The sequence below is a fragment of the Bradyrhizobium sp. CFUWI genome (assembly GCF_056429085.1).
In genome coordinates this window covers 112063-156843 of record NZ_JBWJZE010000016.1, presented here as the reverse complement: position 1 = coordinate 156843, position 44781 = coordinate 112063, and the positions used below count along the sequence as shown (strand labels likewise).

Annotated in this window: 45 protein-coding genes and 2 tRNA genes (1 of these 47 only partly in view); 18 read left to right on the top strand and 29 right to left on the bottom strand. The window is 65.3% G+C overall.

Features of this window, described 5'->3' with window-relative positions:
• Positions 1–1747, top strand: a 1747-nt coding sequence (locus tag AC066S_RS29280; RefSeq protein ID WP_478271266.1) for an OmpA family protein, incomplete at its 5' end; no start/stop codon positions are given.
• A gap of 53 nt (positions 1748–1800) precedes the next feature.
• On the opposite strand, the gene AC066S_RS29275 is transcribed toward AC066S_RS29280, so the two are convergent.
• A complete protein-coding gene (locus AC066S_RS29275) occupies positions 1801–2757 on the bottom strand; it encodes a homocysteine S-methyltransferase family protein (protein WP_478271265.1) in 957 nt (318 codons plus the stop codon).
• Positions 2758–2988: 231 nt separating this feature from the next.
• Here AC066S_RS29275 and AC066S_RS29270 point away from each other — a divergent pair, with 231 nt between their 5' ends.
• Positions 2989–3609, top strand: coding sequence for a TetR/AcrR family transcriptional regulator (locus tag AC066S_RS29270; RefSeq protein ID WP_478271264.1), 621 nt, complete (start codon positions 2989–2991; stop codon positions 3607–3609).
• A 9-nt stretch (positions 3610–3618) separates the two neighbouring features.
• Here the strand turns inward: AC066S_RS29270 and AC066S_RS29265 are convergent, their stop codons facing one another.
• The 7 genes from AC066S_RS29265 to AC066S_RS29235 form a co-directional block, all read right to left on the bottom strand.
• The gene (locus AC066S_RS29265; RefSeq protein WP_478271263.1) at positions 3619–5376 is read right to left on the bottom strand and encodes an alkaline phosphatase; all 1758 of its coding nucleotides are present in this window, start codon (positions 5374–5376) and stop codon (positions 3619–3621) included.
• A 215-nt stretch (positions 5377–5591) separates the two neighbouring features.
• The gene (argG, locus tag AC066S_RS29260) at positions 5592–6929 is read right to left on the bottom strand and encodes an argininosuccinate synthase (RefSeq protein WP_478271262.1); all 1338 of its coding nucleotides are present in this window, start codon (positions 6927–6929) and stop codon (positions 5592–5594) included.
• 93 nt (positions 6930–7022) lie between these two features.
• On the bottom strand, positions 7023–7799 hold the full coding sequence (locus tag AC066S_RS29255; RefSeq protein WP_135165799.1) for a phosphatase PAP2 family protein: 777 nt from the start codon (positions 7797–7799) through the stop codon (positions 7023–7025).
• 156 nt (positions 7800–7955) lie between these two features.
• Entirely contained in the window at positions 7956–8450 is a 495-nt protein-coding gene (locus AC066S_RS29250) for a hypothetical protein (RefSeq protein ID WP_478271261.1), read from the bottom strand.
• A gap of 135 nt (positions 8451–8585) precedes the next feature.
• The gene (gene rlmN, locus AC066S_RS29245; protein ID WP_478271260.1) at positions 8586–9788 is read right to left on the bottom strand and encodes a dual-specificity RNA methyltransferase RlmN; all 1203 of its coding nucleotides are present in this window, start codon (positions 9786–9788) and stop codon (positions 8586–8588) included.
• A 200-nt stretch (positions 9789–9988) separates the two neighbouring features.
• Complete coding sequence (locus tag AC066S_RS29240; protein WP_135170184.1) at positions 9989–10654, bottom strand: invasion associated locus B family protein; 666 nt, start codon at positions 10652–10654, stop codon at positions 9989–9991.
• Between the two features lie 107 nt (positions 10655–10761).
• A complete protein-coding gene (locus AC066S_RS29235) occupies positions 10762–11601 on the bottom strand; it encodes an SDR family oxidoreductase (protein ID WP_478271259.1) in 840 nt (279 codons plus the stop codon).
• Positions 11602–11747: 146 nt separating this feature from the next.
• Between AC066S_RS29235 and AC066S_RS29230 the strand changes: the two genes are divergently transcribed.
• Positions 11748–12722, top strand: coding sequence for an NADPH:quinone oxidoreductase family protein (locus AC066S_RS29230; protein ID WP_126261362.1), 975 nt, complete (start codon positions 11748–11750; stop codon positions 12720–12722).
• A 177-nt stretch (positions 12723–12899) separates the two neighbouring features.
• Here AC066S_RS29230 and AC066S_RS29225 read toward each other — a convergent pair whose 3' ends face one another.
• Positions 12900–13286, bottom strand: coding sequence for a YkvA family protein (locus tag AC066S_RS29225; protein WP_478271258.1), 387 nt, complete (start codon positions 13284–13286; stop codon positions 12900–12902).
• A 102-nt stretch (positions 13287–13388) separates the two neighbouring features.
• Positions 13389–13679 carry a 4a-hydroxytetrahydrobiopterin dehydratase gene (locus AC066S_RS29220; RefSeq protein WP_126256776.1) on the bottom strand — a complete coding sequence of 97 codons (291 nt, stop codon included), beginning with the start codon at positions 13677–13679 and terminating at the stop codon, positions 13389–13391.
• A gap of 153 nt (positions 13680–13832) precedes the next feature.
• On the opposite strand from AC066S_RS29220, the gene AC066S_RS29215 reads away from it, so the two are divergent.
• The 3 genes from AC066S_RS29215 (at position 13833) to AC066S_RS29205 (ending at position 17827) form a co-directional block, all read left to right on the top strand.
• Positions 13833–15278 (top strand): TAXI family TRAP transporter solute-binding subunit, encoded by a 1446-nt coding sequence (locus tag AC066S_RS29215; protein ID WP_126256777.1) that lies wholly within the window; start codon positions 13833–13835, stop codon positions 15276–15278.
• Positions 15279–15466: 188 nt separating this feature from the next.
• Positions 15467–17008 (top strand): alkaline phosphatase D family protein, encoded by a 1542-nt coding sequence (locus tag AC066S_RS29210; RefSeq protein ID WP_478271257.1) that lies wholly within the window; start codon positions 15467–15469, stop codon positions 17006–17008.
• Positions 17009–17113: 105 nt separating this feature from the next.
• Positions 17114–17827 carry a hypothetical protein gene (locus tag AC066S_RS29205; RefSeq protein ID WP_478271256.1) on the top strand — a complete coding sequence of 238 codons (714 nt, stop codon included), beginning with the start codon at positions 17114–17116 and terminating at the stop codon, positions 17825–17827.
• Positions 17828–17831: 4 nt separating this feature from the next.
• Here the strand turns inward: AC066S_RS29205 and AC066S_RS29200 are convergent, their stop codons facing one another.
• Positions 17832–18212 (bottom strand): response regulator, encoded by a 381-nt coding sequence (locus AC066S_RS29200; protein WP_126257264.1) that lies wholly within the window; start codon positions 18210–18212, stop codon positions 17832–17834.
• 175 nt (positions 18213–18387) lie between these two features.
• Here AC066S_RS29200 and AC066S_RS29195 point away from each other — a divergent pair, with 175 nt between their 5' ends.
• The 7 genes from AC066S_RS29195 (at position 18388) to AC066S_RS29165 (ending at position 25396) form a co-directional block, all read left to right on the top strand.
• Positions 18388–19152: a Crp/Fnr family transcriptional regulator gene (locus tag AC066S_RS29195; protein WP_135170180.1), complete on the top strand. Its 765-nt coding sequence runs from the start codon at positions 18388–18390 to the stop codon at positions 19150–19152.
• Between the two features lie 76 nt (positions 19153–19228).
• Positions 19229–19945, top strand: coding sequence for a prolipoprotein diacylglyceryl transferase family protein (locus AC066S_RS29190; RefSeq protein ID WP_478271255.1), 717 nt, complete (start codon positions 19229–19231; stop codon positions 19943–19945).
• Positions 19926–21371, top strand: a complete 1446-nt coding sequence (locus AC066S_RS29185) for a radical SAM protein (protein WP_478271254.1) — start codon at positions 19926–19928, stop codon at positions 21369–21371. The genes AC066S_RS29190 and AC066S_RS29185 overlap by 20 nt, the downstream gene beginning before the upstream one ends.
• The gene (locus tag AC066S_RS29180; protein ID WP_126256783.1) at positions 21368–21586 is read left to right on the top strand and encodes a DUF308 domain-containing protein; all 219 of its coding nucleotides are present in this window, start codon (positions 21368–21370) and stop codon (positions 21584–21586) included. The genes AC066S_RS29185 and AC066S_RS29180 overlap by 4 nt, the downstream gene beginning before the upstream one ends.
• Positions 21583–21864, top strand: coding sequence for a hypothetical protein (locus AC066S_RS29175; protein WP_126256784.1), 282 nt, complete (start codon positions 21583–21585; stop codon positions 21862–21864). Before AC066S_RS29180 ends, AC066S_RS29175 begins: the two co-directional genes overlap by 4 nt.
• Positions 21865–22101: 237 nt before the next feature.
• Positions 22102–23928 (top strand): translational GTPase TypA, encoded by a 1827-nt coding sequence (typA, locus tag AC066S_RS29170; RefSeq protein WP_126256785.1) that lies wholly within the window; start codon positions 22102–22104, stop codon positions 23926–23928.
• Between the two features lie 220 nt (positions 23929–24148).
• Positions 24149–25396: a flavin monoamine oxidase family protein gene (locus tag AC066S_RS29165; protein WP_478271253.1), complete on the top strand. Its 1248-nt coding sequence runs from the start codon at positions 24149–24151 to the stop codon at positions 25394–25396.
• Positions 25397–25496: 100 nt separating this feature from the next.
• On the opposite strand, the gene AC066S_RS29160 is transcribed toward AC066S_RS29165, so the two are convergent.
• The 4 genes from AC066S_RS29160 to AC066S_RS29145 are packed head-to-tail and all read right to left on the bottom strand — an operon-like array spanning position 25497 to position 28595.
• Positions 25497–25904, bottom strand: a complete 408-nt coding sequence (locus AC066S_RS29160) for a thiol-disulfide oxidoreductase DCC family protein (protein ID WP_478271252.1) — start codon at positions 25902–25904, stop codon at positions 25497–25499.
• Positions 25904–27223, bottom strand: a complete 1320-nt coding sequence (locus AC066S_RS29155; protein ID WP_478271251.1) for an SDR family oxidoreductase — start codon at positions 27221–27223, stop codon at positions 25904–25906. Before AC066S_RS29155 ends, AC066S_RS29160 begins: the two co-directional genes overlap by 1 nt.
• Positions 27224–27231: 8 nt before the next feature.
• The gene (locus AC066S_RS29150; RefSeq protein WP_478271250.1) at positions 27232–27699 is read right to left on the bottom strand and encodes a DUF2269 family protein; all 468 of its coding nucleotides are present in this window, start codon (positions 27697–27699) and stop codon (positions 27232–27234) included.
• Positions 27696–28595 carry a dienelactone hydrolase family protein gene (locus AC066S_RS29145; protein WP_135170175.1) on the bottom strand — a complete coding sequence of 300 codons (900 nt, stop codon included), beginning with the start codon at positions 28593–28595 and terminating at the stop codon, positions 27696–27698. Before AC066S_RS29145 ends, AC066S_RS29150 begins: the two co-directional genes overlap by 4 nt.
• A gap of 266 nt (positions 28596–28861) precedes the next feature.
• Between AC066S_RS29145 and AC066S_RS29140 the strand changes: the two genes are divergently transcribed.
• Entirely contained in the window at positions 28862–29371 is a 510-nt protein-coding gene (locus AC066S_RS29140) for a GNAT family N-acetyltransferase (protein WP_126256791.1), read from the top strand.
• 177 nt (positions 29372–29548) lie between these two features.
• On the top strand, positions 29549–30088 hold the full coding sequence (gene ppa, locus AC066S_RS29135) for an inorganic diphosphatase (RefSeq protein WP_135170174.1): 540 nt from the start codon (positions 29549–29551) through the stop codon (positions 30086–30088).
• Positions 30089–30176: 88 nt separating this feature from the next.
• Here the strand turns inward: ppa and folD are convergent, their stop codons facing one another.
• The 3 genes from folD to AC066S_RS29120 are packed head-to-tail and all read right to left on the bottom strand — an operon-like array spanning position 30177 to position 31721.
• Positions 30177–31061, bottom strand: a complete 885-nt coding sequence (gene folD, locus AC066S_RS29130) for a bifunctional methylenetetrahydrofolate dehydrogenase/methenyltetrahydrofolate cyclohydrolase FolD (RefSeq protein ID WP_478271249.1) — start codon at positions 31059–31061, stop codon at positions 30177–30179.
• 9 nt (positions 31062–31070) lie between these two features.
• Positions 31071–31415, bottom strand: a complete 345-nt coding sequence (locus AC066S_RS29125; protein ID WP_478271248.1) for a DUF167 domain-containing protein — start codon at positions 31413–31415, stop codon at positions 31071–31073.
• A 15-nt stretch (positions 31416–31430) separates the two neighbouring features.
• Entirely contained in the window at positions 31431–31721 is a 291-nt protein-coding gene (locus tag AC066S_RS29120; protein ID WP_024338768.1) for a YggT family protein, read from the bottom strand.
• A 201-nt stretch (positions 31722–31922) separates the two neighbouring features.
• Between AC066S_RS29120 and AC066S_RS29115 the strand changes: the two genes are divergently transcribed.
• Positions 31923–31998: transfer RNA gene (locus tag AC066S_RS29115), tRNA-Ala, on the top strand.
• Between the two features lie 102 nt (positions 31999–32100).
• Here the strand turns inward: AC066S_RS29115 and AC066S_RS29110 are convergent.
• From AC066S_RS29110 to AC066S_RS29080, 7 genes are all read right to left on the bottom strand, one after another.
• Positions 32101–32913 (bottom strand): enoyl-CoA hydratase, encoded by an 813-nt coding sequence (locus AC066S_RS29110; RefSeq protein ID WP_478271247.1) that lies wholly within the window; start codon positions 32911–32913, stop codon positions 32101–32103.
• 113 nt (positions 32914–33026) lie between these two features.
• Positions 33027–33818 (bottom strand): glutamine amidotransferase, encoded by a 792-nt coding sequence (locus AC066S_RS29105; RefSeq protein WP_478271246.1) that lies wholly within the window; start codon positions 33816–33818, stop codon positions 33027–33029.
• 125 nt (positions 33819–33943) lie between these two features.
• Complete coding sequence (locus AC066S_RS29100) at positions 33944–34723, bottom strand: SDR family NAD(P)-dependent oxidoreductase (protein ID WP_126257265.1); 780 nt, start codon at positions 34721–34723, stop codon at positions 33944–33946.
• A 178-nt stretch (positions 34724–34901) separates the two neighbouring features.
• Positions 34902–35432, bottom strand: coding sequence for a tellurite resistance TerB family protein (locus AC066S_RS29095; protein ID WP_126256797.1), 531 nt, complete (start codon positions 35430–35432; stop codon positions 34902–34904).
• Between the two features lie 306 nt (positions 35433–35738).
• The gene (locus tag AC066S_RS29090) at positions 35739–37148 is read right to left on the bottom strand and encodes a DUF5939 domain-containing protein (RefSeq protein ID WP_478271245.1); all 1410 of its coding nucleotides are present in this window, start codon (positions 37146–37148) and stop codon (positions 35739–35741) included.
• 50 nt (positions 37149–37198) lie between these two features.
• Complete coding sequence (locus tag AC066S_RS29085; RefSeq protein WP_478271244.1) at positions 37199–38569, bottom strand: cytochrome P450; 1371 nt, start codon at positions 38567–38569, stop codon at positions 37199–37201.
• A gap of 33 nt (positions 38570–38602) precedes the next feature.
• Complete coding sequence (locus AC066S_RS29080) at positions 38603–39973, bottom strand: hydrolase (protein WP_478271243.1); 1371 nt, start codon at positions 39971–39973, stop codon at positions 38603–38605.
• 136 nt (positions 39974–40109) lie between these two features.
• Here AC066S_RS29080 and AC066S_RS29075 point away from each other — a divergent pair, with 136 nt between their 5' ends.
• The gene (locus AC066S_RS29075; RefSeq protein ID WP_478271242.1) at positions 40110–41798 is read left to right on the top strand and encodes an MFS transporter; all 1689 of its coding nucleotides are present in this window, start codon (positions 40110–40112) and stop codon (positions 41796–41798) included.
• Positions 41799–41891: 93 nt separating this feature from the next.
• Here AC066S_RS29075 and AC066S_RS29070 read toward each other — a convergent pair whose 3' ends face one another.
• Positions 41892–42107, bottom strand: coding sequence for a cysteine rich repeat-containing protein (locus AC066S_RS29070; RefSeq protein ID WP_126256803.1), 216 nt, complete (start codon positions 42105–42107; stop codon positions 41892–41894).
• 174 nt (positions 42108–42281) lie between these two features.
• Positions 42282–42575 (bottom strand): hypothetical protein, encoded by a 294-nt coding sequence (locus AC066S_RS29065; protein WP_126256804.1) that lies wholly within the window; start codon positions 42573–42575, stop codon positions 42282–42284.
• A gap of 254 nt (positions 42576–42829) precedes the next feature.
• Here AC066S_RS29065 and AC066S_RS29060 point away from each other — a divergent pair, with 254 nt between their 5' ends.
• Positions 42830–43876, top strand: coding sequence for a polysaccharide deacetylase family protein (locus AC066S_RS29060; protein ID WP_478271241.1), 1047 nt, complete (start codon positions 42830–42832; stop codon positions 43874–43876).
• Between the two features lie 138 nt (positions 43877–44014).
• Here the strand turns inward: AC066S_RS29060 and AC066S_RS29055 are convergent, their stop codons facing one another.
• Together AC066S_RS29055 and AC066S_RS29050 are read right to left on the bottom strand one after the other, a co-directional pair.
• Positions 44015–44410 (bottom strand): hypothetical protein, encoded by a 396-nt coding sequence (locus tag AC066S_RS29055; protein ID WP_126256806.1) that lies wholly within the window; start codon positions 44408–44410, stop codon positions 44015–44017.
• A gap of 355 nt (positions 44411–44765) precedes the next feature.
• A tRNA-Thr gene (locus AC066S_RS29050) sits at positions 44766–44781 on the bottom strand; it runs 60 nt beyond the window's last position.

Sequence of the window (44781 nt, the reverse complement as noted above, 5' to 3'; positions counted from 1 at the left end):
GCCTTCACCGCCGCCGGCTGCGGCTCCGCAGCAGCATGCGCCCACGCCGCCGCCTCCGGCACCGTCCGGCGCACGCCCCGCTCCGACTCCCCCGGCTCCGCCTCCCGCAGCAGCTCCTCAGGGCCGCCCTGCGCCGGCACCGACGGCGACACCTTCTCCCGCACCGGCGGCGCCGCCCGCACGGCCGGGAGCGCCGGCGCCGACCACCACACCCGCACCGACGACGACACCCGCACCGACTGCGACACCGGCGCCCACGACGCCTCCTGCGCCGACCGCAACGCCGGCTCCGGGCAGCACGCCCGGCGCACCGCCGGCTGGCCGCCCCGGCACCCCGCCCGGTCGTCCCGGCGCGCCTCCTCCGGCAGGATCACCGGCTCCCGGTGCCACGCCCAGTCCGACAGCGACCCCGGCTCCTGGTGCTACGCCGACGCCCCCGCCCGGACGTCCAGGTGCAGCACCAACACCTGCGCCCGGCGCGACCCCGGCCCCGACTGCGACACCGACCCCCGGCCAACAAGGCGCAACACCTCCTGCTGGTGCGCCCGCTGCCGGCACTCCGCCCGCAGCACCGCAGGCTGGTGCTCCGCCGCGGCCGCCGGCGCCTCCCGCCGGCGTCGCAGCGCCATCGGTCGTCCCCGGTTCGGCGGCCGCAGCGCCGCCGCCGGACAGGGCACAATACAGACCGCCGACGGTTGCACCGGCCTTCCGAGCCGCGCCAACGGTCTCAGCGCCGTTGCCGCCGGCGCCGCGTCCGCCGCAGCGTGACCTGACGCCGCTCGCGATCGGTGCAGGCGTGGTGGCCGGCGCCGTGATCGGCGCCACCATCGCCGACCTCCACAACCAGCGACGCGAGACCATCGAAGGCGGCCGCACCGTCTACACCGAGCCGGACCGCATCATCATCCGCGATCCGGGCGGGCAGGCCTATGTCCGCGGCAACGATCTCTATCGCTTCCGCTACGGCGCCCGCGACATCCGCACCGACACGGTCGGCGGCGAAACCCGCACGGTCGTGGTTCGTCCTGACGGCAGCGAGATCATCACCATCGTCGGCGCCGATGGTCGGCTGATGCGGCGCATCCGCAGGGATCCCCGCGGGCACGAGCTCATCATCATCGACAACACCTACCGCGATCCGCGGGCAGTCGGCGGGTTCTATGTCGACGTGCCGCCCCCTGTCGTGAACATCCCCTACGATCGCTACATCGTCGACGCCCAGGAAGCGTCACCGGACGTCATCTACCAGACCATGGTGGCCCCGCCGGTGCAGCGGATCGATCGGCGCTATTCGCTCGACGAGATCCGCTACAGCCCGAATGTTCGCATGCAGATGCCGAGCATCGACGTCAACACGATCATCTTCGAGACGGGATCGTGGACCATCCCGCCGGACCAGGCGGCCCGGCTGCAGGTGATCGCCGACGGCCTCAACCAGGCGATCCAGCGCAATCCGCGCGAGGTCTTCCTGATCGAGGGCCACACCGACGCGGTCGGCAACGAGGTCGACAATCTGTCATTGTCGGATCGTCGTGCGCAGTCCGCGGCCGAACTGCTGACGCAGCAGTTCGGTGTGCCCGCCGAGAACCTGACGTCGCAGGGTTACGGCGAGCAGTACCTGAAGGAGCAGACGCAGGGGCCGAGCGCGATCAACCGTCGCGTCACCATCCGCAACATCACGCCGCTGCTCAACGGCGGCCAGGCCTCGCTGCCGCCGCCCCCGCCCGGCACCGCGCCGCCGCGGTAACGGCAGCCACAAATGCAAAATGGCCGGGAGCGATCCCGGCCATTTCTTTCATATCACGCCGTCATCGCTTCTGAGGGCAGGCAGGCCTCGCAGACCGCGGCAACGTGCCGGTGATCAGTGCCGCAACAGCCGCCGAGAATGCGCATGCCGGGGAATGCGCGCCTGAGCGAGAGGTAGCGGCGGCCGAGATCGACGGGATCGCCGCTGTCGAGGGCCTCCGACTCATCAAGCTCGGCATGGCTCTTGGCCGACGCATTGGCCCTGATGCCGTGGATGCGCTGGACCCACGCCTCGCCGGTCGCGAGTGCAGTCTCGAAATGGCTCGGGTGCGCGCAATTGATCAGGAAGTATTCGCAGGCACATTCGGTTGCGTCGTCGACTGCTTCGATCGCCTCGCGCAGCGGCTCTCCCCTGACAAGGCGGCCATCGGTCTCGACCGTGAAGGAAATCGCGGCCGGAATGTCCTGCCTCTTGGCTGCACGCACTACGCCGATGGCTTCGTTGATGCTGTTCAGCGTGAAGGCAGTCACCATGTCGGCGCCTGCCTCGGCGAAGGCCGCGATCTGGCCCGAGTGGTAGGCTTGCGCCTCCGCCGCGTCCATGTTGCCGGCCTTGTAGCCGTCGCCTCGCGGGCCGATCGCGCCATTGATGACGCACGGCATGCCCGGTGACTCCCATGTGTCGCGCAATTCGCCGAGGAAGCGGACGGCGCGCATGTTGATTGCATCGAGACCGGCCGCATCATAGCCGAGCTTGGCACCCCAATCCGGGTTGGCGCGCCAGGTCGGAGTGTCGAGCACGAAGCCGAGCCCATGCTGCCGCGCGATGCGGAGATAAGCTTCGTAGTAGCGTTTCAAATGCGCGCGCCCAGCCGTGCTGTCGAGCAGCACGAATGCCGCGAAGTGGGGCAGCTCCAGCCCCTCATGGAAGATCAGGGTGGTTTCCATGCCGCCGTCGGTCAGGAAAATGCCGCCGCGGTGCTGCGGCAGATCATGTCTGTATCTGGCCATTGATCGCTCCATCATTTGGACGGGCCCGCTCTGCTCATTCGGTCGCGCGATGCCCGTGTTCGGTCTGGGCATTTGGTGCCGCATAATGTCGCGCCGCTCTAGAAGCCCCGTGGTGCGGCTGAACTTCCACCCGCAAGCAGAGACAAATCAAAGGCTTGCATGATCCATTCGGAGTGGTCGTCGGCCGTAGGCGGTAAATTCCGCACTGCCGGTACGGTTTTGGAGAGATCGATGGGAAAGGGCGAAGCGACGCGCGAGCGCATTCTCGAGATCGCGGAAGCGGCGGTGCTCGCAAAGGGCTTCGGCGCGACCTCGATCGAGGAGGTCATTGCCGAGGCCGGCCTGACCAAGAGCGGTTTCTTCTATCACTTCAGGGACAAGAACGCCCTCGCACGGGAGATGCTGCGCCGCTACGTGGAGACCAACGACCGCCTGTTCGACGAGATCTTCAGGCGGGGGCGTGAGCTCTCGGACGACCCGCTGCAGTCGTTCCTGATCTCGCTGAAACTGCTCGCCGAAGTCATGGCCGACCTGCCGAACGGCCATCCCGGCTGCCTGATCGCCAGCATCTGCTATCAGGAGCGCTTGTTCGACCGCGAGGTCCGCGATCTGACCGCGCAATCGGTCCGGGCCTGGAATGCGCACTTCCGCGAGATTCTCGACGGCATCGCCGCGGTCTATCCGCCCCGCGAGCCGATCGATCTCGACGATCTCGCCGAGATGATCTCGTGCGTGGTCGACGGTGCGATCATCATGTCGAAGACGCTCAACGACCCCAAGCGGCTGGAGCGGCAAATCCTGCTGTTCCGCAGCTGCGTGAAGCTGGTCTTCACGCCGCCTCCCTCCTCGTGAACCGAAGCATCATTGTCCCGCAGCCAATCCCAACGCATCGGCCATGACGCGGAACACGTCGGTATTGTCCATCGAGCCATGCACGCGCTCGCTGCCCGGTCCGGTCGCGGTCAGGATGACGTCCTCGCCCGAATGCACGCTGGCGCCGATCATCGCCGAGAGATTGCCGGGACGCAGGACCGCGCCCGGGACGTCCTTGTATTTGTCGTTGGCCTTGAAGGTCCCGTCGGCGCCGGCCTTGACGGTCGGCTCGTTGGGATTGTCTAGCTTCGGACGGAACGTCTCGTAGTGATCCGGCAGACTGGCGGAGAAAATGGCAAGCCGCCGGCTCACGTCGATGCGCGCAGGATAACCTTCCGCATCCGGCGCCGGATAGTTGGGAAATCCGGCCTGCTCATAGACGCCGACGCGCTCGCGCAAGGGAACGTTGGGCGTGGTGGCCATGTCGTCATTCACCGTGCCGACAAGGCTGTTGGGATGATTGTGGTCCGCCAGCACCAGGATGAGGGTGTCGTCGCCGCGCGCCCGCGCCCATTCACGCGTCTGGCGCACCGCATTGTCGAGCATGATCGTGTCGTAGACGGCCCGATCCATGTCGAGCAGATGTGCATATTTGTCGATCATTCCGGATTCGACCATCAGGAAGAAGCCGGCCTCATTCCGCGACAGCAGCTGCAGCGCCGCCTGCACCTGCTCGGTCAGGTCGGGCTGCTCAGGGAATTTCTTGACGCCGCCACCCTTCAGGAATTTGCGGTCGAGCACACCGTCCATGTTACCGGTGGCGAACAGGCCGAGCAGCTTGCTGGTCTCCTGTCTTGCTGCAGACGCGCTGAGCTCGCCCGCGGTGGTCGCCACCTGATAGCCGGCATCGCGAAACTTCGCGATATAGTCGGTTTCGTCCTTGCGCTTGGAGCCGGCAGCCGACTTCGGCAGGAAATTCGCGCTGCCGCCACCCATCATCACATCCGGCTTTGCCGCGAAGAACTGCTCGACGATGTCGTCATAGGCGGCGCGCCGGCGGGTGTGCGCGACCATCGCCGCCGGCGTCGCGTCTTCGATCTCGGTATTGGTGACGATACCGATCGCCATGCCGAGCCGCCTTTTGGCGAGGCTGGTGATGGTTTCGACCTTGGGATCGTCGAGCGGGCTTGCGCTGCGGTCGGCATAGACGCCGAGGGCATTGACGGCGCTCTTATGCCCGGTCGCATAGGCGCTGGCCGAGTTCGCGGAATCCGTGATGATCGAGTCCGAGCCGGCGGTTGCCACCAGCGCCATGTGAGGCATGTCGTCGATGGCGAGCTTGCCGCGGCTCTTGCCTTCCGAAATACCCTTGGACAGGATCCGCGCGGCGACCCGGTGCGCCGGCGACATGCCGTCGCCGATGAACAGGATGACGTTCTTCGCCTTGCGCGGACCCGTGTCGTAGACCGTCCATGTGACGCTGCGCTGGCCCATGCCGTCGCTCACGTCGACGACGACGTTGCCCGGCCTGGCCAGCGTGACGTCGCGCAGGATCAGGGCCGACTGATCCTTGCCGTCCTCGCGGTCGATGAAGGTTCCGGCACGGCCGAACGCGGTCACGTAGTCCGCGCCGTTCACCGTCACCTTCAATTTGGCGGGATCGACCGGCCCGGGGAGCTCGACCTTGAAGTCGAATTTGGCTCCGGCCAGGATCTCGGCACGATCGATCGGATAGATCGTCTGCGCCGACAATGACGATGCCCAACAGAGGACGATGAGAGAGGCGAGTGCCGATCCCCTGACCATGCTCGATGCTCCGTAATCTGGTTTCCCACAGGAACGGGAAGCGTAGCGATCGAGAATGACACCCTCATTAAGCTCGTCGCCGTTGGCTCCATCCGGGCTAGTGGGCAAAGCGGAGCGTGCCCATGATCTTTACCCGTCACGGAGGAATGGTGGGCACGGCGCTAGCGCGCCTTTGCCCACCCTACGACTTTGCCTACCCTACGACAGTGAGAGCCTCAACCCTTGTCGCTCTCCAGCCGGAAGATCTGCGAGCCTTCGCTGCCCGAGAGCAGGCCGGTCTTCGAATAGAGACCGAGCTTGGTGCGGGTGTCGGCGATGTCGAGGTTGCGCATGGTGAGCTGGCCGATGCGGTCGGCCGGGGTGAACGCGGCGTCCTCGACCTTCTCCATGCTGAGCCTTTCGGGCGCATAGGTGAGGTTCGGGCTCTCGGTGTTGAGGATCGAATAATCGTTGCCGCGGCGCAGCTCAAGCGTCACCTCGCCGGTGACGGCGCGCGCGACCCAGCGCTGCGCGGTCTCGCGCAGCATCAGGGCCTGCGAGTCGAACCAGCGGCCCTGATAGAGCAGGCGTCCCAGGCGCATGCCGCTGATGCGGTACTGCTCGATGGTGTCCTCGTTGTGGATGCCGGTGACGAGGCGCTCATAGGCGATGTGCAGCAGCGCCATGCCCGGCGCCTCGTAGATGCCGCGGCTCTTGGCCTCGATGATGCGATTCTCGATCTGGTCGCTCATGCCGAGGCCGTGCCGGCCGCCGATGGCGTTGGCTTCGAGAAACAGCGCGACGGGATCGGAGAAGGTCTGGCCGTTGAGCGCCATGGGCTGGCCTTCCTCGAAACGCACCACGACCGTCTCGGCCTTCACAACGCAATCGTCGCGCCAGAACGGCACGCCCATGATCGGGTTGACGATCTTGATGCCGCTGTCGAGGCTCTCGAGATCCTTGGCCTCGTGCGTGGCGCCGAGCAGGTTGCTGTCGGTCGAATAGGCCTTCTCGGCGCTCATCTTGTAGGCAAAGCCCTGCGCAGTCATGAACGCCGACATCTCGGCGCGGCCGCCGAGCTCGTCGATGAACTGCTGGTCGAGCCAGGGCTTGTAGATCTTCAGGCCGGGATTGGTGAGCAGGCCGTAGCGGTAGAAGCGCTCGATGTCGTTGCCCTTGAAGGTCGAGCCGTCGCCCCAGATGTTGACGCCGTCTTCCTTCATCGCCGCGACCAGCATGGTGCCGGTGACGGCGCGCCCCAGAGGCGTGGTGTTGAAATAGGTGATGCCGCCGGTCGAGATATGGAAGGCGCCGGACTGGATCGCGGCGATGCCCTCGTGGACGAGCTGCGTGCGGCAATCGACCAGGCGCGCCTTCTCGGCGCCGAACTCCATCGCCTTGCGCGGGATCTCGTTGTAATCGGCCTCGTCGGGCTGGCCGAGATTGGCGGTGTAGGCGTAGCAGCGCGCGCCCTTCTGCTTCATCCAGAGCAGCGCCGCAGAGGTGTCGAGGCCGCCCGAAAAAGCGATGCCGACTTTCTCACCCTTGGGCAGGCTTTTCAGGATCGTGGTCATGGGGCTTCCAATCGGGTCTCAAGGGCTGATGGAGGGTTTGAACTTGACCGCGCGAATAACAAATTTCGCAGGGATCGGCACGCATTTAATGGCTCAAACCGACGGCTCCGGACCGGTCTTGCGGCCGAACAGGCGCTGGCGGAGCCGGTAGGCCGGCATGTTCAACCGGGTCAGGGCGGCATCGACCGCTTCGTCGGAAAACCGCGTCCGCGGCCAGCGGTAAATCAGCGCGTAGGCGAACCAGATCACGACGAAGGTCACGAGGCCGGCAATCGAGACGTCGGTGAAGAAGTGGCCGCCGAAGGCCATGCGCAGGGCGCTGGTCAAGGCGCCGAACACCACGGCGGCGGCATAGGCGAGCGGTCGCCACGGCGGCGGCGCCAGCGCGGCCGGCGCCAGCGTCCAGAACGCGGTCGCGCCTTCGCCCGAGAAGAACGAGCAGTTGCGGGCGCAGCCGCCGCGCGGATCCCACCACGGCACGAATTGCTGGTCGCCGGCGAACTCGGTCACCACCACCGGGCGCGGCCGGCCCCAATAGGTCTTGAAGGTGAGGTTGGTGAGAATGCCGGCCGACAGGATGATGGTGGCGAGCAGGAACACGATCGCGCGCCCCGACACCATCAACGGCCGGTCCGGCCTGATCATCTTGACCACGAGCGCCACCAGCGACGGCAGCACGAAGGCCCAGGCAACCCACATCGCAGCATCACGCGCAAAGCCCGCCCAGTCGTTCAGCTTGAGCGGAAAGGTTTTCGTCTGGGGGTCGAAGAACAGCGACGCAAGCTTGAGATCGAGCTCTGGATAGAGGCCGAAAACGACGCCGATCACGAGCCACAGCGCCAGGGCGATGAAGAGTCCGGTCCGGTTCATGGCGTGCGGTTTAGCGGAGTGGGATGGGGATGAAAACCCTTGCCGTGGTCATTCCGGGGCGGTGCGCAGCACCGAACCCGGAATCTCGAGATTCCGGGTCTGGTCCTCAGGGTCGCTTCGCGATCCCTTCGGACCATCCCGGAATGACGAAGCAACCTACCGCGCATCCGGCCTTGAATGGGACGGCAACGGCGGCGGCGGTTCGCGCGGAGGCGGCGGGATGCGCCAGGCGCCCGCATTGCGACCGGCGATCAGCCAGTACACGATTCCGGCGACGACGCCCGCCCCGGTCATGATCTCCAGGTGACGCCGCACGATGCCCTCGAACTGGAATGTGTCGGAGTGGAACGGGACGAGGCCAAGATAGCAGGCGAGCCCGACGAGGCCGCCGCCGACGGCGTAGGCCAGCGCGCTGCGAATGTAGAGCGCCTCGGTAATCGCGACGATCACCGCCGCCGGCACCAGCGCAAAGCCGGAGACGAAGATGAAGCCGAAGCCAAGCAGGATGTCGATCGTGCCCTGATCGACCGGACCGGCGCCGAGATCGGCGAATTCCGGAAACAACAGCGCGACGACGACGATCATGCCGCCGACGAAGCAGGCGGCGAGAAAGCCGATGAAGATGACGACGAGGCGGCCGATCAGGGACATGGGGAGAAAGCCATCGTTGTCGTCATTGCGAGCGAAGCGAAGCAATCCAGAGATGCGTCCATGGAGACAGTCTGGATTGCTTCGTCGCTACGCTCCTCGCAATGACGAGGATGCGAGAGCGTCGGCATGAACAACCTAATCCGTCATCGCCATGGCGCGCAGCGCCTGACGCTCGCGAGCGCTGAGCTTCTCGGTCTCCGACTTGAGCTGGCCGCAGGCGGCAAGGATGTCGCGGCCGCGCGGGGTGCGCACCGGCGAGGAATAGCCGGCGTTGAAGATGTATTCGGAGAATTTCTCGATCTGGTCCCAGTCCGAACATTCATAGGCGGTGCCGGGCCAGGGATTGAACGGAATCAGATTGATCTTGGCGTGAATGCCCTTGAGCATCTTCACCAGCAGCTTCGCATCATCCAGCGAATCGTTGACGCCCTTGAGCATCACATATTCGAAGGTGATGCGGCGCGCGTTGGAGGCGCCGGGATAGTCGCGGCAGGCCTGCAGCAGCTCCTTGATCGGATATTTGCGGTTGAGCGGCACCAGCTCGTTGCGCAGCTCGTCGCGTACCGCGTGCAGCGAGATCGCGAGCATGACGCCGATCTCCTCGCCGGCGCGCACGATGTTCGGCACCACGCCAGAGGTCGACAGCGTGATGCGGCGGCGGGATATGCCGATGCCTTCATTGTCGCCGACGATGAGAAGCGCATCGCGCACCGCGTCGAAATTGTAGAGCGGCTCGCCCATGCCCATCATCACGATGTTGGTGACGCGGCGCGTGCCGTCCTCGCGATCGGCCCAGTCGTTCAGGCGATCGCGCGCGACCATCACCTGCCCGACAATCTCGCCGGCGGTGAGATTGCGCACCAGGCGCTGCGTGCCGGTGTGGCAGAATGAGCAATTCAAGGTGCAGCCGACCTGCGAGGAGACGCACAGCGTGCCGCGATCGGTCTCGGGGATGTAGACGCACTCGACTTCATGCGCCTTCTGAACATTGTCGCCGCTCGGCAGACGGAGCAGCCATTTGCGGGTGCCGTCGCTGGAGATCTGCTCGGCCACGACCTCGGGGCGGTCGACCGTGAAATGCTGCGCGAGCTCGGCGCGGATGCCCTTCGAGATCGAGGTCATGTCATCGAAGCTTTGGGCGCCGCGAAAATAGAGCCAGTGCCACAGCTGCTGCACCCGCATCTTGCGCTGCGCCGGCGCGACGCCGATCTCGCCGAGGCGATCGGCAAGCTCGGTGCGCGACAGGCCGATCAGCGACGGCTTTGCCGGCGGCACATAGGTTTCGAGTGGCGTCTTCTCCACCAGGATTGCGTTGTGCGGCTCGGTCGTCGGTTGCATTGATGGACCTGGGATTACTGCTGTTTGAGTTCGTCATGCCCGGGCTTGACCCGGGCATCCACGTCTTTCGTCAATCGCGGTTGCGCGTGGATGGCCGGGTCAAGCCCGGCCATGACGACCGAAAATCTGGAACCGTCCCTATATAGCAACCGGACCGGCCGATTGCGACCTCATCGCCGGCAGCCTTAACGCCTGCGCCCTTACCGCTTGCAATCCTGCGCGATCTTGTCGAGTGCCTGGGCGAGGCCCTTCAGCGAGAACGTGTCGGTCGTCTCGGTGCCCTTGGCCGAGACACCCTTGACCACGAGCTCGGCGGATTTGCGCATGGCCTCGACCATCCGCTCCTCCTCGGCCGCGTTCTTGATCCAGAGGCCGTCGCCCTGCGTGTACATCGCGTAAGCAGCGCCGCCAACCTCCGCCGTCGATTCCGAGCCCGGCTTCAGCGCATAGCCTATCATCACCGAGACCTCGTTGTTCACTTTCTCGGCCGGCCGGGTCGAGACGAAGGCATAGGCGGGATCGCGCGGCCGATTCGGCGGATTGGTCTTCGACGACGACGGCTTGGCCAGCGCGAAGCAGACCTTCTTGCCGTTGGGCGTCGCCGAATAGGCTCCCCAGGTGCCGAACTGACCGATCAGGGTCGGCTCCGCGCCACCTGCAACTGCAGCGGTCGGGGCCGCCGGTTTGCTCTCAGGCTTTGCAGCCGACTTCCCATTCGTAGGGGCCGTTGGCGCCGCCGATTTCGGTGCCTCTTTTGGATTTGGCGCAGACTTGGGCGCCGGTTGCGCCGTCTGCGCCCGCGCAGAAACAGCGATTCCCCCGGCCGCCACGCCAGTCATCAAAGCTAAAATCAGCACCCGCCACATGCTGGAGTGGTTCCCTCAATATTGTGACTGGAAGATGGCCCGGCCGCGCTTTGTCCCCGGGGCAGGGATAGCCGGGAAAGTCCAATTTGGGAAGGCAGTTAGCGGTATCAGCCTTTGGATCGCGCGGCGCGCCGGGCGGCCCATTGCGCCTCGGTCCAGCCGAGCAAATCCTCGGCGCCGGAGCTGCGCAAATGCGCGCCACCGTCGATGACGACCATCTCGCCGTTGATGTAGGCAGCACGGTCCGAGACCAGGAAGCTGGCGAGATCGGTAAGCTCGCCGTGCTCTCCGGTGCGGCCCAGCGGATTGCGTGCAGTCCAGCCCTCGTCTCGGCCTTCGGGGCGGAGCTGCCCCGACCCGCCCGCGGTCGGGAACGGACCCGGCGCGATGGCGACAGTGCGGATGCCTTTGGGCCCCCATTCCACGGCAAGACTTTTGGTCATCGCCAGCAGCGCCGACTTCGCCATCGCCGACGGCACGGTGAAGGCCCGGCCGGTGATGGTCGAGGTCGAGAGGATCGAGAGCACGACCCCGCGATGCCTGGCCTCGATCCAGCGCCTGCCGGCCGCGAGCGTGCAATACATCGCGCCATGCAGCGTCGGCGCCAGGATCGCATCGGCCGCGCGGAACGACAGATGCTCGCTCTGCGCGATGAACGTCGCGGCAGCGTTGTTGACGAGGATATCGAGCGGCGCCTCGCGCCAGATCCGATCCATCATGTCATCGACCGCGCCACCGTCGCGGATGTCGCAGGCGATCGTCGTGACCGTGCCGCCAATGTCTTCCCGCATCCGGTGCGCTGTTGCGTCCAGCCGGTCGAGCTTGCGGCCGCAAATGACGAGCTCGGCGCCAAGCGTGAGGAAACGTCGTCCCATCGCGGCGCCAAGGCCCGAGCCGCCGCCGGTGACGAGGACGCGCTTGTCCCTGAGCAGGCCTGTTTCAAACATCGTTTGAATCCTCGCTGTTTTCACGCAGTCCTGCGAGGATAGGACTTCGAGCTGTCTGAGACAAAGAATCCGGATTGTCCGGCCGCGCTAAATCCGGCAGAAACGTGCCAACTATAATTCCACTCGAAACGCCCTCAGGTGCCGCCATGAAAGCCATCCTCTGCTCGCAATATTGTCAGCCCGACGATCTCGTGCTCGCTGAGGTGCCGGATCCGGTGGCGGGCCCCGGCGAAGCGGTGATCGCGATCAAGGCCGCGGCGCTGAACTTCTTCGACATCCTGATGATTCAGGGCAAGTACCAGATCAAGCCGCCGTTCCCGTTCTCGCCGGCCGCGGAAGTCGCGGGCGTGATCGAGAGCGTCGGCGCTGGCGTCACCGATCTGAAAGTCGGCGATCGCGTCGTCGCCTCCTGCGGCCACAACGGCGCACGCGAGAAGATCGCGCTACCGGCGGCATCCATCGTGAAGATTCCCGACAATCTCGATTACGACCGCGCGGCCGGCATCATCATCATCTACGGCACCGCGCTGCATGCGCTGGAGGATCGCGCCAGCCCGAAGCCGGGCGAGACGCTCGCGGTGCTGGGTGCGGCCGGCGGCACCGGCCTTGCCGCCTGCGAGCTCGGCAAGCTGATGGGATTGAAGGTGATCGCCTGCGCCTCGTCGGACGAGAAGCTCGAATTCGCCAAGGCGCATGGCGCCGAGCTGACGCTGAATTACGCCAAGGAAGATCTGAAGGAAGGCCTGCGCAAGCTCACGGGCGGCAAGGGCGTCGACATCATCTTCGATCCGGTCGGCGGTGCTTACGCCGAGCAGGCGCTGCGCTCGATCGCGTGGGAAGGCCGCTTCCTCGTCATCGGCTTTGCCGCCGGCGACATTCCGAAGATGCCGCTGAATCTCGCGCTGCTGAAGGGCTGCGACATCCGCGGCGTGTTCTGGGGCGCCTGGACCCGGCTCAACCCGGCCAAGAACCGCGCCAACCTCGAGAAGCTCGTGAAGTGGACGGCGGAAGGAAAGATTTCATCGCATGTCGATCGCACCTTCCCGCTGGCCCAGACCGCGGACGCGTTGAAAGTGCTGGCGGGACGCCAGGCCATGGGCAAGGTGATCCTGCATCCGTGAGGATGTCGTGGCGAATGGTGTCGCGACGCCATCGCCACAAACCCAACTGTCATCGCCCGCGAAGGCGGGCGATCCAGTATTCCGAGACAATTGCGATTGGCCGATAGGCCGCGGCGTACTGGATGCCCCGGTCAAGCCGGGGCATGACAGCGGAATGTGTGGATGTATCGGCGTTGGCTACGCCGCTTCTTCCGCCCCCTCATCCACCCCACGCTTCAGCGCGGCGCGCGCGGCTTCGCGGTGCTCATTCGTGATGTGGCCGGCGACCATGCGGATGGCGGTGGCGAGCACGGCGGCGTCATCGGCGAAGCCGAGGATCGGCATCACGTCGGTGACGAAGTCGAACGGCAGGATGAAATAGGCGATCGCACCAAGCAGCGAGGCCTGGACGTGGCGCGGGGTCTGCCGGTCGAACGCGCAGTAATAAGCGGCCAGCAGGTCTTCGGCGAACGGCAGATGCGCGGCGACGCGCTTCAGCTTGCGCCAAAAGCGGCGGCGAACGCTCTCGCGATCCTCCGCGAGCCGATCGGCCGGCTCGAAACCGACGCTGTGTTCGGCAGCCATGTTCGATAAACTCCCCGTTCAGCCCCCGGGCGGCGGACCGCCGCATCCGGGCTGATCACAAGATGGGGATGTAGCCGATCGCTGCAAGACGTCGGCAAGGTCTCAGCCCGCGATCGCGTTCATCGCCTTGGCCAGCGCGACGTCGAGCGCCGTGACGCCGCCGGCGTCGTGGGTCGACAGCACCACCTCCACCGTCTTGTAAACGTTGCGCCATTCGGGGTGGTGATCCATCTTCTCGGCAACCAGCGCGGCGCGGGTCATGAAACCGAATGCCTCGTTGAAATCCTTGAAGATAAAGGTCTTCGCGATGGCATCCCGGTCCTGAACCTCGCTCCAGCCCGGAAGTCCGCCGAGCGCCTGCTTGCGCGCCTCCGCCGAGAGCCGTTCTGCCATGGTCGTCTCCATCCTTCAGGGGAACTTTACCCTAACACCGTGCGTACGGCCCGGGTTCATACGGGGATTTGCGACATCCGCTAACCATGACGGAGATGTAACCCCGCCGGACAAGAAATTTGCTACAATTGCGGGCGTAAATCGCCGGCCGAGATGAAACTGAGCCTCAAGCGCCTGTCTGGGAGATCGATGACCGGGGGACTGGACCTGGCCGAAGCGCCCCCTCCGCCTTCGCCGCGATCTGCGGCGCGGAAGACGGCCCTGGCGTCTCTCGCATTCGTGCTTGCGATCGTCGGCGCGCTCGCCGGCGGCTATTACTTCGCGATGCGGCCGGTGACGCTGAAGATCGCGGTCGGCCCGGCCAACAGCGATGACGTCAAGGTCGTGCAGACACTGACGCAGGCCTTCAGCCAGAGCAAGGGCCAGGTGCGGCTGCGGCCGATCCAGACCGACGGCGCCACGGCCAGCGCCAATGCGCTCGCCGAAGGCAAGGTCGATCTCGCCATCGTGCGCGGCGACCTCGATGTGCCCAAGAACGCGCAAGCGGTCGCGACCCTGCGCAAGAACGTCGTCGTGCTGTGGTCCGTCCCGGGCAAAGGCAAGAAGCGGGGCGCGAAGATCACCAGGATCTCGCAGCTCGCCGGCCATCGCGTCGGCGTGGTCGGCCGCACCCAGGCCAACGTCAATCTGCTCAAGGTGATCCTGCAGCAATACGGCGTCGATGCCGCCAAGGTCGAGATCGTGCAATTCCCCGCCAACGAGGTGGCCGAGGCGATCAAGGCCCAGAAAGCCGACGTCTATCTGGCGGCAGGCCCCGTCAACAGCAAGATCACGGCGGATGCGATCGCCGCCTCCACCAAGGATTTCGGCGCGCCCAGCTTCATTGCGATCGATTCGGCGGATGCGATCGCGCAGAACCATCCGGTCTACGAAGCGTCCGAGATTCCCGCGGGCACCTATGGCGGCTCGCCTGCTCGCCCGGAGGACGAGGTCAAGACCATCAGCTTTTCGCACCATATCGTGGCGCGCAAGGGCGTGTCCGAAACCACCATCGCGGCGTTCACGCGCCAGCTGTTCGCCGTGCGCCAGCAATTGGTGACCGAATTCCCGCTCGCAGCCAAGATCGAAACGCCCGATACCGACAAGGATGCGGTGATCCCGGTGCATCCCGGCGCCGCCGCCTTTGTCGACGGCGAGGAAAAGACCTTCCTCGACAAATACAGCGACTACATCTGGTGGAGCCTGATGGCGCTCTCGGCCATGGGCTCGATCGGCGCCTGGTTCGCGGGCTACCTGAAGAAGGACGAGCGCGACAGCAACAATCATCAGCGCGAACGTCTGCTCGACATGATCGCGGCAGCGCGCAAGTGCGAGACGACCGAAGAGCTCGACCAGATGCAGACCGAGGCTGACGAGATCCTGCGCGACACGCTGCGCTGCTATGACCACGGCGCGATCGAGGAAGGCGCACTCACCGCCTTCAACATCGCGCTCGACCAGTTCCACTCTGCAGTCGCCGACCGCAAGGCGTTGCTGATGAGCCTGCCGCAGAACCTGCAGCGCGCCGGCGCACAGTTCAGGGCCGCCGGCAACGCGTAGACGCTTGCCGGCGTAATGGCTGCGTCACATTGTCTCAATATAGCTCCCACTGTCATTCCGGAGCGATGCGCCAGCATCGAATCCGGAATCTCGAGATTCCCCGGTGCGCAATTGCGCACCTGCGGTCTGGTGCTGGCGCACCATCCCGGAATGACAGCGAAAGCTGCGCCAGTCAGCGAGCCATCTTCATGAACATCAAATTCTCCCGCCGCCGCTTCCTCGCCACCGGCGCGGGTGCGCTCGGCACCATCGCGATGCCTTATCTATCGCGCGCGGCCGATCGGCCGCCGGTCACTCACGGCGTACAGTCGGGCGACGTCACGGTCGATGGCGGCGTGGTGTGGGCGCGCACCGACCGGCCCGCGCAGATGCTGGTCGAGGTGGCGACGACCGATACGTTCAGGGATGCCCGTGCGCTGCCGCCGATCGCGGCGCTCCCCGAGAGCGACTTCACCGCAAAGATGCTGATCGAGAACCTGCCGGGCGGCCAGGACATCTTTTACCGCGTCCGCTTCCGCGATCTCTCGCACAGCGCGGTCGAGGGCGAGGCGGTCGTCGGCCGTTTCCGCACCGCGCCGGCCGACCGCCGCGACGTCAGCTTCGTCTGGGGTGGAGACGTCGCCGGCCAGGGCTGGGGCATCAACCCTGATGACGGCGGCATGTTCACCTTCTCGGCGATGCGCAAGCACCGGCCGGACTTCTTCCTGCATTCCGGCGACACCATCTACGCCGACGGCCCGATTGCATCCGAGGTGAAGCTCGCCGACGGCAAGATCTGGAAGAACGTCACCATTCCCGAGAAGGCCAAGGTCGCCGAGACGCTGGACGAGTACCGCGCCGCGCACAAATACAATCTCACCGACGACAATCTGCGCGCCTTCAATGCCGAGGTGCCGATCTTCGTGCAGTGGGACGACCACGAAGTGACCAACAATTGGTCGGCCTCGAAAGAGCTGCCGGGGACCTACAAGGAGCGCGACATCGCGCTGCTCGCCGCGCGCGGCGCGCGCGCCTTCCACGAGATGTATCCGCTGCGCGAAAGCATCAATGAGCCCGGCCGGGTTTATCGCCAGATCTCCTACGGCCCGCATCTCGACGTGTTCATGCTCGACGAGCGCAGCTATCGCGGCGCGAACGGCCCCAACCTCGAAACCGCATACGGCCCCGCGAGCTATTTCCTCGGCCCGGATCAGATTGCCTGGCTGAAGCGCGGTCTGCTCAATTCGCGCGCGACCTGGAAGGTGATCGCCTCCGACATGCCGCTCAGTCTCGTCGTATCAGACGGGCCGAAGGGCGGCTCGGAGGCCGTCGCGCAAGGCGACGGTCCGGTGCGCGGCCGCGAGTTCGAGATCGCCGACATCCTGCGCTTCATCAAGATGGCGCCGATCAGCAACACGGTGTGGCTGACCGCCGACGTGCACTACGCCGCCGCGCATTATTACGATCCGAACAAGGCGCAATTCCAGGAGTTCGAGCCGTTCTGGGAATTCGTCTCGGGCCCGCTGCATGCCGGCACGTTCGGTCCGGCCGCGCTCGACAACACCTTTGGACCCGAGGTGCGCTTCGTCAAGGCGCCGGGCAAGAACAGCCAGAATCTGCCGCCCTCCGCAGGCATGCAGTTCTTCGGTCACGTCAAGATCGACGGCGCCTCCGGCCAGATGATTGTGACCTTGCGCGACCGCGCCGATGTGGCGTTGTGGTCGACCACACTCGACCCGAAGCTCGCGTAGGGGTCATAGAAGCCGGATGGCGATGAACCGTCCGGCCGGCCCGGACGACTATTGCAGGCCCGTGCATTTTCACGCCCGAGGCCGTCCCGCCCTTCGAGTTGACCCGTGCTGTGCAGCCGTCGAAGCCTTGTCATCGTACTCCTGCTGAGCGCAGCATCCCCCACATGGGCGCAGCCTGAGGACAGGGCCAGGCTGGTCCGCGAAGCCTTCGCATCGCCTTACGGCCAGGCGCTGACCGCCGAGCTGGGCAAAGCGTTGCGGGCGAGCGCCGATCCCGCGTGCCTGACGGAGAAGGGGCTCGCGGCCGATCAGCTCGAGCTGCGCGGCCGCGACATCATCATTTCATGGGGCACGCGCATGTTCGAGAGCACGGGCGCTCTCATCGACCGGCAAAATGCCGCCAATCCGTTTCCCGGCGCAGCCGAGCGGGAACGCCTCGAACGCAATGCTGACGTCAGACGATTTCTCGCAATCGAACAGCCGATGCGGCAGGCTAAGATCCTCGATCTGATCTTCGAGCATTTCGATCGCTACGTCTTGATCAGCCGGAGCAAGCTCGGCACGGTCTCGCCTGTCGCGACCGGCAACAAGGAATTGCTCGATCGCAATCCGACGGAAGCGACCGAAGACGCGCTGGAGAAATTCGTCGCGAAGTCTAAATCGTCCGCGCTGGAGCGCTTCCTGCGATTGTCGGAGCAAGCTGCGCTCGCCCAGCGAGCCGCGATCAGCAAGACGTCAGTACCGCCACCGCTTCCCCACACGTATTTCCGAGGCATCGAGAAGGACCTCGCCGAACTCTGCATCGGCTCCAGCAAATAAGACGTCATGAACCGCGCGTCCGCAAAGCTGCCTCCAGCGCATCGCTCGAACACGGCTTCTGCAACCGTGGCTGGCCGGAGAATTCCGGCGGAATGCGCGCTTCGGCACCATAGCCGGTGACGAACACAAACGGGATCTTCAGGGCGAGAAGCCGTTCGGCGACCGCAAAGCTCGTCTCGCGGATCAGCTCGACATCGAGCAGCGCGAAGTCGGGCGCACGCTGCGCAACGGCGCTCAGCGCCTGAGCCACCGACCCGACCGTTCGCACGCTTGTCACGCCGAATCCAAGCAGGCGATCCTCGAAATCGATCGCGATGATGGGGTCGTCTTCGACAATCAGGACGTCGGCCGGCCAGCCTGTGCCATCGCGAACTACGGGTATCATGATCAGATCTGGGGCGTGGGGTTTTGGCTCAGGACTGCCGCGACACGATGCCTTGCGCGCAGCGCGGTGGGTTCCCGGAACGAAACCCACCACATCGCCGTTCTCCAGTCTGTCCACTTGTGCACGCAGGAACGGTACGGAACTCGCTAAGGTCCGAGGAGGAAGGGAGTTCACGATGGATGCGCGCATCAACAAGACCACCGAGGTGGAGAGCCGGCCGGCCAACAATCTGCTGAGGCGTTTGAGCCAAGCCGACTACGCACTGCTCGCAGCTCACGTCTCCGTCGAGGACTGCGCGGCAAGCGAGCTGCTCTACAATCCCGGCGACGACGTCCAGGTCGTCCACTTCCCCTGCGGACCGGCGCTCGCGACCTTTCTCGTTCCCAACGAGGACGGCCGCGACGTCGAAACCATCCTGGTCGGCCGCGAAGGCGCGGTGGGCGGTATCGTCAGCGAGGGATACCTGCCGGCCTATACCCGGATTTGCGTGAAATTCGGCGGGCCAATCGCGCGCGTTCATGTCGCCAAGCTGGAGGCGGCCAAGCTGCGCTCGGCGTCGCTGCGCAACATCTTTGCCCGCTATGCCGATTGCCTGCTGGCGCAGATCTTCCAGTCGACCGCCTGCAACGCGATCCATTCGATCGAGCAGCGGACCGCCAAATGGATCCTGGCAGCGATGGAGCGGACCGGTGACGAGAGCAGCGTGCCGCTGACCCACGAGCAGCTCGCCACGCTGCTCGGCGTCGGCCGCTCCTATGCCAGCCGCGTGCTTCAATCGTTCAAGGCAGAACGGATCCTCGACACGCGGCGCGGCTCGATCCTGGTCCGCAACCGCGACGGCCTGAAGCTTCGCGCCTGCCTGTGCAACGACGCGGTGAAGATGCACTTCGAAGAGGTGCTGCGCGGCGTCTATCCGACCGAGGAGCGGGAGGCGGGGTAGCGGGCCCTTGCTTTCCCCGCGCAAGACGCGCGGGTGCACTATCCCGCGCTGCCGGAACTTGGCTAGTATCCCCGGCATGAGCGGGGCTTTGCTTCACACCGTCTTCGACGTCTTGGCGTGGCTGGGCGCGGCCGCGGCCGCCTACGGGCTGGCGCGACAGGGTTTGCGGTTTCCGGCGCAATCCTTCGCGCTGCCCTACATCGCCGCGCTGGTGTTTGGCGCGGGCCTCGGCGCCTATCTGTTCGGCTCCGCCAATCTGTGGCTGTCGGGTCAGAGCGGCATCGCGCGCTCGGTCGAGGGCGCGCTGGCCGGCGGCATCGTGGCGATCGAGCTCTACAAATGGACGGCCGGCATCAGCTTCCGCACCGGCGCGCGGTTCGCGCTGCCGCTGGCCGTCGGCATCGCGATCGGCCGGCTCGGCTGCTATTTCGCGGGCCTCGACGACTTCACCTATGGCACGCCGACCACGCTGCCTTTCAGCCATGATTTCGGCGACGGCGTTCTGCGCCATCCGGTCCAGCTCTACGAGAGCGCGGCCATGGCCGTGTTCGCGGTCGCCTATGTGCTGGCGGTCTTGAACCGGAACGCGTTTGTGATCACCAATGGTTTCTACCTGGCGCTCGCCTATTATGGCGCGCAACGCTTCCTGTGGGAATTCCTCAAGCCCTACGGCACGCTGATCGGCCCCTTCACCCTGTTTCACCTGCTGTCGCTGTCCATCCTGCTCTACGCCGGCGTCATGCTGGCGACGGCGCCCAAAGCGAGACCCCTGCATGAACGCGCCGTTGCGTAAGTCGCGTCCCTATATCTTCTGGGGCCAGACCCAATCTCTCTGCGAAACCTGCCTGAAGCTGGTGCCGGCCAAGATCCAGATCCTGGACAACGAGGTCTGGTACGAAAAGCGCTGCAAGGAGCACGGCGTCCAGTCCACGCTGGTGTCTACCGATGCCGCCTATTGGCGCTTGTGCAAGGACTTCATCAAGCCCGGCGACCGGCCGCTGCAATTCCAGCAGCGCACCGAATTCGGCTGCCCCTATGATTGCGGGCTCTGCTCCGATCATGAGCAGCATTCCTGCCTGGCGCTGATCGAGATCACCGAGCACTGCAACCTGACCTGCCCGGTCTGCTTCGCGGAATCCTCGCCGGCAAGAACGAAATTCACCCCGCTCGCAACCATCGAGAAGATGCTGGACGCGCTGGTCGCAAGCGAGGGCGAGCCCGATCTCGTGCAGATCTCCGGCGGCGAGCCGACGCTGCATCCGGATTTCTTCAAGATCCTGGACGCGGTGCGCGCCCGTCCGATCCGCCACGTCATGATCAACACCAACGGCCTGCGCATCGCGCGCGAAAAGGATTTCGTGGCGCGGCTCGCCGAGAACAAGCGCGGGCTGGAGGTCTATCTCCAGTTCGATTCGCTGCAGCGCGAAGCGCTGATCGATCTGCGCGGCGCGGATTTGCGCAGGATCCGTCAGCAGGCGCTGGAAAATCTCGAGCATTTCGGCGTGTCGACCACGCTGGTCGCGACCATCAAGCGCGGCGTCAACGATGCCGAGATCGGCGACATCGTCCGCCACGCGCTCACCTGGAAATGCGTGCGCGGCGTCACGCTGCAGCCGGTGCAGGACGCCGGCCGCAACGAGAATTTCGATGGCAAGACCGACCGCATCATGCTGTCGGAGATCCGCAAGCGCGTGATCGAGTCCGGCGTGTTCGGCGACAAGGACATGATCCCGCTGCCCTGCAATCCCGAAAGCATCTCGATCGGCTACGGCCTGCGCAACGGCGAGAAGGTGCTGCCGCTGACCTCGCTGATCCCGCAGGAGCAGCTGGTTGCGGTGATGCCCAACACGATCAGCCCGGAGAAATATCCGATGCTGCGGGAAAAATTCGTCGATCTGTTCTCGCTGTCATCGGGTCCGCTCAACACGTCGGAACGGGTCTGCGAACTGCTGTGCTGCCTGCCGAGCTTTCAGGTGCCGGAAGGGCTGTCCTACGAGAACGTGTTCCGCGTCACCATCGTGCAGTTCCTCGATCGCTTCAATTTCTGCGTCGGCAACGTCAAGCGCAGCTGCATCCATTTCGTGACCGAGCAGGGCGCGATCATTCCGTTCGACACCTACAATCTGTTCTACCGCAACGGCAAGATCGACGGCATCCGCGCGGCGCTGGCCGGCGAAACCTATCGGGAGGCCAGCCGGCGCGAGGAGGTGCCGCGATGAGCGACACGCTCTCTCCCGGGCCGCAGCCACGGAGCGGATGCGCCACAGCTTTCATGGTCATGTTCGGGGTGCTCCTGCTGCTGCCCGGTTTCTGCGCCCTGATTTTCGCCGTCGACTCACATTTCGACAGCCGCTTCATGCCGGTCCTCCTCCTCGGATTGCTGACGGCATTCGCCGGGGTCATGCTGATCAGAGCCGCGAGAAAGAGATCATGAGCGATTCCAGCCACACCCCACCGGAAGTGCCTGCGCAGAACCAGCACCAGCGCAGCGGCTGCGCGACCGCGCTGATGGCGATCGCCGGGATCTTCATGCTGCTGCCGGGGCTCTGCGCGCTCCTGTTCGGCGGAATGTCGGTGGTCGACGGTGGCCGGATCCCTTCCGATATCGCCTCGCTGGTCTTCTTGGGACTGGTCATCGGCATCGGAGGCGTCGTCATGATCTGGGCGGCCATCGTGGGGCGAAAGGCCCCGCCGGCCCGGAACGATAGCTAAGCCCCGGAGATTCCCGGGCAAAATTCAGTCAACCAAGGCCCAAAGAACGCATTGTTTTTTGGCGGTTTTTGCATATATTGCGCCGCAACGCGTAGGGTGCCCGGTCCAGATGGCCGGGCTTCCTTTTTGGGCGGAAAGCGCCCGTTTCCAGTCTTCCAGCGTTGTTTCGAGAAGAGGTCCCGGTCTGACCGGCGAGATCGCGCTTAACCCATTGTTCGACCGCAAAGAAGCTCACTCATGAATCTTCGTAACGTCGCCATCATCGCCCACGTCGACCACGGCAAGACGACCCTGGTCGACAAACTCCTCCAGCAGTCCGGCACGTTCCGCGAGAACCAGAAGGTGACGGATCGCGCCATGGACTCCAACGACCTGGAGCGCGAGCGCGGCATCACCATCCTGGCCAAGGCGGCCTCGGTGCAGTGGAAGGACACCCGCATCAACATCGTCGACACCCCCGGCCACGCCGATTTCGGCGGCGAGGTCGAGCGCATCCTGAACATGGTGGACGGCGCCCTGGTGCTGGTCGACGCCGCCGAGGGCCCGCTGCCGCAGACCAAGTTCGTGGTCTCCAAGGCGCTCAAGGTCGGCCTGAAGCCGATCGTCGTCATCAACAAGGTCGACCGCCCCGACGCGCGCCCGACCGAGGTCATCAACGAGGTGTTCGACCTGTTCGCGGCGCTCGATGCCAGCGAGGAGCAGCTCGACTTCCCGATCCTCTACGGGTCGGCCAAGCAGGGCTGGATGGCCGACAGCCCGGAAGGTCCGAAGGACAAGGGCATGGAGCCGCTGTTCGACCTGATCTTGCGCCACGTCGCGCCGCCGACGGTCGAGGAAGGTCCGTTCAGGATGATCGGCACCATCCTGGAAGCCAATCCCTATCTCGGCCGCATCATCACCGGCCGCATCTCGTCCGGCGTGCTCAAGCCGAACCAGCAGGTCAAGGTGCTGAACGCCGAGGGCAAGCTGGTCGAGTCCGGACGCATCACCAAGATCCTGGCCTTCCGCGGCCTCGAGCGCACGCCGCTCGATGAAGCCGAAGCCGGCGACATCGTCGCCATTGCCGGCCTTACCAAGGGCACCGTCGCCGACACCTTCTGCGATCCGACCGTCGAGGTGCCGCTGCCGGCGCAGCCGATCGATCCGCCGACCGTGTCGATGTCCTTCATCGTCAACAACTCCCCGCTCGCCGGCACCGAAGGCGACAAGGTGACGAGCCGCATGATCCGCGACCGTCTGCTGCGCGAGGCCGAAGGCAATGTCGCGCTGCGCGTGGTCGAGGCCGCGGACAAGGACGCGATGGAAGTCTCGGGCCGCGGCGAATTGCAGCTCGCGATCCTGATCGAGACCATGCGCCGCGAGGGCTTCGAGCTCTCGGTGTCGCGCCCGCGCGTCGTGTTCCAGAAGGACGAGGCCACCGGCGCCACCCTGGAGCCGATCGAGGAGGTCGTGATCGACGTCGACGAGGAGCATTCCGGCGTCGTCGTGCAGAAGATGAGCGAGCGCAAGTCCGAGCTGATCGAGATGAAGCCCTCGGGCGGCAACCGCCAGCGCCTGGTGTTCTACGCGCCGACCCGCGGCCTGATCGGTTACCAGGGCGAATTGCTCACCGATACCCGCGGCACCGCGATCATGAACCGCCTGTTCCACGGCTACGCGCCGTACAAGGGCGAGATCCAGGGCCGCCGCAACGGCGTGCTGATCTCGAACGACCAGGGCGAAGCGGTGGCTTACGCCATGTTCAAGCTGGAAGATCGCGGCCCGATGATGATCGAGCCGGGCTGGAAGGTCTACAAAGGCATGATCGTCGGCGAGCACACCCGCGACAACGATCTCGAGATCAACGTGCTCAAGGGCAAGCAGCTCACCAACATCCGCACGACCTCGAAGGACGAAGCCGTGCGCCTGACCCCGCCGATCCGCATGACGCTGGAGAAGGCGCTCGCCTATATCGAGGACGACGAGCTCGTCGAGGTCACCCCGAAGTCGATCCGACTGCGCAAGAAGCACCTCGATCCGAACGAGCGCAAGCGCGCGGAAAAGGCCAAGGAAGCGGTGGCGTAAGGCTGCCGCAACCCGTGCCGTAGGGTGGGCAAAGCGACAGCGTGCCCACCACTATCCTGACGGCCGAGATGGTGGGCACGGCGCAAAGGCGCCTTTGCCCACCCTACGAAACTGCCCCGTGCCCCGGCAGCCGCGCAAAGGCGCTGCAGCGCGTCCGGGACACAAGACCTGCGTATTTGGCCGGCTTCAGCACCCTTCCCGAACGTGCTAGAGCCCGCCCATGAGCTCCCTCCCCTCTTCCGTCGACGTCGCGATCATCGGCGCCGGTGCCGCCGGCCTCGGCGCGGCGCATGCGCTGGCGGGCTCCGGCCTCTCGGCGATCGTGCTGGAGGCGCGTGACAGGCTCGGCGGCCGGGCCTGGACGGTGCAGGCCTCGCCCGAGGTCACCTTCGACGTCGGCTGCGGCTGGCTGCACTCCGCCGACAAGAACTCCTTCGTCGCGATCGCAAAGCAGCTTGGCTTCGAGCTCAACAAGGACCTGCCGCCCTGGCGCGAGCGCGCCTATGGCAACGCGTTTCCGCCAAGCGAGCGCGACGATTTCATGCGCGCCATGGACGCATTCTACGAGCGCCTCTGGCAGGCCGCGCAGAAGGGCAAGGACGAGCCCGCGAGCCTGAGCCTTGAAGTGGGCAATCGCTGGAACCCGATGATCGACGCGGTCTCGACCTACGTCAACGGCTGCGAGCTCAAGGACATGTCCACGCTGGACTGGGACGCCTATGAGGACACGGACCTGAACTGGCGCGTCCGCCGCGGCTATGGCGCGCTTGTTTCGGCCTATGGCGCGCCCTGCCCGGTGGCCCTGAATTGCAACGTCACCCTGATCGATCATTCCGGCAAGCGCATCCGCATCGAGACATCGCAGGGCACGCTGACCGCGGACAAGGCGATCGTCACCGTGCCGACCAACCTGATCGCCGATGAGACGTTGCGCTTTTCACCGCCGTTGCCGTCCAAGGTCGACGCAGCAGCCGGCCTGCCGCTCGGCGTCGACGACAAGGTGACGCTGGCGCTCGAGGACGCCGAAGCTTTTCCGAAGGAAGCCAATCTGCGCGGCGCCACCATGCGCACGGACATGGGCACCTACCACATCCGCCCGTTCGGCCAGCCCTGCATCGAAGGCTTTTTCGGCGGCAGCTTTGCCCGCGCCCTGGAAGATGCCGGCGAAGGTGCCATCGCCGCGCAAGCCATCAACGAGATCGCGGGCTTTCTCGGCAACGATATCAGGCGCAAGCTGAAGCCGCTGTACGAGTCGCGCTGGGCGCGCGATCCGTTCGCACGGGGATCGTATTCGCACGCCCTGCCCGGCCACGCCGGCGACCGTGCCGTGCTGGCCGCGCCGGTGGACGGGCGGCTGTTCTTTGCCGGCGAGGCGACGTCGCCGAGCTTCTTCACGACGGCGCATGGCGCGCGGGACAGCGGGGAGCGGGCGGGCAAGGAAGTACTGGCGGCTGCGGGGCAGCTTTAGTCGCAGACTCCGTCATTGCAAGCGCAGCGAAGCAATCCAGAAGCTTTCCGCGGAGGCAATCTGGATTGCTTCGTCGCAAGAGCTCCTCGCAATGACGCGGCTACTCGATCACCCGCGCGCGCAAATCAGCATCAGGAACGAAGCACGCATCGTACTTGCCGAAGATGCGATAGCGATTGCGCGCGACGAGGCTGTAGACGAAGTCGCGCAGCGGCTTCGGCACCGCGAAAAGCACCCGCACCCAGCGCCAGCCAGGAAGCTGCGACAGCACCGTCAGTGCGGCGTCGGACTTCATGAACACTTCGCCGCCGTGGACGACCGCGTTGGTGTCGGGATCAGCGGGGTCGATGCCGAATGTGCGTGCGAGCCGGGCGCCATAGTCGGACTGGATCTGCGTGAAGCGAAACCGCTTCCCGGTGTCGCGCTTGGCCACGAAGCGGACCCAGCGCGAGCAGAAGATGCAGACGCCGTCGAACAGGATCACGTCATCGTCCGGCCATTTGCTCATCAGCGATTATCCAGCAACAGGAGGCCGACCAGCATCAGCACGATCGCCGGACCGGTCTTGACCAGCGCGCCGAGCGGCTCGATCCAGAGATCGGGCGTCAGGACCGCCGCGCCGACCATATAGCCGAGCGAAGCGACGATGCCCGCGACGAGCCCGATCGCCGCCGTGCGGCGGAAGGCGATCAGCACGCCGATGCTCATGTCCATCAGGCTGGTACCGACAGTGATGGGATCGACCAGGGCCGGCGGAAAATTGTGCGCGGTCAGGATACCGGCGGCGGCGCGATAGGACACGAACAGCGCGATGAAGCCGGAGACGAGCCAGAACGCGACCAGGCTCGCGAGGATCAGGGCCTTGACCAGGATCAGGCGCGCGAACCATTTGTCCTGGATGGTGGCGGGATGGCGGCCGATCGTCTCGGCAAGCGTCTTCGGAGTGATACCGGTGGCGGTGATCCAGGCTGAGGGATCGCCTCGCACGCCACGGCGCAGTTCGGCGATGGCGGTGGAGCGCATCGGCGGCATCCAGCCGAGATAGCTGGCGAGATCGCCGATCCTGGCGCCGAGATCGAGCAGCGCCGCAGGCATCGCGATGCGCGGCCAGCCGGACGTCCCGAACGCATGCCGGAAATGTTTGATGACCTCGGCCATCGCGACCGGCTCGGATTGCATCAGATCCCAGTCTACCGCTTTCACCGAGACATCGTCGATGTCACGCGTGGTGAGCCAGGCGATGGTGGCGGCAATGTCCTCCACCGCGACGGGCTGGAACGGCGTTGCCATCTCCCTGCCCGGCAGATCGAGCGGGAAGGCCGCGAGCGCGCGGAGCATGGCGCTGCCGCCATAGGCTGCAGGCGCGATGACGAAGCCGGGCCGCAAGATTGCATGGGGAATGCCGGACGCCGCGATCAGCCGCTCGGCCTCACGCTTGGTCGCCGCAAACGCGGTGCGGTCAGCCTCCGCGGTCCCAGGAATTGAGATGTGCACCAGGCGGATCGCACGACCGCTGTCGCCGATTGCCTGAAGCAGCCGCGCGACGAAATCGCGATGCACGGCACCGGTGTCGCTGCCGGGGCCGTCCTGGAGCACGCCGAGGCAATTCACGACGACATCGACGGCATGTTCGCGCAGGCACCGCGCCAGAGCCGCAGCATCGAGCGAGAGGATGGGCAGTTCGATGTCGAGCACGCTCATCCTCTGTGCCGGCGACAGGCTGCGCGCCACGCCGACCACGCGGAATCCTCGCGTACGCAGATCATCGGTGACGAAGCGGCCGATCAGGCCGGAGGCGCCGAGCACCAAAATGGTTCGCTGATTCATCGGAATCCTCAGAACGGTTTTGCGATCATCAGCCAGAGAATGAGCATCGTCGCGCCGAAGCCGGGGAAGCCGAATGCGAACCAGCGCCGGAACAGCACGAAATAGCGCTGCGGCAGCGCACTGCGCTGCGCGGCGGCCTTGCGCGCGAGGTCGCGCATCTCGATCTGCATGAACACGACGGGGATCCAGAACAGGCCGGCGACGGCGTAAAGGGCGAGCGAGGCGAGCAGCCAGTGCTCCGTGATCGGCGTCGCCGAGAACATCATCAGCATGCCGCCCGTGACCGGCTGGAGGAGCACGGCCGACAGCGTGAAGATCGTATCCGCGACCACCACCACCGAGGCAGTGCGCGCGATGAACGCCACGTCGCTGGTGCGATGCGCCATCAGCATGAAGAAGGCGATGCCGGTGCCTGTGCCGAGGATGACGATGGCGCCGAGCACATGCAGAAATTTGACCAGGACATAAAGCGTCATGGCTTCTTGGTCGCCTTTGGCCCGCCCGGGTTCAGCGCCCGCGCGAGATCGCCGCTTGCGGCTTTGACACCGGCCTCGCTCTCGATCGACCAATGCCCCTCGCTGCCGAGCGCCGGCAGGATGCGAAATTCGATCTTGCCGCCGCCGCTGCGAAACGCGTCAGCCAGGCTCTTCGAAAATGCCGGCGCGAAGTAGCTGTCATTGCCCGCAACGAGCCATGTGACGGGGATACGCGCGCCCTTGCCGAACTCCGCCGCGGCAGCAAGAAGCGCATGGGGCGCGCAGATCCGGTTCGGCTCATCATTGGCATGGCCGCCGCGCCCCGGCGCAAGCACTGTGATGGCGGAGATCGTCTTCGGGTCGGCATTGGCGAGCGCCAGCGCGCCCCAGCCGCCGGCGGAATGGCCGATTACGATGGCGGCCTCCTTGCGAATGAAATCCTGCTTTCGCAAATGGTCCAGCGCGAGCCGGATTTGCTCGGCCGTTGCACGGCCCGAACGCGCATAATCGGCCTCGTCACATCCGCCCTGATCCTCGACATAGCGGCCGCCGGTCGCACCGTGGCCGAGCCGCTCCGGCACCAGCACGGCATAACCGCGCGCGACGAGATAGGCGGCAAGCGGACGGTATTCCGGCTGCGGCATTTGCGCACGACGCAAGCCGTTCTGCGTCGAGGCGTGCGCGATGACCGCAAGCCGGAACGGACCTGCGCCGGCGGGGCGAAACAGCACGGCATGAGCAGCAATGCCGGTATCCAGCGACGGCACAAGCCATTTCTGTCGGCGAAGCGGTTCACCCTCTTCGCCCGACGGGCCAAACGTGACCTGAGCGCACACAGGCGCCGCGGTCAGCAAGGCCAGCAGAGGCAGGAGCGCGATGATGTTGAGGAGCCGCATGAATGGCCGAGGGCGACACGGAAAGCGACCGTCACACTAGTCGGAACGAATCACCCTGGGCGGACTTTTTGCGCTGCCATTGTCGTTCATTCATTGCCGCAGAACGAGTTTTGCACCGACGCACGGCATGCCGACGCCGTTTGAGTCGGCGTCTTGTCTTTTTTCGGCACAACAGGGGCAAGATACTGATGCACAAAGTCCACACGTTAACCGATAATTAACGATAGGTCTTGCCGCCGAGGCGGCGACTTGGTTTGATTGTGTCCATGAGCACAACCCTGATCGAGGTCCGGCCGGCCAAAGCTGCAGATGCAACTGCGGTGGCGTCCACTCATGACGAAGCCTGGCGCTCCGCCTATCAGGGCATCATTCCCGGCGCCGAGCTGGAAAAGCTGATCAACCGCCGCGGCCCGCAATGGTGGGACAGTGCGATCCGCAAGGGCAGCCGCGTCAGCGTGCTGGTGTTCGGCGACAAGATCGCGGGTTACGCGAATTACGGTCGCAACCGCGCTCGCAGCCTGCATTTCGACGGCGAGATCTACGAGATTTATCTGCGCCCGGAATTCCAGGGCCTCGGCTTCGGCCGTCGCCTGTTCGCCGCCGCCCGCCGCGACCTGATGCAAAGCGGGCTGAAGAGCATGGTGGTGTGGGCGCTCTCGGACAACGATCCGGCGACCGAGTTTTACCGGGCGCTCGGGGGCCGTATGGTGGCGCGCTCGTCGGAGCGTTTCGGGCCGAAGGCGCTCGACAAAGTTGCCTTCGCTTGGACCAATTGAGCTGCTGAAAGCAGAAGCGGCAGCGTTTCCCGTCCGTCGATACCGTTGCCTTTGAGCCGGTGATTTCCGGATTCATTATTTCACAAGAACGCGATGGATCAGCGGGCCAAGCCCGCGTATGACAGCGCCAAAATCGCTGCCGGGCGCGATTTATCCTCGGCAACAACGGAGCCTTGAATGCGTATTGATGCGGTCTCGATCGGAAAGAACGTCCCCCACGACGTCAATGTCATCATCGAGGTCCCCGTGGGCGGCGAACCGATCAAATACGAGATGGACAAGGAGGCCGGCACGCTGGTGGTCGATCGCTTCCTTTACACGCCGATGCGTTACCCCGGTAACTACGGCTTCATCCCGCACACCTTGTCGGATGACGGCGACCCCTGCGACGTCCTGATCGTCAACACCCGCGCCATCATTCCCGGCGCCGTCATGAGCGTGCGCCCGGTCGGCGTGCTGTTCATGGAGGACGAAGCCGGCGGCGACGAGAAGATTCTGGCGGTGCCGTCGTCGAAGCTCACTCAGCGCTACGACAAGGTGAAGTCTTACTCCGACCTGCCGGACATCACGCTGCAGCAGATCCAGCACTTCTTCGAGCACTACAAGGATCTCGAGAAGGGCAAATGGGTGAAGATCCTGCGCTGGGGCGGCCCGGAGGAAGCGCACAAGCTGATCCTCGAAGGCATGGACCGCGAGAAGAAGAAGAAGGGGGCGTAGTCGTCGTTCCGGGGCGCCTCGAAGAGGCGAACCCGGAACCTCGAGATTCCGGGTTCGGCTCTGCGAGCCGCCCCGGAATGACGTTCAGCTACACCGCCGGCTTCGGCAGCCCCGCGATCGCGCAGGCCGCACGCAGCGTATTCACCAGCAGGCAGGCCACCGTCATCTGACCGACGCCGCCCGGCACCGGCGTGATCGCGCCGGCCACCCCAAGCGCTTCCTGATAGGCGACGTCGCCGACGAGGCGCGTCTTGCCGTCCTCCTTCGGGATGCGATTGATGCCGACATCGATCACGGTTGCGCCCGGCTTCAGCCAGTCGCCGCGCACCATCTCGGGCCTGCCGACCGCGGCATAGACGAGATCTGCCTGCTTCACCAGCCCGGGCAAGTCGCGCGAGCGCGAATGCGCGATCGTCACCGTGGCGTTCTCGTTCAGCAGCAATTGCACCAGCGGACGACCGACCAGATTGGAGCGGCCGATGACGATCGCGTTCATGCCTTCCAGCGAAGCGTGCACGCTTTTGGTCAGGATGATGCAGCCGAGCGGCGTGCACGGCGACAGTGCCTGGAATCCGCCGGCGAGCCGGCCGGCATTGTTCGGATGCAGGCCGTCGACGTCCTTGGCGGGGTCGATGGCGTTGATGACGGCTTCCGTGTTCAGCCCCTTCGGCAGCGGCAGCTGCACCAGAATGCCATGCACGGCAGGATCGCGGTTGAGCTTTGCGACCAGCGCCAGGAGGTCTGCCTGCGAGACGTCGGCCGGCAGCTTGTGCTCGAAGGAGGCCATGCCGGCGGCCTGGGTCTGGGTGTGCTTGGAGCGGACATAGACCTCGCTGGCGGGATCGTTGCCGACCAGAACCACCGCAAGGCCCGGCACCAGATTGTGCTCGCGCTTGACCCGGGCGACCTCGTCGGCGACGCGGGCCCGAAGCTCCGCGGCGATGACTTTTCCATCGATGATCTTGGCAGTCATGTCAGTTCCTCAATCTGTCGATTTGGCTGAGACGAGCTGGCGCAGGGCTTCGCCCAGCCGTGCCGGATCGCCGTCGACCGCGATCTGCTTCAGCCGCGAGGTAGCTCCGGACAGCAGCCTCACGCTGGCCTTGGGAACGCCGAGCGATTTCGCCAACAGGACCAGGACGGCCTTGTTGGCCGCGCCGCCATCGGCGATGGCGCGCACCCGCACCTTGAGCACGCTGCGGCCATCGGCCAGCTGCTCGATCCCGTCGATGTCGTCGCGGCCGCCGCGCGGCGTCACCCGCAATGCGATGCTGATTCCTGCGGCCGCGTAACGCCAAGGCTCCTTGCCGGCTTCTCGGGCAACCAAGGCGCTCCAGCCTGCTCAGATCACGTTGGGGTAGACGTAGTACAGGATCACCCGCTCGATGAACATGATGATCAGGATCAGGATGATCGGCGAGATGTCGAGACCGCCGAGGCTGGGCAGGAAATTGCGGATCGGTGCCAGCAGGGGCTCGGTGATGCGGTACAGGAACTCCGCCACCGCCGAGACGAACTGGTTGCGGGTGTTCACCACGTTGAAGGCGATCAGCCAGGACAGGATCGCGGAGGCGATCAGCAGCCAGACGTAGAGGTCGAGCACGATGATGACGATGTCGAGAACGGCACGCATGGCTTTTGAGGACTCTGGCTTTTGGAAACTCTGGCTGCGGTCGGATTGACGCCTTTGCTAGATATCGGTTCCCCCCCGCCCAAACAAGGGAAGTCGCGCCCCGAATGGCTAAAACCGGGTGACACCCGTCCTTGACTTGACCTTGGCGGGGACTTAAATGGCGCCCGGTTGTCGGCCGCGTTTACCAGAGCGGCCAGCAAAGGGGCCATAGCTCAGCTGGGAGAGCGCGTCGTTCGCAATGACGAGGTCGGCGGTTCGATCCCGCCTGGCTCCACCAGCCTTCGCAGGCTACGCCTGCTTCGGCTCGGCAAGCCCTTTCGTAGCGAAGGCTGCCGCGGCGAAGCCCGAAGGGCGAAGCCGGGCTCTCTCCGAAATCCCCCTACCTCCCCGTAAACCTCGGCGGCCGCTTTTCCATGAAGCTCGCCACCCCCTCCCGGAAATCGCTGCCGGCCAGCGCCACCATCATCTCCCGGTTGGCTTCGATCGTTGCCTCGGCCAGGGTCTGGAACGGCACCTCGTAGAGCTGACGCTTGATCACGGCCATCGCACTCGGCGAGACGAAATCGGCGAGATCGCGGGCATAGGCGTAGGTCTCCTCGCGCAGCTTTTCAGGCAAGCAGAGCCGATTGACCAGGCCGATCCGAAAGGCTTCCTCGCTCGACACGCGCCGCGCCGAAAGCAGCAGATCCATCGCGTTGGCATGACCGACGATGCGCGGCAGCATCCAGCTGATGCCGTGCTCGGCGATCAGTCCGCGCCGCGCGAAGGCTGTGGTGAACACCGTATTGTCGGCGGCAAAGCGCAGATCGCAATAGAGCGCGTGGACGAGGCCGATGCCCGCGGTGGCGCCGTTGAGCATGGCGATGACCGGCTTCCTGATCGACGGATAATAGCCGTAGCGCGTCTGCCAATCCGGACGGCGGTTCATGTCGAAGGGCGGCAGGTTCGAGGCGCGCCTGACGTCATCAGGATCGAGCCCCTTCAACGCATCCATGTCGGCGCCGGCGCAAAAGGCGCGGCCCGCGCCGGTGAGCACGATGACGCGGACATCGTCGTCGGCGCTCGACGCTTCCATCGCATGACGCACGTCGCGCTCCATGGTCGGCGTCCACGCATTCATGCGATCGGGGCGATTGAGCGTAATGGTCGCGATCTTGTCGCTCACCTCATAGAGAATGTGCTCGTAGGCCATGACGCTCTCCCTTGTCTGCCGGCACGCATTGGTGCGCGCTCGTTGGCGGAGAGCCTAGCATATCGGGGGGCGGCGCGGACTTGCGCCAGGAGCCTGCGCGAAAGGCGCGCGGGTTACTCGGCGGCTTGGGCCAGCACCGGCCGGCGCTCCAGCCAGACATTGATAAAGTGATCGAGCCAGGCGCGCTCTGCGGCATCGTAGACGGCACGATCCGCAAAATGATGGTGCCGCTGCCGCGCACCGGGCGCGCTGAAGCCGTCGTAGCCGCGCGTGGTCCAGCGATGCATCATGGCGTAGGTCACGTCAGGATGAAACTGCACGCCGAAGGCATTGCCGGCGCGAAACGCCTGCACTGGAAAATCGTCGGCCTCTGCAAGCAGCTCGGCGCCGGCAGGCAGCTCGAATCCCTCGCGATGCCAGTGATAGACCTGAGCCGGCCAGGCCGGGCAGAGCGCGCGGCCCGCGGCGGTCGGACGGATCGGGTAGTAACCGATCTGGGTCAGCGCATCGGCATGCGGCGCGACGCGGGCACCGAGCTGCATCGCGAGCATCTGGGCGCCAAGGCAGATGCCGAGGAACGGCCGCTGTTCGCGCAGCGGAATTTCGAGCCAGTCGATCTCGCGCCGGATGTAATCGTCGGGATCGTTGGCGCTCATCGGGCCGCCGAAGAATACGGCGCCGGCATGCTCGTCGAGCGTCTCCGGCAGCGGATCGCCGAAGCGGGGACGGCGAATGTCCAAGGAGTGGCCGAGCGCACGGAGCGCATTGCCGACCCGGCCCGGGGTCGAGCATTCCTGATGCAGGACGATCAAGACCGGCTGGCTTTCGGAGGCGGCAGTGCTCGGCGCCTTCTTTCGGAAGGGCACCAATTCTGCGCCACCAAACCTGTCCGTCCGGAACGACATGGCCTCTGCGAGTGCTATCGGTTCAGACCGCCAGCATAGCTAAGCGATAGTTAACATCGTGTGAGTTCGCGCACACATCCAAAGTGAAGCAAGCTCCGGGCCACTACGGGAGCTCCAGGATTTCTCTAATGCCTGCGCCTCTGGAATCGGCTCGTCGCGGCCAGGATGAAGCCGCGCGGGAAAAAGCGCAGCGCAAACGGCACAATCTTGATGCCGAGACCGGGCAGCACTGCCCGTTTGTTGGCCATCAGGCCACGGTATGCCTCCTGCGCGACATCGGCGGCTGAAACATTGAGAAGGGCCGTATCGTGTTGGGACCCGACGCCGGCGCGCGCCTGGAATTCGGTGGGCACGGGGCCCGGGCAAAGCACGGTGACGCGAACGCCGCGCGGCGCGAGCTCCGCCCGCAGCGCTTCGGTGAAGGAAATCACGTAGGCCTTGGAGGCATAGTAGACCGCCATGCCGGGGCCGGGCAGGAAGCCCGCAACCGAGCCCACATTGAGAAGACCGCCCTTGTTCCTGATCAACTGATCGGCAAAGCGCAGCGACAGATCCGTCAGGGCCCGCACGTTGACATCGACGATCCCGATCTGCTCGTCGCGATCGCGCTCGATGGCATCGCCGAACACGCCGAAGCCGGCATTGTTGACGAGGTGGTCGAGCTCGATGCCTTCGGCGGCGAGCGCCGCCGCGATCGTCTCGCCGGCGGCGGGGTCCTCGAGATCGCAGGCAATCACGATCGGCTTCTTGCCGCCCTTGGCAGCGAGCTCGCTCGCGAGCGCCTCCAACCGATCCGCGCGCCGCGCCGTCAATGCCAGGCGATGTCCGTTGGCGGCAAATACGCGCGCCAGCTCCGTGCCTATGCCCGCCGAGGCACCGGTGATCAACGTTACCCGCTCAGTCACGATCGAAGTCTCTTGAATTGAAGTCTTTGGCCCCGCAATGGCTGAACGAGAGCATAAGCCGTGCGCGACAGGCAAGCGTCGCTGGCGGAATGGCGGCTTGAGCGGGCGACAGGGGAGCAGGAAGGACAGGTATTTTGCAGGCGAATCCGCCAAGAGCCGGGGTTACATTAAAGTTTCGTCATGTGGCTCGCGTGGGAGCCAATCCACCAGGCGGGAGAGGTCGACCACCGACGGCACCATCCTTCACCTGGCTAGCGGCGCGCTCGGCCACAATATGTTTCAGCTCGATCCGGTCCCGTTGGGAAATCCCGAGCAGATCGGAGGCGCGCCAGACGACATTGTCCTCGAACTCGCTGACCTGGCCGTCGGCATAGACTAGCTCCCACATCATCCGGACGATGCGCTTGCGACCCTCTTCGTCGAGCGAGCGCATGATGATGCTGGTGAAGTGATAGAGGTCCACCGCCTCGCCCTCGACCTCGGTGGCGTCCGCGATCAGGCGATCGGCCGTGCCTTGATCGAGCCCAAAATGGCTTTCGATCAGGCTGTGCAGCTTGCGCCGCTCGGCGGCCGTCGGCTGGCCGTCCAGCGAGACAACGTGGACCAGCAGCGCGGTGGCCGCCAACCGATAATCGCTGTCACCGAAGGTGCGGTTCTGGTCATGGGGGGCGACAATGTCGGCGATGAATTGGCGCAAGCCGTCGAGCATAAGGTCCTACCGAAATCGATGCAGCCGCGAGAAGCGCAGCTGTTACCGGCATTATATGAGCAGGAAACTCAACCGGCGCAACGTGCGTCAGTTCCCCGCGCCGCATTACGTTTCGGCAATATGGGCCGGCTCCTTCCATGCCCTGGATAAGCCCCGGGCATGACGGCGAGAGTGTGACGCACATCCACCGCCACGTCATTGCGAGCGCAGCGAAGCAATCCAGAATCTTTCCGCGGAGGGATTCTGGATTGCTTCGTCGCAAGGGCTCCTCGCAATGACGGGACTTGGAGCGGCCGACGACCACTCTCACGGAATCTCGTACACCACCATCTTGTCGGCGATGCCGCGCAGCGCCGCCTGTTTCTGGATCGGCTTGATCGCGCGCTGCTCCAGCACCTCCGCAACCGCGGGCGCGTCGAGCACCGGGCCGGTAATGTGGATTTCCTGCGCCGTCGACAGGCTCTGCACGCGGGCGGCGATGTTGACGGTCTGGCCGAAATAATCCTGCCGCTCGTTGAGCATCACCGCAAGACACGGGCCCTCATGGATGCCGATCTTGACGATGAGATCGTCGGTGCCGCGCTGCTTGTTGAGCTCGTCCATGGCCGCGCGCATCCGCAAGCCCGCGACGATGGCGTGCTCGGGACGGACGAAGGTCGCCATCACGGCATCGCCGATGGTCTTCACCACCGCGCCCTTCTCGGAGGAGATGATCTCGAGCAGCGCATGGAAATGCGCGCGCACGAGGTCGAAGGCGGCGAGATCGCCGACCCGTTCATAGAGCGCGGTCGAGCCCTTCAGGTCGGTGAACAGGAAGGTGAGCGAGGTGATCTGGAGCCGCTGATCGAGACTGAGATTGTCGGCCTTGAACACGTCGCGGAAGGTCTGGTTCGACAGCATCCGCTTGGCGGTGAGGAACGGCTTGCGCTTGCCGATGAGATGGTGGAGCGCTTCAGCGGCAATGAACACCGACGGCAGCACGCGCACGCCGGCCTGGTTCTCCAGTGACAGCCGCAGCGGGCCGGGCCGCATGGTGGTGGTGCCGGTCGGGGCCTGCACCTTGTTGTAAATGATGGCGAGCTGCTGCCGGTCCTTGGTCGGCTCGCCCTGGACGTCGATAAAATGGGCGGCGTGCGTCACCGGCTCGAAGATGATGACGAAGTCGCTCGGCAGCTGCAGCGACATGGTCGCCTTCTCGCCTGCCGGCAGCTCCATCGTGTCGAGCGTCACCTCATTGGCAAGGGTCGCGAACGATTCCTTGTTGAAGTCGACGCCGGAGCTCCAGAACACCTGCTTGAAATACTCCCACACGGGAAGCGTATCAGGGTCGTGCGCCGCAATGCGCCGGACGCGCGGGTTGACGGTAAAGGAGACCTCGACCTGATCGTCGACGGAGGCCTTGTAACCGCAGGCGCAGAGTGCGCAATGATAATCGTCGGGCTTGAGCGCCTTCAGCGTCGAATGCGCGCCGAGCACGCCGCCGCATCCCGGGCACAGGACGTTCCAGCCGAGATCGAATAGCCCGAGCCGCGCCGAATGCAGGAAGGCGGAGATCGCGCGCTCTTCGTCGAGGCCGTGCTGGCTGGAGAAATCGAGGACGTTGACGCGGTTGAGCTCGTGATCCTCGCCATCCTCGATGAGGCGTACGATCGCATCGACCACCTTCGCGTCGGCAGTCTGCTTCAGAACGGAAAACTGGGCCTGGATGTCGCTCATGGCAGGTCTCTATCTCGGGCGGATCGCGCCGCCGGCCAGCAAAGGGCCTGTCACCGACGCGTGATGCGGAACATGGGTGAATGGTCCGGCTGGGTCGTGACGACGCCGAGCGGGACCACGGGATTTGCGGTATCGGCGAGCTCGACACGGAAGGCGCCGATCAGCCGGGCCAGCGCCAGCACGGATTCGGCTTGGGCGAACGGCGCGCCGACGCAGACGCGCGGACCCGCGCCGAACGGCAGGTAGGCGAAGCGATCGGGCGCCTCTTTCGACATGAAGCGCTTTGGAATGAACGCGTTCGGCTGATCCCACAGCTTCTCGTGCCGGTGCAGCAGCCAGGGCGCGATCATGATGATGTCGCCCTTGCCGATCTCGATTCCGGCCGCATTGTCCTTCTCGCGCGCGGCCCGCGCGACCAGGAACGCCGGCGGATAGAGTCGCATCGTCTCCTCGATCACCGCGCGGGTCAACTTCTGCCGGTCGATGTCGGCGATGCTGTCGAGATGCTCGCCGCGCGTCTCGGAGGCGACTTCCTCCTGGGTCTCCGGGTCGAGCGCGAGCAGATAGAGCGCCCAGAACAGCGCCGTTGCCGTGGTCTCGTGACCCGCAAGGATCATGGTCGCAACCTCGTCGACGAGCTGCTCGTCGGAAAAGCCCTTGCCGGTCTCAGGATCGCGCGCCGCGTCCATGAGATCGAACAGGTCCCGCGGCGGCGCGCCGTCCTTCTTGCCGGCCGCGCGCCGCTCCGCAATCAGCATGGCGACGAACTCGGTCCAGCGCTTGCGGAAACGGGCGCGGGCGAAATCCATCGGGCTCGGCCAGGACACCGGCAGCACCATGTCGAGAAGATACGGGCGTCCCAGCCGCGCGGCATATTCCATGATGAAATTGCGCAGGGTCGCGCCATGCCGGTCCATGCCGAACGAGAACATCGTGCGCCCGGCGATCTCCAGCGTCATGCGCTGCATGGTCTCGCGCAGGTCGATATCTTCCCCCACCCGCGCGTCCAGCTTGGCGATGGTCTCGTCGAGCACCGCCGTCATGTGTGGAACGAGGTTCGCGGTGGCGCGCGGCGTGAAGGCCGGCGCGAGGGTGCGGCGCTGGAACGTCCAGGAATGACCCTCCGCGATCAGAAGCCCGTCGCCCAGCACCGGACGCAGCATGCGGATGCCGGCCGGCGTGCGCGTGTAGTTCTCGTAATTGGTGAGCAGGACGTGCCGGATCGCGTCCGGCTGGTTCAGGATGAAACTGTTGCGGAGGAAGAAGCGGCCTTTGATGACGTCTTCCTCATAGGCGCGCTGGCTCCAGGTCGCGATCATATTGCGCCGGATCACGGCGAGACGGCCGAAGAACGACATGTCGTCGGGCGCACGCGGAGGAGCCGGAGGGATGATGGGCCGACGCACGCTGGCGATATTCATGGCTCTCTCCCGCAAGATGTACGCAGGCAACAGCTAGTAAGTCAGCTCGGCAATCGCAATCCGGTTCTCCTGGGCGGCCCAGGCCCGCGCTACAATCCGTTCTTCGCCGAATTGAGCCACGATGTTACGTCCAACCTCGCCGGCTGCAAGCCGCAATGTTGCCGCCGAATCGGTCGGCACGCCCGACTTGACGTCGGCGGGCTCCTTGCCGTCCAGCAGCACCACGTCCCGCGGCAGGCCGAAATAGCCGCGCGGCCGCGACATGATGACGACCGCGCCGGCGTCCTTGTCGGCCGGCCCGAGCGGCCGTGCGGCGCGCAAATGGACGACGTCAGACGAGCGCGGGAACGGCGAGCGATAGATGTGCGTGATCGGCGCCCCCGGCGACGTCAGAACGAACTCGAGCGACCAGGAGGGCTCGATCTGCGCCGGCCCCCAGCGGCCGTCGGCGCCCGTGGTCGCGCTGTGCACGGCGCCGCCCTTGCGCTCACCGGTATCGGGATCGACGCGGAAGATGTCGACGGTTGCGCCCGCCACAGGCCGATTGGTCGGCACGCCGCCGGGCGTGCCGGTGACGAGGCCGCTCAGCCTGACGACCGGCTCCGGCACGATCGCGATGCGCGCGGGTTCCCGGCCGGCGATGAACTTGTAGATCTCACGGAACGCCCTGGGGTGAAAGGCCACCTCGCGATGGTCGAGCGCACCGAGCACGAGATTGGTGGCGCCCTTCAGCTCCGGCCCCTCATTGGTGACGCCGGTCGGCGTGCCGGGCTTGCCGATGAAGCGGCCGTCGGCCTGGGCGTATTTGTCCATGCCGTCGCTGCGCAGCGTCAGGAAGGCGACGCCCGGCGTCACCTCGCTCTCGCCCTCGTTAAGCGCGCGCAGGAACGCACCGCGGCCGTTGAACTCGCTGTTGGGCTGATCGTCGGTTGCGAACACGCCGTGATTGGGCGTGCCGCACAACACGGCGTGGCTGACGTCGCCGGCACCGCCATTCTTGATCACGTTGCGAATGGCATAGCCGCCGCGCGAGCTGCCGACCAGCGCGACACGCGCCGCGCCGGTCCGGCGCTTGAGCTCGGCGATGGCAGCGGTGAGCTCGCGGCGCTGGTCCTCGGTCGAGGAGCGGTTCGCCTGCTCGACCTTGTCGTCGGTGCGCGCATTGGGATCGGTGAAATTGATCGCCGCCATGCGATCGCGCGCGATACCGTTGGATTCCATCCGCCACAAGGTCGTCATCCAGAGCGCGTCATAGTCGCCATTGCCGTGCACGAACAGGATCGGCGGCACCTCATTGCCCGGCGCAGCAGCCGTGGTCTGGGCGATTGCGCCCGTCCGCAAGCTCGCAGTTGCGAAGGGCAAGCTGCCAGCCGCCAGCAAGATCGTCCGTCGCGACAGCTTCATCTGTTCCTCCCCGGCAAACCGTCTCTTTGCACCGCTTATAGCGGCCTAATCACTGGACAGCGAAGGACTTTCGCAGGCATCAAAGAATTTGCCGGAATCGCCAGCACCACTTCTGCCAGCCCATTTGGAAGAGGACATGACCGAGCAGCCAAACCGTCAGAAAATGGCCGCCGACGGCATTGCCGCGCCGCTGCGGTACACCGTGTTCCGGCGCATCTGGCTCGCCAGCCTGCTCTCCAATCTCGGCCTTCTGATTCAGGGCGTGGGCGCAGCCTGGGCGATGACACAGATGTCGGCATCGGCCGACCAGGTGGCGCTGGTGCAGACCGCCCTGATGCTGCCGATCATGCTGATCTCGATGCCGGCCGGCGCCATTGCCGACATGTATGACCGCCGCATCGTCAGCGTGATTTCGTTGTCGGTCGCGCTGGTCGGCGCGAGTGCGCTCACCGTGCTGGCCGGCCTCAACCTGATCACGCCCGAATTGCTGCTCGCCTTCTGTTTCATCGTCGGCAGCGGCAACGCGCTGTTCGGCCCGGCCTGGCAGTCCTCGGTCAGCGAACAGGTGCCGCCTGAGGCGTTGGCCTCCGCCGTGGCGCTGAACGGCATCAGCTACAACATCGCCCGCAGCTTCGGCCCCGCGGTCGGCGGCGTCATCGTCGCTGCGCTCGGCGCGGTGGCCGCGTTCGCCTGCAACGCGATCCTCTATCTGCCGCTGCTGGTGGTGCTGCTGCTCTGGCGCCGCAGCACCGAGCCGTCGCGCCTGCCGCGGGAGAAGCTCAATCGCGCCATGGTCTCGGGCTTCCGCTACATCACCAATTCGCCGCCGATCAAGATCGTGCTGTTGCGGACGCTGGTGATGGGCCTGATCGGCGGCGCCGTGATGGCGCTGATGCCGCTGGTTGCGCGCGACCTGCTGCATGGTGGCGCGCAGACCTACGGCATCATGCTGGGTGCCTTCGGCATGGGCGCGGTGATCGGCGCGCTCAATATCCACGAATTGCGCAAGCGCATGAGCGGCGAGGCCGCGATCCGCGCCTGCACCATCACGATGGCCCTCGCCATGGCCGCCCTCGCCCTGAGCACGGAGCCGGTGCTGACGGCGGCCGCGCTGGTGCTAGGCGGCGCGGTCTGGATGGCGGCGATCGCGCTGTTCAACATCGGCGTGCAACTCTCGGCGCCGCGCTGGGTCGCGGGCCGCTCGCTTGCGGCGTTCCAGGCCGCGATCGCCGGCGGCATCGCGATCGGCGCCTGGGGCTGGGGCCATCTCACCGACTATGCGGGCGTCGAGATGGCGCTGCTGACGGCGGCCGGCCTGATGCTGATCTCGCCGCTGCTCGGGCTTTGGCTCACGATGCCGCGCGTCGGCGCCCGCAACGAGGATGCGGACATGCTCGCCGATCCCGAGGTGAAGCTGTCGCTGACCGGGCGTAGCGGCCCGCTCGTGGTCGAGATCGAATATCGCGTCGCGCAGGAGAACGCGCGCGCCTTCCACAACGTGATGCAGGACGTGCAGCTCTCGCGCCAGCGCAACGGCGCCTATGGCTGGTCGATCGCGCGCGACATCGCCGATCCCGAGCTGTGGACCGAGCGCTATCACTGCCCGACCTGGTTCGACTACTTACGCCAGCGCAACCGCTCGACCCAGTCCGAGCGCGCGCTGCATCAGCAGGCGATCGATTTCCACATCGGCCCCGAGCCGGTGCGGATCCGCCGCATGCTGGAGCGCCCGTTCGGTTCGGTGCGCTGGAAGGACGATACGCCGGATCGCGCCGATGGCGAGGTGCTGCCGGTGGTCGCGACCGCGGCGGGAAGCAGTACGTAGGTCCTGTCAGCGCGTAGCCCGCATGAGCGCAGCGACATGCGGGGCCAGAAGTCCCGGATATCGCTTCGCTCATCCGGGCTACGACGTTTCGTCTCACTGCCCGTGCTGGGTCAGCACCTTGTCGCAGGCCTTGCTCAGCTTGGTGCGGTTCTGCTTCAGGCAGGCGAGCACGGCGCCGTCGCCATTGTTCATCACGGCGCGGCAGAAGCGGCTGACATCGCGCGCGCAGGCATCGTGGCCGGGCTGCTGCTGCGCGGATGCGCTCGAGGCGCACAGGAGCAAAGGAATGATGAAAAGAAATCTGGTCATCGCGTAATGCCTCTTACCCGGAAAGATGTGCGGGGAAGCTAGTGCGACGATCCCGCACCTGCAACGGCTTTATTGCCGGGCGGGAAGGGTGCCGACGCGTGGCCCCGGCATGACGCCGGGGCACATCGCGGTGGGGGAGCTGACCGATGCGACGATCGTTGTCGCTGCGCGCTGTTACTGACTGTTCCGGGCGTCAGCGACCTTGCGCGAGGCGCCCTTGGCGAGATCCTTGTCCATCACCGCGCGGCAGCCGGCGCTCAGATCCGAACGATGCTTGATCATGCAGGCCGTGATCTTCGGGATGTTGGGGATTTCCGACGAGCACAGGCGGAAGGCATCGCCAGTGCACATCTGCTGCGCCTCGGCCGTGAAGGCGAAGCTCGAGCTCGTCGAAGCGATCGAGACGATGGCGGCAACGCCCAGAGCCAGGCTGGTGTCGCGGAGACGGGCAGAAAAGGACTTGGTCATTTTGAAGCTCCCGTTGGCACCGCGCAGAGCGGGCCCGTTGTTGATGGGAACTACGATGCTCCGGCAAAACAGTTTCCACCGTGATGACCGTCACGCGCCTCACCCCGACTGTGACCTCGGTCACGTTGGCGCACCGCCGTGAAATTCCTCCACAACCGCCGTCGTGTTGGTGTCACGTTAACTGTTACTTCGCATTAATGGCGCGTCGCGCGGGAAATTCCGCAGGTTTGGTTGCGTAATTGGAAAGAGTAGCGATGCGTAATGCGTTGGGCCTGATGCTGGCCAGTGTAGTTGCGGCGGTCGTGATCGCCGCCGGCGGTTGGTTTTATTATTCCGCGCGCGCCGATCAGGGCGCTCCCAGGACAGTTGCGGCCCGTGCCGGCGATCCGTTGCCGGCACCGGCGAAGCTCGCCGCCAGGGACGACGTCGAGACCACCGCGACGGTGGCGGCCAAGCCGGCGGCAGTCGCAGCACCTGCGCCGGCCATGCCGATGCAGCCGAAACAGGCCTGCGCCAATCCGAACGCGCTGGGCGTGTCCCGCGTCGTCGAGATCGACACGACGGGCGGTCCGGGATTCGGCTTCGAGCACTTCAAGCAATTCGATTTCCTGACCGAGAAGGAAGTCGTCCTGACCTTCGACGACGGTCCGTGGCCGGTCAACACGCCCACGGTGCTGAAGGCGCTCGCGGACGAATGCACCAAGGGCCTGTTCTTCTCGGTCGGCAAGCACGCGACCTACCATCCGGAGATCCTGAAGCAGGTGCTGGCCCAGGGCCACACGGTCGGCACGCACACCTGGTCACATGTCAATCTGAACAGCAAGAAGTTGACGGAGCAGCAGGTCAAGGACGAGGTCGAGAAAGGCTTCAGTGCTGTGAAATTCGCGCTCGGCACCAATCCGGCACCGTTCTTCCGCTTCCCGCAGCTTCAGCACAATCCCGCGATGGTGAGCTATTTCGGCACCCGCAACGTCGCGATGTTCTCGACCGAGATCGACTCCTTCGACTTCCGCAAGGGCGCGACGCCGGAGAAGATCGTCGAGACGGTGATGACGAGGCTGGACAAGCTCGGCAAGGGCATCATCCTGATGCACGATTTCCAGAAGAACACGGGCCTTGCCCTGCCGACGCTGCTCGCGCGGCTGAAGGCCGGCGGCTACAAGGTCGTGCAGATGAAGGCCAAGGCGAGCCTCCAGACGCTGCCGGAATATGACGAGGCACTGATGAAGGACATGAAGGTGCCGACCGCGGGCACGAACGCCCGTCCGATCGCGAGTGTCGTGCAGACGGTCTCGCAGTAAGCGCGATTGGTCAAAGTCAAAACTCTTGCGTCAGGGCCGGGCCCGTCCCGGCCATCCACGTTCTTGGATCAGGGGCGAAGACGTGGATGCCCGGGCCAAGCCCGGGCATGACGGCGAGATTGGGGAAAGGTCTGCGGCTTACCAATAGATGCCGTGGCGGTGCAGCTCGCCGATGATGCGGCGCTCGGTCCAGCTGCGCTTGGGCTTCGGCTTGTCCGCCCCTGCGGTTTTCCTGGTGGCAGGCTTGGCGGTCGCGACCGGCGCCGCGGTGGTGGTGGTCGTAGGCGCGGCAGCCGCAGGTGCGGCTGTCGTGGCCGGCGGCGCAGACAGCGTCACGGCCGGCGGACGATCGGAATATTTCGGCGCCTCGGTGGCCGGCGCGGCTTCGCTTGCCTGCGCCGTGGTGCTGGTCGGCGCGGTCAGCGGAGCGGGAGCCTGAGCGCCCGACGCTGACAGCGACAGGCTGCGGGAGCCGTCGGCGTGGGCAGATCCGGCACTCAGGACCATGGCGGCAACCAGAATGATCTTGCGCATGTGAACTCTCCCCGTGTTGGCGTGACCGGGACATTACGGGCAACGTGCTGGGGGTTAAGTGATTGGCCTCACATAAGCGCGGCACAATTTCGAACCGGACTGCCGCGGTCAACACCCGCCCCGATAAACCCGCAGCGTCCCGTCCGTAAGACCCATGCTGTTGAGCAGGCGCACGCCCTTTCCGCATCCATGCGCGCGACGGATCGTCGCCGAGCCCACAGCATCAGAGCCGCAAACGCGATCGAGATTGGAGTGAAAGCTTTGAAACCGCTCGACACCCCGATCGGCACGAGGTTGTCACCCATGTCTCAGGTACGTTTCGTTACCTATGTGTCCGGGCTGGACAGTCAGGCGCTGGTGCCGCAAGAGGG

What these genes read in the sequence shown, in the direction of transcription:
- AC066S_RS29275 (WP_478271265.1), bottom strand. Translation starts at nt 2,757, where the DNA reads ATGGCCAGATACAGACATGATCTGCCGCAGCACCGCGGCGGCATTTTC.
- AC066S_RS29270 (WP_478271264.1), top strand. Translation starts at nt 2,989, where the DNA reads ATGGGAAAGGGCGAAGCGACGCGCGAGCGCATTCTCGAGATCGCGGAA.
- AC066S_RS29265 (WP_478271263.1), bottom strand. Translation starts at nt 5,376, where the DNA reads ATGGTCAGGGGATCGGCACTCGCCTCTCTCATCGTCCTCTGTTGGGCA.
- argG (WP_478271262.1), bottom strand. Translation starts at nt 6,929, where the DNA reads ATGACCACGATCCTGAAAAGCCTGCCCAAGGGTGAGAAAGTCGGCATC.
- AC066S_RS29255 (WP_135165799.1), bottom strand. Translation starts at nt 7,799, where the DNA reads ATGAACCGGACCGGACTCTTCATCGCCCTGGCGCTGTGGCTCGTGATC.
- AC066S_RS29250 (WP_478271261.1), bottom strand. Translation starts at nt 8,450, where the DNA reads ATGTCCCTGATCGGCCGCCTCGTCGTCATCTTCATCGGCTTTCTCGCC.
- rlmN (WP_478271260.1), bottom strand. Translation starts at nt 9,788, where the DNA reads ATGCAACCGACGACCGAGCCGCACAACGCAATCCTGGTGGAGAAGACG.
- AC066S_RS29240 (WP_135170184.1), bottom strand. Translation starts at nt 10,654, where the DNA reads ATGTGGCGGGTGCTGATTTTAGCTTTGATGACTGGCGTGGCGGCCGGG.
- AC066S_RS29235 (WP_478271259.1), bottom strand. Translation starts at nt 11,601, where the DNA reads ATGTTTGAAACAGGCCTGCTCAGGGACAAGCGCGTCCTCGTCACCGGC.
- AC066S_RS29230 (WP_126261362.1), top strand. Translation starts at nt 11,748, where the DNA reads ATGAAAGCCATCCTCTGCTCGCAATATTGTCAGCCCGACGATCTCGTG.
- AC066S_RS29225 (WP_478271258.1), bottom strand. Translation starts at nt 13,286, where the DNA reads ATGGCTGCCGAACACAGCGTCGGTTTCGAGCCGGCCGATCGGCTCGCG.
- AC066S_RS29220 (WP_126256776.1), bottom strand. Translation starts at nt 13,679, where the DNA reads ATGGCAGAACGGCTCTCGGCGGAGGCGCGCAAGCAGGCGCTCGGCGGA.
- AC066S_RS29215 (WP_126256777.1), top strand. Translation starts at nt 13,833, where the DNA reads ATGAAACTGAGCCTCAAGCGCCTGTCTGGGAGATCGATGACCGGGGGA.
- AC066S_RS29210 (WP_478271257.1), top strand. Translation starts at nt 15,467, where the DNA reads ATGAACATCAAATTCTCCCGCCGCCGCTTCCTCGCCACCGGCGCGGGT.
- AC066S_RS29200 (WP_126257264.1), bottom strand. Translation starts at nt 18,212, where the DNA reads ATGATACCCGTAGTTCGCGATGGCACAGGCTGGCCGGCCGACGTCCTG.
- AC066S_RS29195 (WP_135170180.1), top strand. Translation starts at nt 18,388, where the DNA reads ATGGATGCGCGCATCAACAAGACCACCGAGGTGGAGAGCCGGCCGGCC.
- AC066S_RS29190 (WP_478271255.1), top strand. Translation starts at nt 19,229, where the DNA reads ATGAGCGGGGCTTTGCTTCACACCGTCTTCGACGTCTTGGCGTGGCTG.
- AC066S_RS29185 (WP_478271254.1), top strand. Translation starts at nt 19,926, where the DNA reads ATGAACGCGCCGTTGCGTAAGTCGCGTCCCTATATCTTCTGGGGCCAG.
- AC066S_RS29180 (WP_126256783.1), top strand. Translation starts at nt 21,368, where the DNA reads ATGAGCGACACGCTCTCTCCCGGGCCGCAGCCACGGAGCGGATGCGCC.
- AC066S_RS29175 (WP_126256784.1), top strand. Translation starts at nt 21,583, where the DNA reads ATGAGCGATTCCAGCCACACCCCACCGGAAGTGCCTGCGCAGAACCAG.
- typA (WP_126256785.1), top strand. Translation starts at nt 22,102, where the DNA reads ATGAATCTTCGTAACGTCGCCATCATCGCCCACGTCGACCACGGCAAG.
- AC066S_RS29165 (WP_478271253.1), top strand. Translation starts at nt 24,149, where the DNA reads ATGAGCTCCCTCCCCTCTTCCGTCGACGTCGCGATCATCGGCGCCGGT.
- AC066S_RS29160 (WP_478271252.1), bottom strand. Translation starts at nt 25,904, where the DNA reads ATGAGCAAATGGCCGGACGATGACGTGATCCTGTTCGACGGCGTCTGC.
- AC066S_RS29155 (WP_478271251.1), bottom strand. Translation starts at nt 27,223, where the DNA reads ATGAATCAGCGAACCATTTTGGTGCTCGGCGCCTCCGGCCTGATCGGC.
- AC066S_RS29150 (WP_478271250.1), bottom strand. Translation starts at nt 27,699, where the DNA reads ATGACGCTTTATGTCCTGGTCAAATTTCTGCATGTGCTCGGCGCCATC.
- AC066S_RS29145 (WP_135170175.1), bottom strand. Translation starts at nt 28,595, where the DNA reads ATGCGGCTCCTCAACATCATCGCGCTCCTGCCTCTGCTGGCCTTGCTG.
- AC066S_RS29140 (WP_126256791.1), top strand. Translation starts at nt 28,862, where the DNA reads ATGAGCACAACCCTGATCGAGGTCCGGCCGGCCAAAGCTGCAGATGCA.
- ppa (WP_135170174.1), top strand. Translation starts at nt 29,549, where the DNA reads ATGCGTATTGATGCGGTCTCGATCGGAAAGAACGTCCCCCACGACGTC.
- folD (WP_478271249.1), bottom strand. Translation starts at nt 31,061, where the DNA reads ATGACTGCCAAGATCATCGATGGAAAAGTCATCGCCGCGGAGCTTCGG.
- AC066S_RS29120 (WP_024338768.1), bottom strand. Translation starts at nt 31,721, where the DNA reads ATGCGTGCCGTTCTCGACATCGTCATCATCGTGCTCGACCTCTACGTC.
- AC066S_RS29110 (WP_478271247.1), bottom strand. Translation starts at nt 32,913, where the DNA reads ATGGCCTACGAGCACATTCTCTATGAGGTGAGCGACAAGATCGCGACC.
- AC066S_RS29105 (WP_478271246.1), bottom strand. Translation starts at nt 33,818, where the DNA reads ATGTCGTTCCGGACGGACAGGTTTGGTGGCGCAGAATTGGTGCCCTTC.
- AC066S_RS29095 (WP_126256797.1), bottom strand. Translation starts at nt 35,432, where the DNA reads ATGCTCGACGGCTTGCGCCAATTCATCGCCGACATTGTCGCCCCCCAT.
- AC066S_RS29090 (WP_478271245.1), bottom strand. Translation starts at nt 37,148, where the DNA reads ATGAGCGACATCCAGGCCCAGTTTTCCGTTCTGAAGCAGACTGCCGAC.
- AC066S_RS29085 (WP_478271244.1), bottom strand. Translation starts at nt 38,569, where the DNA reads ATGAATATCGCCAGCGTGCGTCGGCCCATCATCCCTCCGGCTCCTCCG.
- AC066S_RS29080 (WP_478271243.1), bottom strand. Translation starts at nt 39,973, where the DNA reads ATGAAGCTGTCGCGACGGACGATCTTGCTGGCGGCTGGCAGCTTGCCC.
- AC066S_RS29075 (WP_478271242.1), top strand. Translation starts at nt 40,110, where the DNA reads ATGACCGAGCAGCCAAACCGTCAGAAAATGGCCGCCGACGGCATTGCC.
- AC066S_RS29070 (WP_126256803.1), bottom strand. Translation starts at nt 42,107, where the DNA reads ATGACCAGATTTCTTTTCATCATTCCTTTGCTCCTGTGCGCCTCGAGC.
- AC066S_RS29065 (WP_126256804.1), bottom strand. Translation starts at nt 42,575, where the DNA reads ATGACCAAGTCCTTTTCTGCCCGTCTCCGCGACACCAGCCTGGCTCTG.
- AC066S_RS29060 (WP_478271241.1), top strand. Translation starts at nt 42,830, where the DNA reads ATGCGTAATGCGTTGGGCCTGATGCTGGCCAGTGTAGTTGCGGCGGTC.
- AC066S_RS29055 (WP_126256806.1), bottom strand. Translation starts at nt 44,410, where the DNA reads ATGCGCAAGATCATTCTGGTTGCCGCCATGGTCCTGAGTGCCGGATCT.